This window comes from Pseudomonas laurylsulfativorans, from assembly GCF_002906155.1.
Taxonomy (GTDB): Bacteria; Pseudomonadota; Gammaproteobacteria; order Pseudomonadales; family Pseudomonadaceae; genus Aquipseudomonas; species Aquipseudomonas laurylsulfativorans.
Genome location: NZ_MUJK01000001.1, coordinates 634,388 through 692,058, shown reverse-complemented (window position 1 = coordinate 692,058; position 57,671 = coordinate 634,388). Strand labels below are relative to the sequence as shown.

Sequence of the window (57,671 nt, the reverse complement as noted above, 5' to 3'; positions counted from 1 at the left end):
GCAGGGTCGTGATCAAGTACAAAATGGCGTTGATCGTAAGAAAGTCATCACCCAGCGAGTTTTCACTTCTCAGCGTGGTGATGACCTGGAATATCCCGACAACCGTGATGCAGACGCCCACCATCGCGGCCGAAGCGGTAAAGACGTGAACACAGATATCCTCGTCCAGACTGACAGGAGACTTGTTCTCGCTCATCTGGTGTCACCCCTTCAAAGGTCAAGACCGACATCTGCATCCATTACCCTGGCCGCCACTAGCTTTGTGGTACTACCCGCGCTTCGTTGCCGGAACCTTCGACATAAACGTTCATGCCTTTTTTCAACGCGGGGTTGATCGGCTGGGTCACCTGGACCAGTACGCCGCTGTGGGTGCGGACGATGATCTGCTGTGCGTCCATGGGTTGATCATATTTTTTCTTTTCGGCGTAGTTGCCGCCTGCCGCGCCGGCCAGGGCTCCCGCGACCATTGCAACATCCCGGCCGGTACCCTGGCCGATCAGGCTTCCCAGGGCTAAACCGCCGATACCACCCAATATGGCGCCGACACCGCTATCGTGATTGGTCTGCATCTGGGTCTGGGTAATCTGCTCGATCTTCCCCGAGCGAATCTCCGTCTCGCCTGCGCCTCCACTCACGGAGTCGACCGCGGAGCAGGCACCAAGCACTAAACCAACCAGCGTAATCGTCAGCCAGGAAACGATAGTTTTCATCGTCTAACTCCATTTTCAGAGGAAGTGGATCATGCAAAAGCATCCATTGACGTTAGACGAAAAAGCGGCTTCTGCTATCAATGTGGCGCCAAGCGCAAAATGCCGGCACCCGCTTTGCGGGTGCCGGCTCATAGGCGTCATTGACTCAGGTTGACTGAGGGGCCTTCGATGGTGCTGCTACTGGGCGTCGGCCGCTTCATGTCGCAAGCACGTGCGATCACCAACACCATTGGCAATGGTGTCGGCACCCTGGCGATTGCCAAATGGGTCGGGGCGCTGGACACGGTTAAAATGCACAAGGCGTTCAATGGCGAGATAGAAGAACAGAAGCCTGAAGTGGCAAAGGCGCAGGCGGTCTATAGCCCGGCCCAGCCTTGAAAAGGCCTCTGGGGCATAACTAGGTGGCGCTGACTGTAGCGATGTTTAACGCCGTGTTTGATCGAGTATTGGACTCAAGTGCACCGCGTTTATCCAGTTCATAGGCGTTATCGTTAACGACCATCGCTGCGATGCGGCGACCCGACAAGCCAGCTCCTACAAGAGACCGCGTCCGAGTCGACAATGAGGGGCCTCCAAACCAGTGAAAGCCCCAAAAACGCGCCTGGTTCACACCCACGTTCGTGGTATCGCGCAGCTGTATTTTGTTGAAGATTCTCTGAAGTGGTACTGGTTTGACGGCCACTTACCCCCATACAGCCATTAAAAAAAGCCACCCTTACTCCCAGATATCATGATTTTTCACAAGCATGAGCCTTCCTTATAGTCCTCCCAGGCCCACTTGGAACACGGTTGTGTTTCCCTTGCTGCGAGACATTTTTATGGAAAATAAGAAACACGCCGTCCAGGCTTCAGAGGTTGGGATGGGGACTCGAGTTGTATGGGGAGGAGAGCAGGTTCAACATCCCTACAATGCGACCCAGACACCCATAGTGGTCAGTGCCGCCTATGGTTATGACGATATCGATAAGTGGTATGACGTGGCATTGGGAAAAGAGCCCGGCTTCATTTACAGCCGGATGAGCAATCCCACTGTCTCTGTCTTGGAAGATAAACTCTGTGAACTCGAAAACGCAGAGTCGGCTGTCGCTTTCAGTACCGGAATGGCTGCAATCAGCGGTGTACTGCACACCTTCCTATCCCATGGGCAACGTGTGATATCTACACGGGATAGCTACGGTGGTACGAACAAGATTTTTGAGGAGTTTCTTCCTCGCATGGGTGTGGAAGTCACCCTTTGCGATACGCTCGACACCGCGGTACTTGAGCAGGAGATCGCCAAAGGCTGCAGCGTCCTGTACCTGGAAACACCCACGAACCCAACGCTGAAAATCGTTGATATTCGGCGCCTTGTGGCCGCGGCGAAGCGAGTGGGGGCTTTGGTTATTGCGGACAATACATTCGCGACGCCTCTGAATCAGAATCCGCTCGCTTTAGGCGTTGATGTGGTTGTGCACAGCGCGACCAAATTCCTGTCCGGTCATGGTGATGTACTCGGCGGTGTGGTGTGCGGCGCCGAGCATTTGATGTCTCAAGTTCGCCATTACCGCGAAATCAATGGGGCCTCGCTGGATCCTTTTTCGGCGTATCTCATCATCCGGGGCATCAAGACTCTGGCTCTGCGTCTTCGCCAGCAACAGGCGAGCGCGCAACTTTTGGCCGAGTACCTCTGTACCGAGCCGCTGGTCGAGTCTGTGAACTATCCGGGGTTGCCTCAACATCCAGGTCATGACATCGCTCGTTCGCAAATGAACGGATTCGGAGCCATCGTCAGCTTCGTGCTCAAAGGTGGCATGGACACAGTGACTCGTTTGCTCCCGCTGCTCAGATATGCGCATCGGGCAGGTAATTTGGGTGCTGTCGAGACCATTTATGGGCCGGCACGGACAACCAGTCACGTGGAAAATACCCTGGAAGAACGTCAGGCACTTGGCATTTCCGAAGGTTTGGTTCGAGTGTCCGTAGGTATTGAAGACTCAGCAGATTTATTGGCTGATCTGAAACAAGCCTTCGCTTTAGTGCGAAGTACACTAGGTGACGCAAGCCTTCACGCCGACAGTGCTCGACGGTTAATTGAGGCAGGAGCCTGAATAGGGACAGGACTTTCGATATTCATCTTAAGCCCTTCATGAAGAATGAAAATAATAAAATCCAGCGACAGCGAAATTGTACTGCCCAACAGCCAGTTACAAGGCGTTTGTCCGAACATTTCATGAGACTACAACTATGTCCACACAGATAGATAAACAGCCAGATCCAAACTCGCATTTCAAAAAGGAAATGCAAACCCGTCACATCGTTATGTTGGCGTTGGGCGGTGTGATCGGTACGGGGTTATTCCTTACCTCCGGTTACACGGTTAACCAGGCAGGGCCACTCGGCGCAGTGATCGCTTACATCATCGGTGCAGTGATGGTGTATCTAGTCATGGTCTGTCTCGGTGAGTTGGCTGTACAGATGCCGGAAACCGGATCTTTCAGTAGCTACGCAACACGATACCTGGGCCCAGGCACAGGCTATACAGTGGCCTGGCTTTACTGGCTGACTTGGGCAGTCGCTATCGGTTCAGAGTTTACCGCTGCGGGCATACTGATGGTCCGGTGGTTTCCTGATACGCCGGTCTGGATTTGGAGTGCGCTGTTTGCCATTGCAGTCTTCTTAAGCAATGTTGTCTCTGTACGGTTGTTTGCGGAGACTGAATTCTGGCTTTCGCTGATTAAGGTTCTGACCGTCATCACGTTCATTGCGATCGGCGGAGCGGCAATTTTCGGACTTTTGCAAGTACAGAGTTTGCAGGGGGCCGGACTTTCCAACTTCACGCGTGAGGGGCTGTTCCCCACCGGGTTCTTACCCATTGCAATGACCCTCCTGGCTGTTTCCTTCGCATTTTCCGGAACTGAGCTGATCGGGATTGCTGCAGGTGAAGCACAAGATCCACAAACCAGCGTGCCCAAGGCAATCCGTACGACAGTGGTACGTTTGGCGTTGTTCTTCGTGGGAACAATTTTCGTCCTTGCGACGTTACTGCCACGGGAGCAAGCGGGGCTCGTAGAAAGTCCATTCGTCATGGTGTTTGAGCTGATTGGCATCCCATACTCTGCCGACATCATGAACTTCGTCATTCTCACGGCACTGATTTCCGCCGCTAACTCGGGGCTGTATGCAGCATCGCGCATGCTGTGGACATTGAGCGATCAAGGACATATGCCTAAGCGCTACGCCAGGCTTTCCAGTCGTGGCACGCCCGTGAACGCCATCGTTCTTAGTATGGCGGGAGCCGTGGCGTCCTTGCTCAGCAGTGTGTTTGCCCCTGATACGGTTTACTTGGCCTTGGTGTCCATTTCCGGTCTGGCGGTCGTTGTCGTGTGGATGAGCATCGCTGCAAGCCAGATCGCGTTCCGTCGTCAATACGTCGCTAATGGTGGACGCGTTGAAGACCTGCATTTCCGTGTACGTGGCTATCCGTGGGTGCCTATCGGTGCGATTTTGTGTTGTCTGCTGGCCTGTGTCGGTATCGCTTTTGATCCTGAGCAGCGAGTGGCGCTGTACTTCGGCCTTCCCTTTATCGCGTGGTGCTATTTCGTTTACTGGGTCACTCGAAACAAGAGGGCAGAGCGGTTGGCGTTAGCCGCCACTGTTCATTCTTCTGGCACCGCGTGAATGTCTCAGGCAATGATTGAGCATAGATAAAGTCCTGATGAGGTTGCGCCGATGAGTCAAAAGTCACTACCACCCTTGAACTGGTTGAGGGCATTCGAAGTATCGGCGCGTTATTTGAACTTTACCCACGCGGCAGAAGAACTCCATTTGACTCAAGGCGCTGTGAGTCAGCAAATCCGTCAGTTAGAAAGCCACCTCGGTGTGGCGCTGTTCAAGCGCTTGCCCCGAGGGCTTGGCTTGACCGAGGAAGGGCAGTCGTACCTGCCTGTCGTACAAGACGCGATCAGTCGCCTTGCAGTCGGCACAAACGAGATTTTCGGCCAGCACCATCGAAGGCATTTGAAGGTGCGTGGCAGCCTTTCCTTTCTTCACTATTGGTTAGCCCCCCGACTCGCAGATTTTTGTCGGGAGTATCCCCAGATTGATATTCGATACATCAGCAATATTTGGGTGAAAGAACCGGATGGCGAGGATGACCTGGAGATTCGCTGGGGATGCGGTGAGTGGTCGGGCTTGCACGCTCAGCGATTGACGTGGGACATCCTTCAGCCTGTTTGCTCCCCAACGCTCATGGCCAGCTCACCCATACATGAGCCTCGCGACTTGATGAACCATTCCCTGCTTCACGTGTTGGGTTACGAAGAAGGTTGGGGTTACTGGTTGAAACGAGTGGGAGCAGACGACGTCGACTATTCCCGTGGCCCTCAGTTTGACACGCTGATTTCCACGATCCGCATGGCCGAATTGGGGCAGGGCGTTGCGTTGGCACGGTCTTCCGTGGTCGAGGATTTGCTTAAGAGTGGGCAATTGGTTGCGCCATTCAATCACCGAATCGAGGCCAGCGAATCTTTTTATCTGGTGCACGAGCAGGCCGATGCGCTATCGCCTGATGCCGCAAATTTTTCTACCTGGCTGGTGGCTCAAGCTCACCGCCTTTTGTAATACCGTTTGGGAGTGGCCATGGATTATGTAAGTACACGCGGCGGTGCCATGCGGGCGGATTTTCGCAGTGTGGTGCTGTCGGGGCTCGCCGAAAATGGTGGTCTGTATGTCCCAACCCGTTTGCCGGTATTCACTGAGCAACAAATCACCAGCTGGTCATGGCTGCCGTTTGATGAACTGGTATGGCGGGTAATCTCGCCCTTTGTTGGTTCGTCCATGGACGAAAGCACCCTCCGTGCCTTGCTCAGCGACAGTTATCAGCAATTCAAGCACCGCGCTATCACACCGCTTGAGCAGATCGGGCATAACGAGTGGATACTCCAGCTTTTTCATGGCCCGACCCATTCTTCCAAGGACTTCGCCGCGCAGTTGCAGTCGCGCCTGGTCGAGCATTTTCTGGAGGAGGTCGGTAAAGAAGCGTTGGTGGTCGGTGCAACTAATGGTGATACCGGCCTCGCGGCGCTTGAAGCCTTTGCTAACTGCCCGGCCGCCCGCATGGCAATACTGTATCCGCGCGACGGGCTTGCGCCTGAGCAACTCAGTGCCTTGCAGGCAGCCGACCCACAGCGGGTTCAGCTGTTTCCGGTTGACGGTAATTTTGACGATTGCCAGACGCTGGTCTCCCGACTCTTGCGTGAGTGGCCGTTGGACGGAGTGATGCCGGTCTGTTTCAACTCGACCAATTGGATTGGCGTCCTGGCCCAGATTGTTTTTTACTTCCACGCGGCCTTGCAATTGGGCGGTGGCTCGCGTCCCGTTGGCTTTAGCGTTCCAGCTGCCAGCTCGGCCGAAATCTACGCCGGCTACATTGCGCAGAAAATGGGATTACCCATCAATCAGGTGATCATTTCCACCAACAGCAATGATGCCCTGCACCAGTTTTTTCATTGCAATCGCTACTCCACCCGGATGACTAATCGAACGGTATCGCCGGCGATGGACTTCTCGTTGTTTTCCAACCTGGAGCGGTTTATCTGGGAGATCTACGACCACGATGGCTGCTCAACTAGAGCGCTGATGGAGCATTTTGAACGTTGCGGAGAAATGAGCATCGGCAATCAGCAATGGCTGCGTGCCCGAGTACTCTTCGATTCCTATGCGGTAGACGAATCCCAGGTGCGCGATGAGGTGGTCGAACTGTTCCGAGAGACAGGCTCGGCCATCGATCCTCACACCGCTGTCGGTGTACTGGCTGGCCGGCTTCATCGACGCAGCCTGGGGGCGCCAATGGTCACCTTTGGGCAAATTGCGCCGGCCAAGTCGGCGGCACTTTTGGCCGAGCTGGGCGTTTGGCAAGCAAGCGTTGCGAACACTGTCGAGGTGCTTGCGCAACCACCTTACCTGGCCAAGGATGATCTGGAGGGGCTGTGCGAGGCTCTTCGTCTGGCACAGCAGAGGCTTTCATGAAGCGCATTCTTGATCCGCTGGACGAGCGCATACTGGCCGAACTTACCGCTAATGCGCGAATTGCCCATATCGAACTGGGTGCCAAGATCAACTTGTCGCGCAATGCTGTGCGCCAGCGCATCGAGCGTCTTGAGCGCGACGGTGCGATCCAGGGCTATACGGTACTTCTCGGTGAGTCGCGGCGGCCTACATCGCTTATCAGCGCGGTGATCTTTGTCTACCGCTACGACCGCATGCGTGGCGAAGAAGTACTGGCTGCGCTGCGCTCCATTCCCGAAGTCGTGCAGTGTGAAGTACTCAGTGGTGAGTTCGATTTGATGCTGCGCGTGAATGCCGCCACACCTGAACGTGTCCATCTCGTGTGGAAGGAAATCGCGGCCATGCCAGGGGTAGAAAACACCGTGACATCGTTCGTCCTTTCGGCGGTGTTTTAAATCATCGTGCTTGGGCAAAACGCCCAACTAATACAGCAGACTGCCATATTCAACTGCCAACGCCCGGCTCTTAGGATGTTCCTGTCGAACAACATCAATAAAGGAACAGCTTTATGACTGAGTACAAAATTGCCTTGGTAGGGTTTGGTGGCGTGAACCGTGGCTTCGCCCAATTGGTCGCCGATCGTAATGCCGAGTGGAAAGAGTCCCTGGGCTTCACTGTTAAAATTGTCGGTGTCACCGATCTGTTCCTCGGTTCCATCGTTGCCAAAGACGGTCTGGATGCAAAGCAGTTGGTTGCGCTGCCGATTGAGAAAGGCGCACTCGCTCAACTGCCCGGCGGCAATGCTGAGGCCTTCAACGAAACCGTGATCAAGCATTCCGGTGCAGACATCATCGCTGAGGCCACGTTCACCAATCCCGTGGATGGCGAGCCCGCCACTACCTTTTGCCGCTGGGCCCTGGAAAGTGGCATTCATGTAGTGACCACCAATAAGGGGCCTATTGCGCTGCACGGTGCCGAGCTCAAGGCGTTGGCCCGTCGCAACCAGGTCGCTTTCGAATACGAGGGGGCGGTGATGAGCGGCACCCCGGTGATTCGTCTGGCCAAGCAGGCCTTGGCGGGTGCAGGCGTACAAGGCTTCGAAGGCATCCTGAACGGCACTTCCAACTACGTGCTCACCCAAATGAAAGACGGCCTGGCGTTCAACGATGCCGTCGTACAAGCGCAACAGCTCGGCTACGCCGAGGCAGACCCGACCGCCGATGTGGAGGGGTTCGACGTACGCCTCAAGGTGGTCATCCTTGCCAACGAACTTCTGAATGCACGACTGAATGTCAGTGATGTCGCGTGTTCGGGCATCAGCAATATCAGCGCGCAAGATATTGCTCAGGCGAGTGCCAATGGCGCGAGCTGGAAATTGATTGGCTCAGCCGATCGTGAAGCCGATGGCTCGGTTCGAGCGAGTGTCGAGGCCCGGCTGCTGCCCAATTCCCATCCTCTGGCAGGTATTGCTGGTGCCACGAATGCCGTGTCATTCAAAACCGAACTGCTGGGCGCCGTCACGGTGTCCGGGCCTGGGGCTGGGCGTATCGAGACGGCCTTCGCATTGCTGTCGGACATCGTCGCCATCCACACCGCCCACGGCAAATAACAGGAGATAGTCATGAGCGTATCCAGCATGGCCAGTATTCAGCTTGTGGAAGCCAAACAGATTGATGTGTTCAGTCCATTCGATGGTCGCTTGGTAGGGAGCGTCCCTTGCCTTGATGCAGCCGCGGTTCCTGGCTTGCTGGAACGCGCGCGAATCGGCGTGCGCGAGAGTGCGGCCATGCCTCGTCACCTGCGTGCGCGCATTCTTGAGGACGCCGCCCGGTATGTGGAGCTTGAGTCTGATGCATTTGCCAGGCTGATCGTTGCAGAGGCGGGAAAAACGCTGCGACAAGCAGAGAAGGAAGTGAAGCGCTGCGTGAACACGTTGAAGCTATCGGCGGAAGAGGCGCGTCGTAACGCCGGGGAAGTGATTCCATTTGGGGCTTATGAAGGATCGGAATCGCGTCAAGGTTGGTTCACGCGGGAACCCTTGGGACTTATCGTCGCCATCACGCCCTATAACGATCCGCTGAATCTGGTCGCCCATAAACTCGGCCCGGCAATCGCCGGAGGCAATGCCGTGATTTTGAAACCTTCGGAGCTTGCGCCGCTGTCTGCTCTCAAGCTCGTTGAGTGCTTGGTGAAAGCGGGGCTTCCACCCTCTGTGATAACCCCGGCTACGGGTGGCGTCGACTTGGGTAAAGCATTGGTGGAGGTGCGTGAAGTTCGGATGATTTCCTTTACCGGTGGTTTTGCCACGGGAGAGGCCATCGCTCGCAGTGCTGGATTGAAGAAGCTAGCCATGGATCTGGGAGGAAATGCCCCGGTTCTCGTGCTTGAAGATTGTGATATTGAACCGACCGTGGAGTCCTGTGTGTCTGGTGCCTTCTGGGCAGCAGGGCAGAATTGCATCGGCACTCAACGCATCCTTATACATCGTTCAATTTATGAGGATTTCCGTGAGCGCTTTGTCAGCCAAGCGCGTGCATTGGTGGTGGGCGATCCTGATCAGCGAGCCACGGATGTGGGCCCGATGATTACGGAGCAGGCGGCGCGACGTACCGAGCAATTGGTCAATGAAGCACTGGCCGAAGGTGCTGTTCTTTTGTGTGGGCACCATCGCCAAGTGGGAAGCTATGCGCCGACCGTGCTTGAGCATGTGAGCCATAGCAGTACGATTTGGCAGCAGGAAGTCTTCGCGCCGGTGGTCATCCTGGAGCCTTTTGATCATCTGGATGATGCTGTTGCTCTGGCTAACGCACCAGAGTACAGCTTGCATGCAGGTCTTTTCACACGTGACCTTTCCAAGGCTTTGAAACTGGCGCGTCAGATTGAAGCGGGTGGCGTGATGATCAATGATTCTTCCGACTATCGTTTCGATGCCATGCCTTTCGGTGGTTTCAAGTACGGAAGTCTGGGGCGCGAAGGTGTTCGATTTGCGTATGAGGACATGACACAGCCGAAAGTGGTCTGCATCAGCGAGCTGGATTAAACCTGCAAGGTAAATTGCCATCGGCTCCCATCGGGTGGACGTTTTTATCTGACGCCCGATGTTCCCCTGCGCCAAAAAAATGGAAGTGGATCGCACGAACTTACTCAGAAGTGCACGCCCGATGATTTGTGAGATAGCCCTGGCTCGCTGAATTCCGCCAACTCGAAAAGCATTTTGCAGAGCCGTTTAAAACTCTCGAAGCACTGAAAGGCGATGCTGGCCTCAAGAGAAAGATCGAATTCGAAACCAGGCTGCGTGCTGTGCTTACGGTGTCTCAGCATTTGTCAGCAAGCCGAATCGTTCATCCGTAGAGTCGGCCGTCAATGAAATATGACGGCCTTCCCTTGGGGCTCTTAAGCCGGTAATCATCCTAGAAGTGCCGCGTCGCTGACGCGATCTTCACTCATCGGCACCGAAAGGCACCATGAGCATCAGCTGTATTGATTTGCCGAACCGTCAGCGGGTTTGGGCTTTCTGGAACAGGTCAACTGGTAAGCAATTGCCAACCATATGAACCACCCCGGCATGACCATCAAGGCAATCCGGGTGTCGGGTCTCAATGCCAGCAGACAAAGTACAAAACCCAGAAAGGCCAAGGAGAACCAGGCCATCGGTACGCCACCAGGCATCTTGTAGATCGATTTCGCATGCAGTTCAGGGCGAGTTTTGCGATAGGCAATGTACGAAGCGAGGATAGTCGACCAAGTGAAGATCACCAGGATTGCTGACACGGTAGAGACGATGGTGAACGCGGTCATGACTTCTGGAACGATGAACAGCAGCAGCACGCCCACCAGCATCAACAGTGTGGTGAAGGCCAGGCTCAGTAAAGGCACGCTATTGGTCGACAGGCGCCGGAAAATCCCTGGAGCGTTGTCCTGATTGGCCAGTCCAAACAGCATGCGGCTGGACGAAAATACGCCGCTGTTGGCCGATGAGGCGGCGGATGTCAGCACCACAAAGTTGACGATACCGGCTGCTGCGGGAAACCCCGCAACCAGAAACAGCTCGACGAAGGGGCTCTTGTTGGGCGAAACCTGTTGCCAGGAAGTCACTGCAATAATGCAGGCCAGTGCCAGCACATAAAACAGGATGATTCTCAGCGGAATCGAGTTGATGGCTTTAGGCAGGGTCTTTTCGGGCGCGCGCGTTTCGGCGGCTGCAGTGCCGATCAGTTCGGTGCCCGCAAAAGAGAAAATCGCCATCTGGAACCCGGCAAAGAAACCGAACAGGCCATTGGGGAAGGCGGCCTGTTTATCCAGCAAGTGGTTCAGGGATGCGGTGACGCCACTGGGTGAGACAAAGGAGCTGGCAATCAGCACCATGCTCACGCCAATCAGGGCGACGACGGCAATGATCTTGATGATCGCAAACCAGAACTCCACTTCACCGAAGAGCCTGACAGTCAGCACGTTCAAGGCGAACAGTGTCATCAGCATGCCGATCGCCGGTATCCAGGCGGGTACATCGGGGAACCAATACTGAAAAAATCCACCCACCACGACGGCATCACCTATTACGGCAACGCTCCAGCTTAGCCAGTATGACCAGCCGAGAAAGAATGCTGCGCGTGGGCCAAGATAGGCACCGGCAAAATCCGCGAAGGTTTTGAAGTTCAAGTTGGAAAGTAACATCTCGCCCATGGCACGCATGACGAAATAGACGAACAGACCGATGATCATATAGATGAGGATGATCGACGTGCCGGAGAGGGCGATGATCTTCCCGGAACCCATAAACAGGCCGGTACCGATGGCGCCTCCCATGGCCATTAACTGAATGTGACGATTGCTGAGCGTTCGCTGCAGCGCGGGCTGTTCAACCCGCTCGGAAGGAGTCGATTTCATTACAAAACCTCTTGATTTTATGTTTTTGAGTTTTGGCAGAAAAGTGGGTGTCTAGCGTTCTTGTTGGAGATGCAACGGCTACTGACGGTGGTGGTTTGCGGGCGGCAGGGTGGGTCGTCCACTCACACGGTGAGTAGCCCCTTGGCACTTTGCTCAGGGGCATCACCGATGGCTATCAACTCACTGTGCGCAAGCGTGAGGGGACGATTGCTGGCTGCTGATCAAGCAGCTGGTAGAGGTTTTTTATGTTGGCAGGCGTCGGCACCAGATGGATGCGCTCACCGATTGCATGCTCCCGCGCCAGGTCATACACGTAGCGCAGTGACGAAAAGTCTTCGAGGGCAAAACCCACCGAATCGAACACGGTGACCTGTGCGTCGTTCTCGCGGCCTGGGACTTCGCCCTGAACAATCCGGAAGAATTCGACGACGGGAGAGTCGGCTTCCAGCTGTTGAATTTCGCCTTCAATCCGGGTTTGTGGTTCGAATTCAACGATGACCCGGGCGTTTCGCAGTATTTCGGCGTGCAGTTCGGTCTTGCCTGGGCAGTCACCGCCTACGGCGTTGATATGCATGCCGGGCTCAATCATCTCGGGCGTCAGAATCGTTGCATAGGCTTTGTCTGCGGTGACCGTGGTGACGATGTTCGCTCCCTTGACCGCTTCTTGTATCGAGTTGGCCATAATCACCTCTATTGCAGGGAATGCAGCGAGGTTCTGCTTCAACTTGAGTGAAGCGTCGCGATCAAGATCGAAAATGCGGATTTCATTGATGCCCAGCATTTCGTGGAAGGCGAGGGCCTGAAATTCACTCTGGGCACCATTACCGATGATTGCCATGGCGCTTGCACCTGGACGCACTAGAGATTGTGCGACCAATGCGGAAGTCGCTGCCGTGCGCAGGGCGGTGGTCAGCGTCAGTTCACTGAGTAAGGTTGGATAACCACTGTGGACATCGGCCAGGACACCGAAGGCCATGACCGTCAGCAAATTGCTTTGACCGTTGCCCGGATGACCATTCACGTATTTGAAGGAGTACTGTTGGCCATCGTCGGTGGGCATCAACTCGATCACACCGTCGGCCGAATGATTGGCGGTACGGGGCGACTTATCAAACTGTGCCCAGCGCAAATAGTCCGCTTCGATGTAAGTGGCCATTTCACGGATTGCCCGGCGGATTCCCACCGTGGCGAACAGGCGTGCAGCATGATCGACGTCTATAAAAAGAGTCATGTTTTTATTCTCCGATTCAATAGTTGAAGCGTTGCGATTGAGGGGATGACTCAGGCGCGTTTGCTCTCGTAGCCATGCAGTACGTTGACCGCATTGATCCCGATCTCATCGACCATGTAGCCGCCTTCCATGACGAATAGGGTGGGGCAGCCGACGCTCGCGATCAGCTCTCCGATGCCGATGAAGTCTTCACTCTCCAGCAGGAAGTGACTGATGGGGTCGTCCTTGAACGTGTCGACGCCCAGTGAAATAACCAGCACTTCAGGCCCAAATTGCTGGAGTTTCTTGCAGGCGTGTAAAAGGGCGTTGCGGTAGCTTTCCCACGTGGTGTTTTTCGGCATCGGGTAGTTCAGGTTGTATCCTTCGCCTTGCCCTGCGCCGACTTCGTGGCTGTAGCCTGAGTAGTACGGGTAGGACACCGCCGGTTCGCCGTGCAGCGAGACAAACATGACGTCACTGCGCTCGTAGAAAATGTTCTGGGTGCCGTTTCCGTGATGAAAGTCGACGTCCAGTACGGCGACACGCTGGGCACCTTGGGTAATGGCCTGCTGTGCAGCTATGGCGGCGTTGTTGAGATAGCAATAGCCGCCCATGTATTCACGCGCTGCGTGATGGCCGGGCGGCCGGCACAGGGCAAAAGCACTGTCGTGTCCTTCATCGATCAGCGCCAGGCCGGTGAGGGCGATGTCTGCACTGGTTTTCACCGCTTGCCAAGTGGTGGCGGTAATCGGGGAGCCAGCGTCCATGGCATAGAAGCCGAGCTTGCCGTCGATGAACGTCGGGACTTGCTCGTTGGACAGGTCACGCACTGGCCATACCAGCGGTAGGGCATCGTGCGTACGTCCGGTCGCGCACCATTCTGACCAGGCGCTTTCAAGAAAGCTGACGTAGCGCTCGCTGTGCGCATTGACGTAACACGACCGGTCAAATGCTCGCGGCTCGATGATCTGGCCAAGGCCTACCTGCTTGACACGGTTATGGACGGTATCGGCTCGACTGGGCTGTTCGAACGAGGGCTTGAGCACGCCGTCTTTCAATTCGGTGCCGTGGTGCAAGCGGTGGGAATCACTGAAAACTGTAAACATTCTGCGCATCCGTTAATGTGAGCCAGTGCAAATATTCTGTTCCGGCTTTGGTGCGCTTTCTTTGCTTTGTTTTCGTGGTTTACTAGATTATTCGGGCGGATTTACTCAGGAAGTGCGAAATGCAGAAAAAATCATCCAAACGCATCAGTCTCGACGATACCGACTTGGCAATCCTCGCATTGCTGCAAGAGGATGCGAGCATTTCCAATGCTGAGCTCAGTGAGCGTTTGTCGTTAAGCCTGACACCTTGCTGGAGGCGACGTAAGAGAATGGAGGAGGCGGGCGTGATCAAGGGCTATCAGGCGAACCTTGATCGACGAATGCTGGGGTTGGATATCATGGCGTTTGTGCACATCCGTTTTTCCACCCACGCCGATCACGCTCCCGACGCTTTCGAGGCGGTGATTGCGCAATTGCCTGAAGTGTTGTCCTGTCACAAGATCACCGGGGATGCCGATTACGTGCTGCAAGTGTTGGCAGAGGATCTTGATAGCTACAGTGACTTTATCGAGCAGGTGCTCAGGCGTCAGGTGGGTATTGCGTCCATCCAGTCCAGTCTGGCTTTACGCGAGGTCAAGACCAGTAGCCGTATCGCGATACCCAAATCGAGCAAGGAGTGAATGGGCAGGGGTTAGATCACCTTTTGAAACCCTGCCTTTGACATAGCTCCGTTGTTGTCAACCGCCACACGATAGCTGGCCGGTGTCATCGGCTTGCAGGGTTATGCCCCATACAACATGGCAAAGGCGGCGGTGCGGGCCCTGACTCGTTCGGCGGCTAGGGAGTGGGGCGCTGACAAAATCACTGTAAACAATGTCATGCCAATTGCAGACACTTGGGAGCAGCGGCCAATGCGCCCGCACCCACTAACGCACTTGGCCGTTAAGGATCGCCCGAAGAGGATATTGCGCCGGTCGTGCTGTTCCTTGCCAGCAAGGATGCGCAGTTCCTGACCGGGTACAGCCTGACGCCAGACGGTGGCCAAATCATCGACAGCGCACGCTGACAGTCACGTCCAACCTGCGAGCATATCCTCCACCGAAACCGCAAGACATGCCTTGGCGTGTCTTGCGGTGATTTCAAGCAATGCTTACCGATGCAACAGGCTCGCGCGATGCTGCGCGTGCAGCCAGGAAGGCAAGAACGGCCGCCACGCCTAGCAAAGTGGCGCTCAATTCGAAGGTCGCTCGATAGCCACTCAAGTCGAAGACCAGCCCGCCAACGGTTGCGCCAGACGCAATAGCGAGTTGGATGATCGCCACCATTAAGCCGCCTCCCGCTTCAGCAGAGTCTGGCAACGTTCTTGCCAGCCATGTCCACCATCCCACGGGCGCTGCAGTCGCAACCAGTCCCCATAGGCCCAGCAAGACAGTTGTGGTGGCAGCAGAGCTACCGAATGAAACAAGCGCCAGTGCAATCATCGCCATAATGATCGGGATGACGATGAGGGTTCGATACAGGCCATTTTTCAAAAATGTCTCAATCAGGAAGGTTCCTGCGAGGCCCGCGAGGCCCAGGACGAGCAACATCAATGACAGCATGGAAACACTGACGTGCGTGACCGTTTCAAGAAACGGGCGCAGATAGGTAAACAGCATGAACTGGCCCATGAAAAACACGCTGACCGCCACCATGCCTAGCGCGACCGGTACGCTTTTCATCAATCTGAAGACGTTTCCAGTGCCTGAACCGCTTTGCGATTTCATGGATGGAAGGCTTACAGACAGCCATACACAAGCGACTATCGCAACTGGGATGACGCACAAGAATGCACCGCGCCAGCCAATCAAGGCGCCGAGAAAACTGCCCAGTGGTGCTGCAATCACAGTCGCCAAAGCGTTGCCGCCGTTGACGATTGCCATGGCGCGTGTGACCTGATCATCCGGCACAAGGCGCATGGCGGTTGCCGCCGACAGTGACCAGAAGCCACCAATCGCAACACCAATCAGTGCGCGCCCGATCATGAATACCCCGTAGTTCGGTGCGAACGCGACCACTGTTCCGGAAAGGATCATCAACAGCGTCAGTGAAAGAAGCAGCGGTTTACGGTCAACCCGCGCCGCCGCCAGCGGGATAAGAAGGCTGGTGAATAAGGCAAACAGCCCCGAAACGGAAATGCCCTGACCGGCTTGTCCTTCGGTGATATGCAGATCGGCGGCAATGGGTGTCAGCAGGCTGACGGGCATGAACTCCGATGCCACCAGCACGAAGGCGGCGAGCGACATGGCAAGTACGGCACCCCATGATTTAAGGGATGCTGGGATGATGTGATCAGTCATTGTTTGAATCCTGTATTGCGCGAAGCGTCGTAGCCCCGAGGACGAGGCTACGTGAGAAACGATGCCCGCCCAGGGCACCGAACGGGCTGGTTCAGGTTGCTTTTGAAGAACGTGGCCAACTTGGCGAATGGAATGAGGCTGAAGCCCGGACGCTCAACCCACCAAGGTGGCGTTGTCGATCACGAAGCGATACTTGACGTCACCCTTGAGCATTCGCTCGTAGGATTCATTTATCTGGTCTGCTCGAACCAGTTCGATGTCGGCGACGATGCCGTGCTCGGCGCAGAAATCGAGCATCTCCTGTGTTTCCGGGATGCCACCGATCATCGAGCCGGCAATCGTTCGGCGTTTCATGATCAGGTTGAAGACGTTGGGTGACGGATGCGGCGAGGCCGGTGCCCCGACCAGCGTCAGCGCACCATCACGCTTGAGCAGTACAAGAAAAGCATCAAGATCGTGGGGGGCTGCGACGGTGTTGAGAATGAAGTCGAAACTCTTGGTATGTGCAGCCATTTCTTCAGCGTTGCGCGATACGACGACCTCATCGGCGCCTAACGCCTTTGCCGCCTCGCGCTTGGATTCAGAGGTGGTGAAAGCCACGACGTGGGCACCCATTGCATGGGCCAACTTGATGCCCATGTGACCCAGACCACCGATGCCGACCACACCTATTTTCTTGCCAGGGCCGGCGTTCCAGTGACGCAGAGGCGAGTAGGTGGTGATGCCAGCGCACAGCAGCGGGGCCACGGCAGCTAGTTGCGCCTCAGGATGGCGGATGCGTAATACGTAGCGCTCATGCACCACGATGTTTTGCGAGTAGCCGCCCAACGTCCAGCCAGGTGCATCCGGTGTCGGGAAGTTGTAGGTGCCGACCATCTCGTCGCAGTAGTTTTCCAGGCCTGTGTCACAGTCGTCGCAGTGTTTGCAGCTGTCGACGACGCAGCCGACACCGACCAGATCGCCGACTTTGAAATCCGCAACATGCGCGCCCACCGCCGACACACGGCCGACAATTTCGTGGCCCGGGACACAGGGAAACTGTGTGCCTGCCCACTCGGCGCGCACTTGGTGCAAATCCGAATGGCAGATGCCACAGAAGGCGATATCGATCTGAACATCATGGGCTGCAGGCGTGCGGCGGTTGATCTTCAACGGCTCTAGGGGTTTGTCACCAGCGTGAGCGCCATAGGCTTGTACAAGCATGGGAGAGACCTCAAAGGATTTGTCGGATGGACATTTTCCCGGTCTGCCTAGGCTCTCTGTAGTGCATTCCTCTGGATTGCTTGCCTGATTCTATGAGTCTCTGTTTTTTTGCAGGACGGTCGGGAGCTGACGAGTTAGAGTTCGGTGAAGAGGTACAAGACGCATATGACGAACAAATCCAGCACCGATTCTCAACAGACATTGCCACAAGAAAAGCTTGCGCAGATCATCGGCGGGCAGATCTCGAAACCAGGTGATTATGCAACGGCCATTACAGGCCTCGGCTTCTTCAGGCGCGAACATCCAGCACCGCCCATCGTCTGCATGGTCGAGCCAAGCATCATCCTCGTCGCCCAAGGTGAGAAACAGCTCTGGGTAGGTGGCGAAGGCTACCCCTATGACAGGTCGCGATTTCTGATCACCTCATTGGACTTGCCTGCCAATTCAGAAGTGCTAGCTGCAAGCCCGGAACAGCCATGCGTGGGGCTGACGTTGAAACTTGATCTGCGCATGCTGGCTGAGTTGATAGCGCAAAGTGACCTGCCGCCAACCCGTGATCGATCCGTTGCGAAGGGGGTAGGAATTGGTTCAGTGACCCCGGCAATGCTGGCGTCATTCGAGCGCTTATTGGCACTGCTCAATGAGCCGGAGTCCATCCCTGTTCTCGCCCCCTTGATCCAACGGGAGATTCACTACCGTCTCTTGCAGAGTGATCAGGCGAGCCGGCTTCGACAAATAACGTCTGTCGATGGCCAAGGTTATCGGATCGCGAAAGCCATCGATTGGTTGAAGTTGAATTACACCTCGGGACTTCGCGTTGATGAACTTGCGGCACGAGTGCAGATGAGCACGCCGACCTTTCACCACCACTTCCGCCAACTTACTGCAATGAGCCCGTTGCAGTACCAAAAGTGGCTGCGACTGAATGAGGCAAGGCGACTGATGCTCAATGAACACCAGGACGTATCCAGTGCGGCCTTCAAGGTCGGATATGAAAGCCCGTCGCAGTTCAGTCGTGAGTACAGCCGTCTGTTTGGTGTACCCCCCAAGAGAGATATTTCGGTGCTGCGAGGGCAGGGGTAGCAACATCAATGCGCGTATGAGTGGCTATTGGACGACAAGGGTGTTTCGGTTAGCCGGTTCACTTGGTTTGATTCCACATGAAGCCCATGCCTAAAGCCCGCAAAAGCGGGCCTAGGGTTCCAAACCAGACTTACGATTGGCGTGCAGTCAACGCCGAGTAACTGTTCATCAAGTTGCGATAGTTCGGAATGCGCTGGGACAGGAGGTTACCCAGGCCTTCGATGTCGTTGCGCCAGTCGCGCTGTAGCTCACAGGCCACCGAGAACCAGTTCATCATTTGAGCACCGGCTTGTGTCATGCGGTTCCAGGATGCCTGTTGCACAGTCGTGTTGAACGTACCGGAAGAGTCGGTCACCACAAACACGTCAAAACCTTCTGCCAGTGCCGACAGGGTCGGGAACGTTACACAGACGTCAGTGACGACACCGGCAATGATCAGTTGCTTGCGACCGGTGGCCTTGATTGCCTTGACGAAATCTTCGTTGTCCCAAGCATTGATCTGACCTGGTCGAGCGATGTAAGGCGCGTCAGGAAACATCTCTTTCAGCTCCGGCACCAATGGGCCGTTGGGGCCCTGCTCGAAGCTCGTGGTGAGTATGGTCGGCAGCTCGAAGAACTTGGCAACGTCAGCAAGCGCCAACACATTATTCTTGAACTCGTTGGGCGTGAAATCCTGAACCAGGGAAATCAGACCGGTTTGGTGGTCGACCAGCAGAACTACAGCGTCGTCTTTGTTCAAGCGGTTGTAGGTAGCGTTGCTCATGATGAAGTCCTTTTGAGGTGGGTGAATGTTGTCGTTCAACATGGGCACAGATTAAGGATCGTCAGAGGGGAGAAAAAGACGATGAAAACGGTTTAACTGTCAACTGGAGTGGGACAATAAGAAGAATTTCATCTTTAGAGTTTATTGGCATGATCTAAACCTTGAGTGAACAACACCGTGCGATACGCATCAAAGATGGTTGAGTCATCCCTATTCTCAAGTCATCCGAGTTCACCTTCGCCATGCTCAAAAACCTTTGGTATGTCGTCCTTCCATCCTCACAATTATCCGAGGAGCTCGCATCAGTTCGGTTACTCGGTCAACCGTTTGTAGCCTTTCGAGATAACAAGGGAAAAGCTCATCTTCTGTCAGACGGAGGAACAGCACCCTCTGCTATAGAAAATGGTTACTGAGGCCGTGGTCGAAAGTCATTTCTCCCATTGTTCGAGCAGTATTGAGACGAATTTTTCCGCTGCCGGAGAGAGTGAAGCGCCTCTGCGGTAAACCAGTCCCAACGATCGGTTAACTATGGGTTCTATCAAAGGGACGCTTACCAATGTTGGATGATCCACAGCAGGCATTGCGAGGCTCGGCATTGCCGAGACGCCTAATCCCGCTTCGACCAGGCCCAGCGATGTGGACAGGTGTTGAACCTCATAGAACCACTGTGGACGCCAGCTCAAGCCTGACAAAGCGTGGTCAAGCAGCATGCGGTTGCCGCTGAGGCGACCGACTCCGATAAGGCGGTAATTGCTCAGTTCAGACCAGGTGACCGAGCTGCGCTCAGCCAACTCATGATCGCGTCGACACGCTAAAACAAATGGCTCGTTGACCAACGGCACGAACTCTATGTCTGGGTGCTGGCCGCTCATCATGTTGATGCCAAAGTCGGCTTCGCCACGCAGAACAGCCTCCAGCCCTTCGTTCGCACTGAGATCAAGCAAGCGAATGCGGATTTGTGGATAGCGCTCGTTGTAGAGGCGGATGACCGAAGGGAGGAAGTAGAAGGCTGCGGTTGGGATACAGGCAAGGGTTACGCGACCGCTCTGCCGCTCCGCCAGCTCTCGGATGTTAAGTATCGAGTCGTCGAAATCATCCAATAAGCGTCGCGCCTTGGGCAGGAAGTCTCGCCCAACGCTGGTGAGGCTGACCCTTCTTGTCGTGCGATCAAGAAGCGCGGTTCCCAATCCCTCTTCAAGCTTTTTCATTCTCCGACTCAACGCGGGTTGAGAAAGATGCAATGCATCGGCAGCTTCGTGGAAGCTTCCAAGTTCTGCGATTTTCACGAAAGATCGGATGTCATTGAGCTCATAATTCACTTTTTTTATCTCAGCAGACGTGAGTTGTTCAACGCGGTCATCCTAGATTTATCATTCGTCAAACGCAATAATCAGGCTGATATTTGCATTGGAAACAATTTTTAAACCCTGCGACTCTTGCTCACAAGACATCAATTACCCCGATTGATCAACAAGAGTCAGTGTTCATGCAACGAATTCCCTGTGTGCTAATGCGCGGTGGTACTTCCAAGGGCCCAGTGTTTCTCGCCTGGGATCTACCAGTTGCGATAGAAGAGCGTGACGAACTGCTGCTCAACCTCATGGGTTCTGGCCACGAGCTGGAAATCGACGGCATCGGTGGCGGTAGCCCACAAACCAGCAAGGTGGCGATCGTCAGCCCGTCGCTGCATCCGGAGGCGGATGTCGACTATCTGTTCGTCCAGGTCATGGTCTCCCAGCGTCGAGTCGACACCGCGCCGAATTGCGGCAACATGCTTTGCGCCGTTGGCCCGTTCGCCATCGAGCAGGGGCTGGTGAAAGCTTCCAAAGACCTGACCCGTGTGCGTATTCGTAACCTCAACACGGGGACTTTTGTGAACGCCGAGGTACAGACGCCCGGCGGGCAGGTCAGCTATGAGGGTGACACCGCCATCGATGGTGTGCCGGGTACAGCCGCTCCTGTGCAACTGACCTTTCTGGATGCTGCGGGCAGCAAGACCGGCAAGCTTTTCCCGACTGGGCAAACGCAGGATTTGATCGACGGTATTCCAGTAACCTGCATCGACATGGCGATGCCGATGATGATCGTCGAAGCCGGTCAACTGGGTAAGCGCGGCGATGAAAGTCCTGCTGAACTGGATGCCGACAACGAGTTCCTGCGTCGGCTGGAGTCCTTGCGACTGCAAGCTGGCCTGGCAATGGGCCTGGGTGACGTCAGCGACAAAGTGATCCCCAAGCCAGTACTGGTGTCACCGGCCAAGGCTGGCGGCACAATCCAGGTGCGCTACTTCATGCCACACAACTGCCACCGGGCCTTGGCGATCACCGGCTCCATCGGCCTTGCCACCGCTTGTGTCACTGAAGGCAGTGTGGTCGCGCAATTGCTCGGCGGGGTTAGTGAGCCGCGCTTGAAGCATGTACGCATTGAACATCCAAGTGGCGGGATAGATGTCGTATTGTCCTACACCGGCGCTCAGGGTGAGACAATTCGTGCCTCTGTGGTGCGTACATCGCGCAGGCTTTTCTCCGGTTTTGTCTACGCCACGGCTTCCCAACGACTTGCCGGATAATGTCCCCAGGTCATTGCCGTTCTTGCATCAGCACAATTCTAAAAATGGGTGATGCCATGAAAGTTGTAAAATCGCTCTACTTCCAGATTCTCCTCGCCGTGCTGTTGGGTGTGCTGGTCGGGCATTTTTGGTCGCAACAGGCCATTGCCTTGAAGCCGCTTGGTGACGCCTTCATCAAGTTGATCAAGATGATGATCGCTCCGGTGGTGTTCTGCACCATCGTCACCGGTATCGCCAGCATGAGCGACAAACGCTCCCTCGGGCGTCTATTGAGCAAGACCATGCTGCTGTTCCTGGCGCTGACCGTGATCAGTCTGATCATCGGCCTGGTGTCGGTCTACCTGTTCAAACCCGGTGTGGGCATGAACATTGACCCTGCCCAGTTGAGCACCAAGGGACTGTCGCAATACACCGATTCCGCCGCGAAGCTGGGAGTGGTCGAGTTTTTCATGCACATCATCCCGGACACTTTCATCGGTGCTTTCAATAAGGGTGAAGTGCTGCCTGTGTTGTTCATCGCGGTGCTTTGCGGTTTTGCGCTGTCGGCCATCGGCGAGCGTGGCAAGCCGGTACTGGATGTACTGGAGTCCGCCTCGCACATGGTGTTCAAGATTTTCTCCTATCTGATGCGTTTCGCTCCGATCGGTGCTTTTGGCGCTTTGGCGTTCACCGTAGGCCAGTACGGTATTACATCGTTGGGCTCGTTGGCCAAGCTCATCATGACCTTGTACGTAGCCTGTGCCTTCTTCGTCTTTGTAGTGCTGGGGAGCATTTGCCGGGCAAATGGCTTCAGTCTCTGGAAGTTGCTGCGTTACTTCCGCGAAGAATTCCTGGTAGTGCTCGGGACTTCCTCCACCGAGCCGGTGATGCCGCGGATGTTGGAAAAGCTACAAGCCCTGGGTTGCAAGAAAGGTGTGGTGGGGTTGGTGCTGCCAACGGGGTACTCGTTTAACCTCGACGGTACGGCGATCTACCTCTCGCTGGCAGCGGTATTCATTGCTCAGGCCTGCAACATCGATCTAAGCCTGACGCAGACCGTGACCATGCTGGCCATCATGCTGTTGTCCTCGAAGGGTGCAGCCGGTGTGACCGGAGCCGGTTTTGTCGCGCTGGCGTCGACGCTGACTGTGATCCATGACATTCCCTTGGCCGGCCTTGCCTTGCTGATAGGTATCGACCGCTTCATGTCGGAAGCCCGGGCCCTGACCAGTCTGGCAAGCAACGCCGTGGCTACCGTGGTGATGTCCATCTCGGAGAACGCTTGCGATCGCGAGACACTGATGCGGACTCTTGACGGCGAACCGTCGTCTGCCTTGGCCCAAACCCAGAGTGAAAACTGGGATGGTCGCAAGGTCACGGAACACGTCTGACCGGACACGCCTGAAACACCCAACAAACCTTTCATTCAACTCCCCGCCAGGCACCGTTGATCGTGCCGTCTGGCGGGTTCGAGGTCGCGCGCCTGCGCATCGGCCACGCTACTGATAAGAACAAGAGAACTGACCTATGCTCGCATTTCTTGGTTTGGCCATGGTGGTGGTTTTCACCTACCTGATAATGTCGAAACGCCTATCGCCGATTGTCGCCCTGACGGTGGTGCCGATTGTGTTTGCGGTGATTGGCGGTTTTGGCGGCACCACGGGCAAGATGATGCTCGACGGCCTGAAGATGGTTGCGCCTTCGGCTGCGCTTCTGCTGTTCGCCATCCTGTTCTTCGGCCTGATGATTGATGCCGGCTTGTTCGACCCGTTGATTCGCAAAATCCTCAAGCGTGTAAACGGCGATCCGATGAAAATCGCTATCGGCACCGCGCTGCTGTCACTGGTGGTCGCCCTCGACGGCGATGGGACAACCACCTACATGATCACCTGCGCGGCAATGCTGCCGTTGTACAAGCGTATCGGCATGAACCCAATGATTCTGGCAACCATCGCCATGTTGTCCTTGAGCATCATGAGCGGTATGACCCCATGGGGTGGGCCAGCGACAAGGGCGATCGCGGCATTGGGCCTGGATGCCGGCGAGTACTTCGTACCCTTGCTGCCGACCATGATCGGCGGCGCGATGTGGGTGGTGTTCACCGCTTTCCTGCTGGGGCGTGCCGAGCGTAAGCGTATCGGCAATGTGCAGCTACAGAGCGGTGGCGGTAATTGCTACATCGACGAGATCCTGGGCGATACCCCGCACAAGCGGCCTAAACTTGCATACGTGAACCTGTTACTGGTGATCGCGGTCATGGTCGCGCTGGTAATGGGGATCATGCACTCGGCGATCCTGTTCCTGATCGGCTTTGTCCTGGCACTGATGATCAACTACCCGCAACTGGATATTCAGAAAGAACGCATTCTTGCCCATTCCGGCAATGCGATGACGGTGGTGTTGTTGGTGTTTGCCGCCGGGATCTTTGCCGGGATTTTTTCGGGCACCAAGATGGTCGACTCCCTGGCGCAGACGCTGGTCGACTGGATTCCGCCATCCTGGGGTCACCTGTTCCCACTGGTGGTCGCGATCACCAGCATGCCGCTGACCTTTGTTCTGTCCAACGATGCTTACTACTTTGGTGTGGTCCCCATCTTGGCTAATGCCGCTGCTGCCTATGGCATTGACCCGGTGGAAATCGCCCGCGCGTCGATTCTCGGTCAGCCAGTGCACCTGATGAGTCCGTTGGTTGCCTCAACCCTGTTGCTGGTGGGTATGGTCGATCGTGATATTGGCGATTTCCAGAAAGCCACCGTCAAATGGGCCGTACTCACTTCATTAGTAGTCACCGCGCTAGCCCTGTTGACCGGGGCGATCAGTCTCTTCTCCTGATTCACACCAACCATCTGTTTTCTCCTGACGCGCTTCGCTTGCGAGGCGTGCGCTGTTCTGCACTCCAAATAACAACAACGAGTAGTTTGCTATGACCACTTTGTTTACCCAACGGGCGCTGTTTTCCTTTCTTGGTTTTTTGCCGCTGGCCAGCGCCAGTGCAGAAGGATTTATCGACGACAGCAAGCTCAAGCTGCAATTGCGCAACGTCTATTTCAATGAGAATTTCCGCGACGAACATGGCATGAGTGCCAAATCAGCAAGGACGGCGAAGAGCGAACGAACCGAGTGGGCCCAGGGATTTCTGTTGGATTACCAGTCGGGATTTACACCTGGCACTATCGGGTTTGGTGTTGATGCCCTTGGCCTGCTCGGGGTCAAGCTCGACTCCGGCCGTGGCCGCAGCGGCACTGGCTTGTTGCCCGTGCATGATGACGGTCGTGCGGCTGACGAATTCGCAAGTCTGGGTATGACTGCCAAAGCCCAACTGGCCAAGACCACGGTCAAATACGGCACCTTGCTGCCCAAGACTCCGGTGCTGATCTATAACGACGCGCGTCTGTTGCCGCAAACGTACCAAGGCACTCAGATCAGTAGCGCCGACATCGAAAACCTCACCCTTACCGGGGGTTACCTGGATCGATTCAAACTGCGTGATTCCAGCGACAGCATGCCGATTGTGCCCGACGGTTACGGTGGAGATAAATCTGGCGACTTCAGCTATGCAGGCGCCGAATACAAGCTGGGAAAGAGCGTTCGTTTGAGCTACTTCTACGGCGAACTGGAAAACTTTTACCGACAGAATTTCGCAGGTATCCAGCACGATCTACCCTTGGGCGGCGGTGTGCTGACCAGTGACTTGCGCTACTTCAACAGTGTCGATACCGGCTCAGCCTTCGGTGGCAAGATCGACAACAACATGCTGAGCGGGCAATTGTCCTACGCCTTTTCCGGTCATATCTTCGGGGGCGGATACCAGACCCTCAGTGGTGATGCCGGACTGCCCTATATCAGTGGTGCAACGGTTTATTCGTTCAGCAACGCCGGGATAGGCAAGTTCATCGAGGAGGATGAAAAAACCTGGATGCTTAACTACGGCTATAACTTTGCTGCCGTCGGTGTGCCAGGCTTGACGCTCTCCACCCGGTATCTGAGCGGCAACGACGGTAAGTCCAACACCACGGTAAAAGAGTGGGAGCGTGACGCCGAACTGGCTTACGTCGTGCAACAAGGTACCCTCAAAGGTCTGGGTGTGCGGTTGCGTAACTACGTTTACCGCTCTGATTATTCCCGTGGCCGGGATAGCAACCGGATCTACTTTACCTACGACATCGCCCTCTGGTGATCCCCAGATGTCGGCCTCGCGATTTTCGCAGGCTGCCTTTTCAGTGACGACTTCATAGGATGGGGTGAAGGAATTCAACGATGTCGTTTAAAGCCAAAATACTGTTGCTGACCTTTTTGCCAGTGATGTTGTTCGCTTAGGTTTTAGTTGGCACGTGGGGCCAAAGCCGGACGCTTTAACACTGACGAAACATTCCGGCCGTATGATTCGCGTCACCGAAACCTGGGAGGGTTGGAAATGAATCGGCCATCAAGAAGCATGCGCAAACTACTCGACGCTGTTGCCACCAACAATGAGGCCGCGGCGCTTGACGTGATGCGTGCTGCTGAGCAGCTCCAAGACGAGGTGTTGCGCCAACGATTGCTCAACATGATTCATCGGCTCAATCAAGACGCCAATGACTTGCGAATGGCACGGGACGATATCCAAGGTGGAGCCATCAAGCTCGCGTGATCCGCGCCCACAACCTTGTGGGCGCGAGCTTGGTCCGGGGCTTAACTGACTGGAATTTCCCTCTAAAGTCCCTTTTTTGAGCAGTGCCCCAATCAGAAGTATTTGAGCCACCCAATATCGCGACGGCGTGCCTTCAGTGCAGCGAACCAACGCACAGGTAAGTACAGGGTTAATCCCAGGAGCACCGCCGTCAGCCACACAGCCCAAACACTGTCGTAACCGAAAAATTTCCCTTGGTTCAATCCGAACAGCTCGACGCTGATCAGGTACAGCGCTTTCAGTACGTAAAGGTGGAGCAGGTAGAAGAACATCGGCGTCGCGCCAAATACTGCCAATGTACTGACCCACTTGCGTTGTTGAGCCCGCTCCAAGGCCCGAAGCAATATGAAACCAACTCCAAGCGTCAGGAAAAGGAACAGCAGGGAAGGTGGGTATTTTGTAATGTTGAAGAAACTCATAAGGGTTTGGGTGATGCCTTCATGGGCTACCCACTGCACTTCGCCATAACCATTTACTGCTCGCAGTGCGACAAATCCAATCAATGCCCCGGCCCCTGCAAATAGCAGTGTGCGCTGACGTTCTGCCGCCACCGCCTGGTTGGAAAACCAAGGGCCGATACTGTATCCAAGGGCGATCACGCCGATCCACGGAAGCACAGGATAAGAGGTGCGCAGACGCAAGCTGTCGAAGAGATCGATCCAGCCGCGATCATGCAGAATCGCCCAAGGTATGTGCATTGGCGAAGCCGTCGGGAAGTGCACACTATCTAGCAGATTGTGCCCAGCCACGATCACGAGACCCAGAGCGCACAGAATTGGCTTGGGCAACCACACCAGTCCAGCCAAGGCAATCATGCATACACCAATGGCCCAGATCACCTGCATGTAAATGACTGTCGGTGGCAGCTGAAGTGTCCAGGCGAAATTCACCAGGGTGAACTCCAGTAGTACCAGGAACAGACCACGCTTGAACAAAAAGGCCGATACATCGCGCTTACCCTGGTGCTTTTGGCCATACAAGTAAGCGGAGAGCCCAGTCAGCAGTACGAACACGGGCGCACATAAATGGGCGAGTGTACGGCTGATAAATAGCGCCGGCTCAGTGGTGTCGACGTCCATTGGGTCTGTTACTTGACGGTGCAAAAAGAACGTTTCGCGCACGTGATCCAGCAGCATGAGGAGGATTACCAATCCCCTTAGGGCATCAATGGACAGTAGGCGCTGGTTCAGGCTTGTGATGGGCGGGATGTGAATAGAAGTCGTCATCGTATGTCGCAGGGAGGGAGTGGATGGCGCTGCCAGTGACAACCGACAGCTCTAGATTGCGTGCGTTATAACATATCATCTGCCGCTATCTATCAAACATTCGAATGGGTCAGCGCATTCTGGCGTTATTGGCATACCGATTGATCTTGAAGAGTAGGGGAGGGAGTAGGTCTGCGTTCGACATAAGCGAGCGTCCTTGGTCGCCCATGCTCCTCATCGGAAACCGAAGTTGATCCCTTGTGATGCTGGCTAAAAGCCGCTATTAGTGAAAGGGTGATTGGAGAGGAGATGAAGATGATTTTGAGGTTCGTTGTTGTCCCCGCAATCCCAACAGAAACGGGATCTGTGCGCAGTGGAACGCGCTTCTACTGCGAAACCGCTCCGATAGGTTTCAATATCTACGACAATGAAGAAAAGCTGCGCCTGAAGACTGACTATCAGACACGCGCTGAAGCAGAGAGTGCTTGCCTAGAGCTTAATCAAGAACGGCTGCAAAGCATGCTTTCAGAGTGTGAGTCCATGCCGACCCTCTAGCCATTCCACTCGCGGGCGAAGGAAACGGGCTTAGGTCGGTGTAGGGCAACTGCTCAGATCAAAAAGGACAGCACATGAGCAAGTATCTGGTCTTGTTGTTCGTTGGCGCCGCAGGTTTTGTTCAGGCGCAATCCATCTGCTCTGACGCCTGGTACGAAGCGATCGACAAGAAACTGCTGACTGCCGATGCGCAAGGGCACGGGCCGGATATAGGTTCCGACGAATGGAAATCCGTGATCGAATTCAAGTTAGGGGTTCGCGGCAGGGCAGACGTCCCTGTACGAAGTTCCGAAGAGTGGTGCCAGTACATTGATCAGCAGACCCATTCGATGCAGGCGACTGGGAGCAGCACGGGGAGGTCGCCGGTTGCCAATGTGACACCTGGCCCTTCTTACGATTGCGACCGGGTGGAGCCCGGTGGTCTCGAAGCGATGATATGTAAGGACGAGGCCTTTGCTCAAAGCAGAGATACGGTGAAAGCTGGACTGCAAGCCGGTCAACTGTGAAAGGAGACAAATGCGAATCTACCGTCTAGACACGCTATTTAACTTATGGGCGATGATCGATGTTCATAAGTGGCTATGAGCCTGGATTTTGAGACTCGTTGGCCAGAAACCAGGTTAGAGTGTTCATCAATGTCTGTTCATAAGGGCCCTCCGCTCGATTCGCGTAGTCGCGCCAAGCGGCTCCAGCGAACGAACAGGGCAAATAAACCGTATATCAATCGTTATGTGAAAAATGAATCGTCCACTGTTTGTTTCTCTAGATGGGCCCAAGGGAACCGGCAAAACCACACTGTTGGAGGCCGTTACGAAAGTACTGAGGGCAGACAACAAAAAGGTGATCCGACTTTGCGAGAAAACAAGCGATCCCTATAGAAGTGAAACAATGGCCCTCGTTAACAAGCTCGTTAGAAATCCCACCCGGGATTTGGAGTTGGGGGTTTGTGAGCGTTTTGCTGATAGCCGTACCTGGATTTCCCAGCATGTGCTGGCTAAACAGCCACCAGGCAGCATCATCTTGATCGATCGCTGGTACCCGTCTGATGCCGCGTTTCGCCGGATAATCCCGTTTGCAGAGATTCTACAGTTGAACATTGATCGAAACGTGCGAGTGCCAGACCTGCATGTCGGGGTTGTCACCGCCCCTGATATTTCATGGGCGAGGGCAGCGGCACGACGTCGAGGGCTGAGCAGTACTGTGATCCATAAGCTGGAAGAACATGTCGCCTGTACCAAGGCGTTCGAGCGAGCGATTGCAGATCAAGGCTGGGTTTTATGCCGTAATGAAGGAACGATCGAAGCCGTAACGATGCAGGTGATTTCTGAGATCTATAGCGTCCTTCGATTTTCCCAGCCTGGCAAAGCAACACTGTTTGGAGTGCAACGAAAGCCTGAGGGTTCTGGAATCTGAGGCGCTCAATCAACCAATGTGGAGTTGTCGATCACGAAGCGATACTTGACGTCACCTTTGAGTATTCGCTCGAAAGAGCTTGAGCGGAGGTGTCTTTCAGATACTGTATTTAACAAGTAGGCGATGTCAGATGTTCATAAGCCGCTCGCAGGGCTACAGCTGCTGACCAGATGCTTTTGAAATGAATGCGGCTGTTCATCGATTCTTGTTCATGGCTGCCGGCTCTCTGGCGCATAGCCGCGAGCTTCATGCCTCAGCCCTGCACTATGTCCTGCCTCATCGGCGAGAGGAGCGTATTTATCCTCGCGCCATCCGGCTCAAATCGCCGAAGTATCCGATCAGAAATAAAAATGCCAGTCAGCTTAACTGACTGGCATTACCCTTTGGAGGCCCTTTTTTATTGGCGAGATGTCCATCGCGTAGCTATTGGATGATTAAGGCTGGGCGAATGGCCATTTGCCGAATTTTGCTTAAGTCGCATTCATTTTTTTTGATAAGAGCTTAAAAAAACCTGCCAGCGAGACGGGGGGCATCACTTGTTTAAAAGATGATGTACCCGTTCATACAAACCAGCATGGTCTGTTGTGACCTCTCGGTATTCGGCCTTGGTTGGAGGAGGTTATTGATAGCGAAGAAGTAATTTTTGAAAGACACCGAGACGGCTACGTAAATAAGAGGGGGCTTAGAGGAGGTTTTCGAGCGCGAAACCCTGCTAAAACGCAGATTGGCGTGCCGTTTTGCACTGTATTGTACGAAGGGGAAATTTCAACAACATTACGGATGTTTATTATGGATCAGAGTGCGGCCAAGTCGGTAACCTCGGCGGTCTTGACTTTGATGGCAGCGGTGGCTGTTGTCGGATCGAATGGGCTGTTACTCAGCCCGATACTGGGAGAGGTCTCCAATGCACTGAATGCTTCTGTAGAGTCTGTCGCCAAAGTAATGGCTGCCTACGGTGGAGGTACTGCGTTATCTGCTCTCGTGCTGGCGCCATTGATTGATCGGATCGGCGCAAGACGATCACTGCTCATAGGGCTGTCGGTGCTACTGGTAGCCTTGCTAGCCAGTTCAATGGCGATGCACGTCATTATGTTGGGCGCTGCGCAGGTGCTTGCGGGTTTTGGAGCAGGGCTGGTATTGCCAAGCGCCTACGCGCTTGCGACGAAAATCACGAGTCCACAGCAAGCCTCCCAAGCACTGGGACGTGTGTTGATAGGATGGTCGCTGTCTATGGTAGTCGTTGTTCCTATTGCTGCTTATATTGCTGAAAATTTCAGTTGGCGGTTCGCTTACCTTATGTTGGCAGTCGGCCTAGTGATGGTATTACCCAGGATCTACTACTTGCCCAGAGATCTGGATAATGCAGTGTCAAATAATCAACCAAAGGGGGTCACCGTCGCCTTGCGATACCCAGGTGTTGTTCCAATGCTAAGTATCAGCTTTGTCTTCTCCACCGCGTTTTATGGGGTTTATGCATTTTTGATGCAGGAGGCGCAATCCACCTTACATATCCCAACGGGCGAATCCGGACTACTTGTTCTCGCTTATGGATTTGGCTTCGCGATAACGACTGTCGCAGGGAAGGTCATAGGTCGTTTAGGGCCAAAAAAATTGCTGCCAATGGCGCTTATCGCCAACGCGATGCTTTTTGCTTTGCTGTTACCTGCGATGCATAACTTCGTTGTATTATTTGTCGTGGTTGTAACGTGGGGTATCGTTGAACATCTTTGTCTCGGAAGTATGGTTCTCCTCTTGTCTCAAGTGCGGCCAGACAGGCGCGGAACGGTACTTGGGCTTAACAGCGCAATCACCTACGTAGGCTTCATGTTTGGGACTGCGGTAGCCAGTGACCTATACCCCAAAACCGGGTTTATCTCATTGGTCATTGCCGCTGTAGGGTTACATATTGTTGCGACAGTGATCTTCATGTTCAGGAGGCAGCATATCGACAAAACGATACGGTCTTGGGATACCACCTCGAACATCCCTAGAACCATCGGCAATAAGATCATCTCCTAAGTAGCAAGCGTTTCGCCTTTTCATCCTCAATTCGCTTCAACAGTCTTAGATTCCGCCACGTAAAATCCGGTCGGCGTTGAAAATCGTGCGACATATGACACCTCCGCCGATCAGGCGCTGACCATGCTTCCCAGCGATAACCCATTACCTTTGTCACTCCTTCACGAAATCAGCCCGGCAATTTACGCTGCTGAACGGGTGTGTCATTTTCGCTTTGCGGAGTCACAGAGTACGCTCCTGCAGAAAATATGCAGGCTACGTAGAAAAACGCAGTAATCATGTGTTATCGCCTGCTTTATAGACGTATTACAGCGACGTAGGGTCAATAAACTGGTGCCAACAAAAAACACGCTAAGTGGTCGCCATGAAAAACCTTTCCAAAACTGCACTGAATCACCTCGCCCGCCCAGATCTCCTGGAAACTCGCGCCTACATCAATGGAGAGTGGATTGATGCCGATAATCGCCTGGCTGTTACAGATCCGGCCACTGACGAAAAGATCGCAGAGGTCGCCCATTGTGATGTCATCTGGGTTGATCGCGCCATTGAAGCGGCCAGTGCCGCATTCCCTGCATGGCGCGATCTGCTACCAGTTCAGCGGGGCGTAATTCTCCGCAAATGGGCAGCATTGACTCGCGAGCATGCTCAGGATTTGGCAGTAATCATGACTGCCGAACAAGGCAAGCCTCTCGCAGAGTCCCTAGGAGAAATCTCCTACGGTGCGAATTTCCTTGAGTGGTTTGCGGCTGAAGGTGAGCGCTGCTATGGCGAGACAATCCCAAGTCACCTGGCAGGTAGTCAGCTACTAACAAAGTTGCAACCTATTGGCGTTACGGCTGCGATTACCCCTTGGAATTTCCCAAGCGCGATGATTACTCGTAAGGCAGGTGCAGCTCTCGCTGCTGGGTGCACGATGATTGTGAAGCCAGCACCTGAGACCCCTCTGTCAGCGCTCGCGTTGGCCAAGCTCGCGGAGGAGGCTGGTATTCCTCCTGGGGTATTCCAAGTTTTGACTGGCGACGCTATCGACCAATCTGCGCGCTTGCTGAAGCGTCCAGAAATCCGCGCTTTCAGCTTTACCGGTTCGACTCAAGTAGGAAAGCTTTTGCTAAAGCAGTCCGGTGACACGGTGAAAAAAGTGTCGCTAGAGCTGGGTGGTCACGCGCCTTTCATCGTATTTGATGACGCTTCGATTGAAGAGGCGGTTACTGGCTGCATCGGCGCCAAGTTCGCAACCTCGGGTCAGGATTGCCTAGGTGCCAATCGGATTTACGTTCAGCGCGGCCATTATGAAAAATTCATTGAGGCTTTCGCTGCTGCAACAGCCAATTTGAAGGTGGGACACGGGTTCGAAAAAGGTGTCGATATTGGCCCTATGACTCGCCTCTCAGTAGCGACCAAGTGCCGTGATCATATTGAAAATGCGGTCTCATTGGGTGCGCGCATTGTGGTTGGTAGCGCGGAAATAAACGGTAATTTCGTTACACCGACCGTACTGGCGGATGTCTCCGACGAGATGGATATCGCCTTTGAAGAAACATTCGGCCCGGTCGCAGCGATTCTTCCTTTTGATACGGAAGAAGAAGTGCTACGTCGCGCCAACAACACCGAGTTCGGTCTAGCTGCCTATGTATACACCAATGATCTGCGTCGCTCGCTGCGTATGTCGGATCGGTTGGAGTACGGAATGGTTGCGTTTAATACGCCTAAGTTTACAGGCGCACCAATCCCGTTTGGTGGCTGGAAACAATCCGGTCTTGGTCGAGAAGGTTCCAAGCATGGCATAGCCGAATACATGGAACTGAAATACGTCTGCTTTGGCAGCTTGTAAGAATTGAGGAAAAAAAATGAATAAGCAAGAACAAGATTTGATCTCGGCCCAGGATCGTAATTCCGTCCTGCACCCATTCACCAACCTGAAGGATTTCGCGAGCGGCAAGCTCGGCGACCCTACCATCATTGAAACTGGTAAAGGCATTCGTATCACCGATGCCACAGGTCGTGAATACATTGACGGGTTCGCCGGCCTGTACTGCATGAACGTTGGTTATGGTCGTACCGAGGTGGCGGATGCTATTTCTCGCCAGGCGCACAAGCTCGCCTATTACCATAGCTATGCAGCTCATACTACTGACGAGCTGGCACGACTCTCGGATCGCTTGGTGCGCATGGCACCAGGCAAAATGAGCAAGGTGTTTTACGGGCTCTCAGGTTCGGACGCTAACGAAACCCAAGCCAAGCTGGTCTGGTACTACAACAACCTCCGCGGGCTTCCAAAGAAGAAGAAGATTATCACTCGTGATCGTGGTTACCACGGTTGCTCGGTCGTATCGGGTTCGATGACCGGCATGAGCTTCTATCACGACTTCATGGACTTGCCTGTCACCGGCATTCTACGTACCGGCGTCCCGCATCACTATTGGGGGGCTGAAGCGGGTGAGACCGAAGAGCAGTTCTCCGCTCGCCGTGCCCAAGAGTTGGAAGAACTGATCCTGCGTGAAGATCCAGATACCATTGGCGCTTTCATTGCAGAGCCAGTGCTGGGCACCGGCGGCATTACTCCTCCTCCTGCAGGCTACTGGGCTGCTATTCAGCCAGTCCTGAAAAAGTACGACATTCTTCTGATCGCTGACGAAGTGATCACCGGTTTTGGTCGTACCGGAGCGATGTTCGGTTGCGATAAGTATGGCATCGAACCAGATCTTATTACGGTGGCTAAAGGCTTGACCTCGGCCTACGCACCTCTGTCCGCAGCTATCGTTGGTGAGAAGGTTTACAAGGTTATGGAAGAGGGAGCCGATCGTGTCGGCGCGTTCTCTCATGGTTACACCTATTCTGGCCATCCAATTGGCGTCGCCGCGGCGAATGCCGTGCTGGACATTGTTGAGCAGGAAGACATCCCTGGAAACGCCGCACGTGTGGGTGCGTACTTCCAGAATAATCTCAAGGAGGTATTTGGAGGCTTGCCAATCGTTGGTGAGGTTCGTGGCGTTGGCTTGATGGCGGCTCTGGAGTTTGTCGCGGATCCGACTACCAAGAAACGCTTTGATCCAGCATTGAAAGTTGGTGCACGAGTTTCTAAGGCCGCTCGCGATCTGAATCTGATTGCACGGGCTATGCCTCATGGCGAAATTCTGGGCTTCGCACCACCTCTCGTTACAACCGAAACAGAAGTAGATCAAATTATTGATCTTGCTCACCAAGCGGTACAGAAGGTCATCAAAGAGTTGACCGCTGAAGGCGCAATTCGCTGAGCTTTTGATTAAACCGTTTTACACTCTTGGCCGGAACCTCACCGGCCTTTTTTTATCGCGCTTTTAATAAGGATGGTTTGAGTTGTTGTGCGTGGAGGTGCTCATTTAATAATTTGACTTCGCCGTTTTAGTATAAGTCTTATAAAATTCAAAATGGTTTTTAGGTGTAAATATGAGTGATGTAAATAAATTCGGTAAGCACCATAGTTCTGATGCTGCCGAATCAGGCGAATTAAGCCGCGACCTCTCAAATAGGCATATCCAGTTTATTGCCTTGGGCGGTGCAATTGGTTCTGGACTGTTTATGGGGGCTGGAAAGACAATTAGTGTTTCCGGAACTTCCATTATCTTCACCTATATGATCATCGGCATCGTTCTGTTTTTTGTGATGCGCGCGATGGGTGAGCTATTACTTTCAAATTTGAAATACAAAAACTTTGCAGATTTTTGCTCTGATTACATTGGGCCTTGGGCCGGATTTTTTATCGGATGGTCATACTGGCTTACGTGGGTCGTAGCTGCGGTTGCAGATAGCGTCGTGATTGGCGGATACATTCAATATTGGTATCCTGATCTTCCAACATGGGGGCCAGCACTAATTGTACTCGCGGCATTGATGTTTTTGAATTTGCTTACAGTGAGGATATTCGGAGAGTTAGAATTTTGGTTTTCCCTAGTTAAGGTCGTGGCAGTTGTTAGCCTGATTGTAGTAGGCGGTGTACTTATTGCAATTTCTTATGTATCGCCTAACGGAGTCACGGCCTCGTTGTCTCATCTCGTCGACCCCGCAGCCACCTTGCCCTATGGTATGAGTGGGTTTTTTGCTGGGTTCCAAATTGCAATTTTTTCTTTCGCCGGCATAGAAATGATCGGTGCAACTGCAGCAGAGGCAAAGGATCCGCACAAAACCTTGCCGCGAGCGATTAATGCCGTTCCGATCAGAGTTATGGTGTTCTATGTATTGTCGCTGATATGCATCATTAGCGTTTCATCCTGGTTTGCAATTTCTGCAGACCAAAGCCCATTTGTTCAGCTATTTTTGGTGACAGGGCTACCAATGGCAGCAGGGATGATTAACCTTGTCGTAACTACGTCAGCAATTTCCTCTGCAAATAGCGGCATCTTCTGTACCAGTCGCACGTTGTTTGGCCTTTCTTCAGCCAAACAAGCCCCTAATATGTTTTCTACAGTTACTAGAAGAAAGGTGCCTGGTGCCAGTCTAATTTTTTCCTGTCTCTGTGTATCTCTGGGTACAGGCCTTCTGATATTCATTCCAAAAGTAATGACGGTATACACAATCGTCAGCACGATCGCATCAGTACTACTGATATTTATCTGGTCGCTGATTCTTGTTGCGTACTTGATTTACCGCAAAAGGAATCCTGAGTTACACAAGGCATCCAAGTTCAAGATGCCCTGGGGTGTCCCTTTGAGTATCTTCTCTCTAATTTTCTTTGCATGTATGATCGTCCTGCTCACGCTGGAGCCTGACACTCTCTTGGCACTGTATTTGATACCTATATGGGTAGTGTGGCTTGGGCTGGTCTACTTCTTGAAATATCGACACGTAGAGGTTAAGAGTTATAAGGCGGAAAGGGTAAGCTGAAGCCTGGATGCTCCTGGCAATTAATTTTCTGCGGCAATTGGTTAAGGTCAGTTGTCGCATTTTTACTTCCTGATAATGTTGTTGTAAAATTCAAGATTTTCCTCTTGCGTATATGATGCCCACCTTCCTCGTTCCATTTGCTATCTCCGATGTCGCCCTTCTTAACGTCTTCCTCTCACAGTTGTTTGCTGAGCAGCGTTATAGTCAATCTTTTACAGGTGTATAAAAAGTTGGATGCGTCCATTGGTGTGAGCATGAGAGCATATTTTAGTGCTAAGGGTTTTAAACGGTTTCGGAGGTGGAGTGGGAGAGCGGAAGTTAAAGTAAATAGTTAGTTTGATGGGTGTGGATTAATTGCCAGTGACTACTTTGCAGTGAAAATTATTGGAGTGACCTGTGGAGTTAAATTGGTTAAATTTAAAATGTTCTTAGCTTCCTGTTGTTGGTCTTTAGAGAGCCTTGAGAGCCTTCCGGAGCGTTCGCCTAGGGGAGGTTTGAACACATCCTAAAATATGCTGATATTCGACCCCATTACCTACCCGAGCCATTCGTGAGCCAGGTGAATTTTTCCGAATTCGAATACGTCGGAAGCGTAAGCGAACTGGCCGCGAGAGCTTCCTCGCCGAGATGGATCAAGTTGTGCCCTGGTACGCTGCGCTAAAGATAATGGAATCGTTTTACCCGACGGCAGGCAATGGTCGAAAACCTTACCGAACTGCTTCACGGCGAGGGAAACGCTGTCTACGCCGATGCGGGCGATACCAGTGTCGAGAAACGTAAATAGCATTAGAGCGCGAGGTGGTTTGGCGGCTAGGCGGTGTCGTTGCTCACCGCCTTGCGACTCGGCCCAGCACTGCTACGGTGAACTGCAGCGTGGAGTTCCCATGCCTTTGTTACTTCACGTCGGAGGGAGGCCACCTATGGATAACTGCAAGCAGGCAACAGTCCATAACGAATCCAGGGCGGATGAGCGCTTCCCCTGCCTGGAGTACCTCGACGATTTCCCCTACTACAACGGCAAGCCTGTTGGCCTTTCAGGCAAACAATGGCTGCTACTTATGCTTGGGGTGGTGGCCGGGTTCCTGGTGCTAATAGCGCCGTTGCCATTGTTCGCGGGAAAAATTGGGCAGTTCATTCCCGCAATCCTGTTCTTCGCCATCCCGCTGGCGACGCTGGCATGGGTCACTCCGCAACATTGGATGGCACTGTTGCGCAGGGTCACGGGCCGCGAGATCAAATGGATGGTACTGTTCGCGCTGCTCAATATCGTGGTCACGATGGCCATAGGCCTAGTGGTCATGAAGACCCTGGGCACGCACTCAAACCCGGTTTTCGCAGGGATGGCGACGCAAACACCAGTCGAGCACCTACTCTTCTTTCTCAAGACGCTGCCGCAGCTATTGGGCGAGGAGGTGCTGACGATCTTGCCATTTCTTGCACTGATGAAGTTCCTGATCACGCGGCTGCACTGGTCACGCAAGGGAGCGATCGTCGGCGCCTGGCTCTTGTCGGGCCTGCTCTTCGGCGCGGCGCACCTTCCAACCTATGATTGGAACATAGTGCAGGCGTTCGTCGTTATCGGCAGTGCGCGGCTGATCCTGCTGCTGCCCTACATCATGACGAAGAACATTTGGGTCTCCACCGGTGCCCATGTACTCAACGACTGGACGCTCTTCATCATCGCCCTGTTGGGCGCCATACCACCAGGGCACTAAGGCCAGGCTGAGTTGCGCGGTCGGAAATGCCAAGCGGTGTTGGTCTGCCGGCCGCGCGAGCAAGGGGCGCTCGGCTGCTACTCAGAGGTTGCCTTCAGACCCGGTATAACTTGCACCTTGGATCTTGCCACTGCCATTGGACAAACACGACCAAGGAGCGTCCGCGCCAGGTACTTTGATCGTCACGCCAATGCCCGCTTCGGCGGTCATGACGTCGGTCACCGAAAGCTTGCTGGCGGCCACACCGGTTTGCTTCGCTACCTCGGCCAGGCAGGCCTTCTCCGCCTTGTTGGTGGCAGATGTGCCACTGGTGCTACTGGCACTCGCAGCGCCCGATGTCGCTGGCTGGCAAACCCCGTTAGCCCCGCCTTTACCGGTATAGGATACGTCCCATGACTCATCTGGATTGCGCGTGAGGGAAATCGCCACGCCAGAGCCCCTGGCTTCATAGGCGTTGTCGTTGAATTTCTTCAGTTTGGCCTCCTTGCCATTGATGAACACCGGCCCGCCCTTATCCGCATGCACGGCGATATTGGTCGGGCAGTCGTAGTTGAGCTGCGGAATATCAGCACTGGCCACAGTGGCAAACAGCAAAGTAGTGGTTCCCAACAAAAACCTGTTCATATTCATGCGACGTTCTCTTTCCGTTGGAGAGTGGTCGGGCTTACTGCGCAAACATCATGGTCATGCGCCAGCGCACGCAAGGACGAAGCCAGGCGAAACGACGGATCTCTACCTCGACGACATGGCTTCGGCAGTATAGGCGTAGTGGGCAGCTTTAACGGCCAAACGCTCACGGCCGGATCTAATTGTCGGGTAGTCAGACGCGATTGCCCACATCCCCGGATATGTGAGTTTCCCAGCACACGGCTCAAACCTCTGCTAAGGCCCCATTGGGCACACAGTTAGGTGACTTCGCCGGACGGTTGCGATCAAGAGTCAGTTCGGTTACGTGAAAGCACGTTTTCGCGGACTGATCAAAAACAATGCTGAATTGACTACGCTGTTTGCTCTGTCAAATTTGTGGAGCTTGAAAACAGCTTAAGGGTATGGGGGAGTTGTGGGCGTAACACAAAGAATTGGGCTGAAAAGCCAACCAATGCGGAATGCGACTTTCCGGCTGGTGCGGAAGTTTATCGGAGCTTCCTTAGAGGGGGCGCCTCGCTATCAACGAAGAGCTTGGAGGTAGCAGGGCGTGGGATAAGAATTGTGGGCGAAATGCTAGTAGAGCTTTGTATTTTTTGAGCGCAGAGCGCGAGAAAAAACTGAGCAATGTGCTTAGCTATCGCCAAGAGCATTGCTCAGAGTCAATTAAAGAAAGCGATCTTTGATTCCATAGTAGACATAAGCAGCCCTGAGTGACGCTTCACGGAATGCTGGCAGTTCAAACTTTGGCAAAGGGTCTTTAAACAGAGTGATTTTTGGCTCTTCTGGCTTGCCCGCAATTCGACCCGCTACCAAGCGACCAAAATGTGAGGCTAAAGAAACGCCATTACCCATGTAGGCGATCGAATAATGAACTGTAGGATCGTCAGTCGTCCCCATGTGAGGATTCTTGTCTCGCGACAGACAGACCCATCCGCGCCAGAAATAATCGACCTTTACTGATGCCAAACTAGGGAACATATCCACCATACGCTGTGTTAACCACTCGTATGCTTTATGGTTTAAGTTCCCCTCGTCACGTATTCCTCCTCGCGCTCCAAAAAGTAGACGGCCATCCGGCAATAGGCGATAGTAAAACACAAGTTTTCGTGTGTCGCTTACCATCTGAGTGGTTCTGAGCCCTGCTTGTTGTTGCTCTGCCGGCGTCAAAGGGCGTGTTACAGCAATGTTAGAAATTGCTGGAAGTATTCTGCCCGAAAGCCATGGGTTCATTGCATCCAATGTGTAACCAGCAGTAGCGATCACTACCTGATCGGCTACCAAGACGCCTTTAGGTGTTCGCAAAATATGCTTGCCACCTTCTTTCGTCCAACTCAACACCGGGCTTTTATCATGGATGGTCGCACCATGCTCAATCGCTGCTCGAGCTATACCTCGAGCATACTTCAACGGGTTCAGTCCGAAGCCATCAGGGTAAAGCAGTGCTCCACATCCTTCGGATGAATTGATTAGCGTCCGCCGTAGTTCATCGCCACCGATGTACTCTGTATCGTATCCAAAGCCTTCCTTCAATAAGCGCTTCGTTTCTTTGAGATCTGCAATTCGAGATTTTTTATGAGCAATATTGATCCAGCCACTCTCAGACCGATCAACCTCAATATTGTTATCTCTAACAATTTCTTCAACAGTCTTAACTGCATCGAGTCCAACGTGGAAATGTTGCCGGGCTTCCTCTACATCAAGACGTGCCAATGTTTCTGCGTATTCATCTTTACCTACGCAAATCATGGAGAAACCGCCGTTTCGTCCACTTGCCCCCCATCCAACCTTATTAGCCTCAAGGACAGTGGCTTTTATTCCATGTTTCTTTGCAAGATGATATGCGCATGAGAGACCTGTGAAGCCGGCTCCAATAATTGCTACAGAGGTCTCTTGACGCGTCTCAAGCTCGCCAGAGGTATTAACTTCCTCACCCGCATTGGCCGCCCAATAAGAGGGAGCATGGGGTAGGCCTGGCATATCCAACCGGAGTACCCGACCTACGTTTGTGTCAGGTTCTGCGTCGAATCCCAAATTTTTTGAGTATTTCCCTAGAAGTGGAGAAGCTCCGCTGTGTTGATTTGTCTTGCTCATGATTTAACCTTGCGATAGGCATCTTTCAAAGTGATGTGCCCATCGGCGACTACAAATACATCGATCCCGAGCACGTTAACTGGAGAACCGTTCGCGTCGTTACCGCCAACATGCCATGTTACGGTCGCCCCACCGTCAAAAGGATAGATATCAAGGACTTTCAGTACGGTGCTGCCGGCGGCACTAAACATAGTCTTGACGGCTGGGCCGATTTCTTGACGGCCGTTATAGGTTTTGCCTGGTTCATCACCTTGGGAACCTTTGTAAACCGCATTCTCAGCGAAAATCTCAAGCACAGTCTCAAGGTCTTGGGTCGCCCAGGCATCAAGGAATCGCTTGATGACTGTTACTGAATTCGATTCAACTGGTGCGTTTGCGATGGTCATGTATACATACCTTTTTATATGGAGTGATAAAAGTGACGGTAAGCGCCATTTTAAACCTTAGTTTTGAATGAAAACGTCATATTTATCGTGAAAACCGACGTATACAGTTCAAAATAACTAATTAATTGACGTTTGGCGTCATCGTATTTAATGTTAACTAGAGTTGAGTGTCGTGTGACTGATCGGAGGCTTAAAAATGGTAGATATGATTCTTGATAGAGGTGATCGGCGAATCCTCTCTTTGTTGCAGCGAGACTGTCTTGTACCGGCAGAACTGATCGCAGAAAAGACAGGTATGTCTGCATCATCAGTTTTACGGCGAATACGAAAAATGCGAGAGGAGGGAGTGATACAGGGGCAGGTAACTGTCGTTGATGCAAAAAAAGTAGGTGTCCCGTTAACCTTCGTGACGGCTCTTGAAATTGAAAGAGAGCGTAAGGACTTACTGTCTCAGCTTAGAAAATGGCTGGATAGGGAGGACTCTGTGCAGCAGGCAATTTATACCACCGGCTCTGCGGATGTTTATTTGATCATCTTAGCAAGGGATGTTGAGTCTTATGATGCTATAACCCAACGCTTGGTGGAGGAAAATCCAAATATTCGTCGTCTAACGACGAGCGTTGCCCTACAGACATACAAGCGAGGAATATTCGTTCCAACAGAAGATGAGAGTTTTTGAAGACATTTTTTGCCCAGCGTCATGAAAGGCCTCCAGTATCTTGCTTTCTTAAGGCGAGATAGTGGAAGCCGATTAATACCGATGGTTGAAGCAAAAAGCTACCGAGTTTGTATATCGGCAGTAACCAGAGATAAGTGATTCTTCTGGGTTTGTAGTATGTAATTTATTGAAAATATTATATACAGCGAATATCTTCATTAAACCATTTTCTTGAGATTTTTTCGTAAGTGCCATCAGACTGAAGATCTTTTATAATTTTGTCGTATGCTGATGCTAGCTCGTTATTATCATTTTTGGTGGCTGAGGCAACAGTCGCAGTAGTAACAAAATCCCCAATATTCATTCCTTGATCGGGTTGTGTTTCTATAGCTAGTTTTGCGACAAATTTGTCAGAAAGCCATGCATCAGCGCGACCAGATACCATTGCATTGCGGGCGTCGCTGTCAGAAGCAAAATTGCGAATTTGCTTGATGCCTGGAATATCGCTCGCTTTTTGAAAGAAAATTGACCCTGTCTGAACGGCAACAGTCTTGCCATTAAGATCTGAAACCGTCTTGACGTCAGATTTCTTACTAACGATGACTCCGCCCGTACAATAAAGGGGAGTAGTAAAGTGGACTGATTTTGCTCGCTCGGGTGTGACTGTGAATGACGCTATGACAATGTCAAAACGGTCTTGATTCAGGCCAGCGAGTAAAGAGTCAAAAGACATTGGCTTCCATTCGGGAGTTACGCCTAGACGTCGTGCGACTTCATTTCCGATGTCGATTTCAAATCCACTGAGTTGTCCTTTATCGAAGTACTGGAACGGTGGAAAAGTACCATCGGTACCTATGACAATTTTACCTGAAGCCTGAATTTCTTCTAGAGTCTTTGCTTGGGCCGGGGCGATCATGAGCGAAGCTATGAGTCCCACGGCGCTGAAGAATAGTGATTTTTTTTCATCTTTAAAACTCCCGCTTATATTAATTGTTTAAGGCAGTGTTTGGCGATGAGGCCGGATTTTGGTTTTTATTATTTGTAAGGTTGCTGCTGCAATCCTCAGCTTCGACTATATAGACCAGATTTAGAATCTGTTCGAATACATTACTGGCGTGAAATTATTATTGCATTCATATTTATCGATTTTAAGCAGTTTTTATGCGTATTTTCGTATTTATAGACGGGAGGCGTAGGTGATTATGGAGTATTTATTGAATTTGTTGATCATGTTCTTATTATTCACTCATAGGTTTTCAAATGGCAGATTCAATTCGTAATAATCCAATAGTCGCCACTGTCGATTTCGAGCGTAATGGTGTGCAGCATGGCTATTTAAAGCTGCCATATTCACGCAACAACTCCGCTTGGGGAGCAGTGATGATCCCCATCACCGTGGTGAAAAATGGCGAGGGGCCTACAGCATTACTCACTGGCGGCAATCATGGCGACGAATATGAGGGGCCGGTAGCCCTGAGCAAATTGGCACTGACGTTGGTTGCATGTGATATCCAGGGCCGAGTGATTATTGTACCGTTTATGAACACTCCAGCTTTTCACGCAGGGACGCGAGTTTCGCCAATCGACGCAGGTAACCTCAATCGTAGTTTTCCTGGCCGCCCCGACGGCACGGTTACAGAGAAGATTGCAGATTATTTTCAGCGCACGTTGCTTCCAATGGCTGATCTGGTTTTGGACATTCATTCTGGTGGTAAGACGTTGGATTTTGTTCCGTTTGCAGCCTGCCATGTCATCTCTGACAAAGCTACTCAATCGAAAGCTGAGGCTGCAATGCTGGCTTTTGGAGCCCCTTACGCCATGCGTATGTTAGAACTGGATTCAGTAGGTATGTATGACTCGGCAGCCGAGGAGATGGGAAAGACTTTTGTGGCGACTGAATTGGGTGGCGGGGGGTCTAGCAGCGCGCGAACAGTAGCCATTGCTGATCGCGGTATCCGCAATCTGCTGATTCATGCCCGAATCCTAGCTGGTGAAGTGCAATGCAACGAATCGGTTTTACTCGATATGCCTAACGACGACTGCTTTGTGACATGTGAGGACAGCGGGTTACTGGAAATGTGTCGCGATCTTGGGGAAGAGGTCTCTCGCGGAGATTTGCTGGCGCGCGTTCACAATGTGCATCGTACAGGTGTTACTCCGATCGAATACCGTGCCAAGCGCTCTGGATTGTTAGTTGCAAGGCATTTTCCTGGCTTGGTTCAGTGTGGGGATACCTTGGTTGTGGTTGCTGATGTTCTTGCTTAGTAAATGAGGCGTTTCCGATAAGGATTCGCCTCTTTCTGGGATTGAGCTAGTTCAGTCAAACTCTGAAGCCACCAACAAGCTGCTTGAGGATCGCCGCTTGCTCCTCAAGCTCCGCGCATGCAGCGAGTGTTAGCTGCAGGTTTTTCACTCCCTGCTGGTTTAGAGTGTTAATTTGTGTGATGTCGATATGTATAGAGTCAACCACCGCAGATTGCTCCTCCGTCGCGGCAGCAACAGAATGGCTCATCTCATCAATCTCGTTCATTCTCAATGCCACGTTCGCCAGCTGTTCACCGGCCATGTTAGCAATGCTAACCGTCTGTTCAGTCTCAACTTGGCTATCGCTCATTAATAGTGCGGCTTGGGTTGCACCCACTTGCAGTCCTTCTATGAGCCCTTGAACCTGCTGGGCTGACTCTTGCGTTCTGTAAGCAAGATTTCGTACTTCGTCCGCAACAACTGCAAATCCGCGTCCGGCTTCTCCTGCTCTGGCTGCTTCAATAGCTGCGTTCAGAGCGAGCAAATTCGTTTGCTGAGAAATACCGGTGATTACCTCCAAAATTTGCCCAATGTTGATGCTTTGACGGTTTAGGCTATGTATCTCAGAGTGAGCGTCACCGATCCTTGTGGACAGGTTGTTAATTGAACTAATTGTTTGCTGAACCACATTGTGGCTTGTTCCCGCTAGGGATCTGGCGTTGCTTAAGTGCTCAGACGTAAACGCTGCATTTCGTGAAATCTCCAAAGCGGCAGCGCCCAGCTCCGTAATAGCTGTCGCAACGCTATTGGTTCGATGTGCCTGGTCATCTGAACTCGTCATTGAGGCATTGGATGCGTCTGTAACCTGTCGAGCTACTACGCTCAGCTGATAAGTGGCCCCAGATACTCGCTGAATTGACACATGAATCCGATCGACAAATTGATTAAATGACCTAGCTAACTCACCGAATTCATCCTGTCCTCCGGGCTCCAATCGTTTGGTCAAGTCACCTTCACCCGCAGCAATATCTTGCATAGCCACATTCATTACTCGTATAGGCCGCATTAGTACGTTAATAAGTAAGCCCAGGAGTATGATGGCAGTGATGATGGCGATTAACGTTACAATGGTTGCCGTTTTTCTGAACTGTCCCAGAGACGCATAAGCCTTGTCTTTGTCAATTGATATTCCTATGTACCATTGAACGGATGGAAGTCCGGAGATAGGCGTGAAGCTGATCAGTTGTGGTGTTCCGTTATAAAGTGTCTCATGCGTGGTCGTCGAAATTTCTGGTGTTTCGACGGGAAATATTTCTTTGATTGTTTTACCAATAAACTCCTCGTTAGGATGAACCAAAATTTTTCCATTGGAGTCTATAAGAAATGCCAAGCCTTTGTTGTCAAAATTTAAAGTGTTAATTTTTTTGACTATTGTATCAAGACTTAAGTCGCCGCCGACTACTCCCCGTGTTGATCCGTCGTGTTGAAGCAAGGGAATAGCAATTGTGATTACCAGTTTTCCGATGCTCGCGTCAACGTAGGGCTCTGTTAGTATTGTTTGCCCAGACTGTATGGCACTTAGGTACCAAGGACGTTTCCTAGGATCGAATTCAGTCCCCATATCTTCCCACGGCTCTTGATCGAATTTTCCGTTGTGATCACCCATATATGTGTAAAGAAAATTTGATTGGAGCGATTTTCGCTTCAACTTTTCTCTAATTTCGCTTTCGCTCTGCGTAAGTGTAATTTCTTCCGCAAGACTTTCCGTACGGAGAATTTTGCCAGATAGCCAGTCTTGGACTCCTTTGGCTGTACTGACTCCAATCTCTTGCATGTAACTATCCAAATTTCTTCCGATAGAAATTCGTTGTTGATTGTCGTTGTAGAGCGAAAATACAGAAAAAGCGCTCGCGATTATTAGCGCAGCTGTTCCCAATATTTTGTTGGCTATATTCATTTTTATTCGTGCCGTGCTGTGGGAGGGTTGAAATGTGATGATAATTCCAGGCGTTCTACAGTTGTTAGCTGGTACAAAATACTCGTCAGTTTAAAAGCTAATAGTTTAATAAATAATGCGTTTGGACTAATTACGTTGCAGCTTTTATGCGCGAATTTATTAAATAAGTATTAATTCTGCTTGGGAGTGGACTAAGGCTATCCGAATGTCACATGCATCAATTTCGTAGCGTGCCAAACCATTCTCGCGGCCACGCCGTGCTCGGTCGTGCTCATGAGCATCGCCTTTACAGAAGGTCTCTGCCTGAATCCTTCCCCCGCAAAACATGCTGAGAATTCCGCCGACAGGCGGCTGTAACGAACGTTACAAAACGTATTGCCGTTTAAGAAAATGAATGGTAGTGTTCCGATCGTTACAGAAAAAAGACATTTCATAGAAGATGGAACGAAAATAACAGCTACACACGCAATGCTTCACTGCCGGGACAAACAAGAATAATTCTCAATATTTTAACGAGGAAAGCGTGGATCGAGCATGGCTATGCTTACCTGTACCTCGGAGGAAATCGCAATGAAACAAGGCACCAAGACTCCTGGACTCGTACATTTCGTCACCCAGGACTACTCCGGCATCACCCGTGGTCGCGGGTTCCCGCAGCAAAGATTGGAAGGTTATCTGCGTAAGGGAGTGTGCTGGACGCCTGCAAATCTCGGCATCAATATGTTTGGATCCATCGTTGAAAATGAGTGGGGCGCGCAAGGCGATATCCTAATGATGCCTGACCCGGCTACTAAGGTTTTCGTCGACAATGGAACAGCAGTTACACCGTTACACTACTACCATTGCGACTTTTTGAATCTTGATGGTTCTCCTTGGGACGCATGCCCGCGTAATTTCCTAAAACGGCAAATCCAAACCCTTGCTGCAATGGGAATCAAGGTAATCGCCGCGTTCGAGCATGAGTTCATGCTGACGGACATTGCGAATCCCGCTCCACCGTTTTCACTCGAAGCTTCTCGTACAGAGGAGTTTCTTTGCAGTGAAATTGTCGATGCACTGCAGCAAGCCGGTGTAGACCCTGAAATGTGCTTACCTGAGTACGCTCAACGCCAATTCGAGGTTACCTGTAGTCCAGTCGAAGCACTTCAAGCCGCTGATCGTGCAATCAACGTTCGAGAAGTAGTGAGGGAGATTTGCCGACAAAATGGTCGTAAGGTTTCCTTCTCGCCAATGGTGACCGGGAACTCTGGTACGAACGGCGTCCATGTGCATGTTTCTCTTTGGAGCACCGCTGGCGAACCACTGACATACGATCCGACTCGACCTGGTCAACTTTCCGAGGTGGCTAGTCAGTTCACGACCGGCATGCTTGAACATATGGCCGCTCTGACCGCACTCACGGCGCCAGGTGTTGTTTCATACCAGCGACTACGCCCAAATAGCTGGAGCGCTGCATATGCCTGCATTGGTCAACAGAATCGCGAAGCCTCTCTGCGCATTGCGCCTCTCAGTAATGTGAATGCTGATGCTGCAGCAAAGCAAGCAAACATCGAATTCCGCGCCGCTGATGCGTTGTCTTCTCCTTATCTCGTGTTGGGGGCACTGCTCGCCGCAGGTATCGATGGTATTCAGCGCTCCATGGTTATGCCCGAGTTGGTCGCAGTTAATCCTTGCCTGATTCCTAAGGATGAGCACTCACGGCACGGCCTGAAAGCACTACCTGGTTCCCTCGGTGATGCATTGAAGGAATTGGAGAATGACGCCTATTTGAAGGCGGCAATGGGCACCTCGTTGCTCAGTTGCTACCGGGCAGTTAAGCAGAGCGAAATACATGAAGCTTCTGAAAAGGACGATTTTGCCATTCGGGACATGTACTCGGCCGTTTACTAAGGAAGATTTTAGCTAGTTAAGGTCAATAATTCTTGCTGTCCCACACGAAGATCGTGAGGCAATAAAATGAAAAATAATACCGGGAATGTAGAGCTTAAACGAAGTCTGAAACTACGCGACTTAGTAGTATACGGAATGGTTTTCATGATTCCTATTGCACCAATGGCAATCTACGGATATATCGTAAGCGATTCCAAAGGGATGGCTACGCTAGCCTATCTGATTGGCATGATTGCGATGCTTTTCACGGCTCTAAGTTATGCTCGCATGTCTGAAGCTTGCCCCAAAGCTGGATCGGTTTATGCGTACGCAAGCCATGCTATCGGCCCGAGGATTGGGTTTATGGTTGGCTGGATTGTGTTGCTCGATTATATTTTGATTCCCGCGTTGTGCTACGTCGTTGCGGCCATTGCTTTAGAAGGGGTTACTGCCATATCCAAGTGGATCTGGCTCGTAGCTTTCATTGCGTTCAACACAGCGATCAATATCCGTGGTATTCAACTTACAGCGAGAGTTAACAATGTTTTCGCAATTGTTCTGGTCGCCGTATTGATCTGGTTTGTTACTGCGGGTCTATATATGGTGTTCAGCGGTTCGCTCGGACATCCATCTACACTCCCCCTGTATAACCCAGAGACATTTAGCCCTTCGCTTGTAATGAGTGCCGTATCGATTGCTGCGCTTAGCTTTTTGGGATTCGATGCCATCAGTACACTGGCAGAAGAAAGCTCAGGAAATGCCAAAGATGTGGGGCGCGCAACTGTCATCGTGCTTTTCTTGATGGGGGGACTATTTATCCTTCAGACCTGGGTTGCTGGCATGGCCTGGCCTGACTTTGGTTCGTTGGGTGCGGATAAGGATAATGCTTTCTACCTTATCGCGAACGCTGTTGGCGGCCCTTTGCTGAAGACTGCCTGTGCTGTTGCCACCGCAGTTTCCTGGGGGTTTAGCTGCGCACTGGTTGCTCAAACTGCGATTTCCCGAATTTTGCTAAATATGGCGCGTGACGGCAAGCTCCCTTCGGCCTTGGCACGTCTTCATCCTCGCTATCAGACTCCGTTCATCAGTACCCTGTTTGTTGGGGCAGTTTCTCTGGTGGTCAGCGTTTGCTTCATCAGCGACGTTAGTGCTCTTACGTCCTTGGTCAACTTTGGGGCGCTAACAGCATTTTTCGTCCTGCACCTGTGTGTCTTGAATCAGTTCATGGTTCGAACTCCAAGTCGTCGTTGGTTTAAGGACGGCGTGGTACCAGTATTAGGCCTGCTCATTATTGGCTACATCTGGTTCAGTTTGGATACACACGCAAAAAGCATGGGGCTTGTTTGGGTGGTGGTTGGCGTTATATATCTCTGTATCCTCGGGCGCAGAGCCAGAACGTTACAATTCACTTAACCTGAAGAAAGACATTTTTTATCGGCGCCCTTTAGGGAGGGCGCTTGGAGTGGTAATCATGGAACAACATCATCATCCCGTGCAGGGATTATCACTAGGTACCTTTCGTGAGGTCGTTAGCTTCCATTTCAAAGGGCAGGCAGCGTGCGGGCCAAAGGTTTACATTCAGGCAGGATTGCATGCAAGCGAGCTCCCTGGGCTGCTTGTTGCGCATTACCTTCGGGAAAAGCTTCTGAAAGAAGAGGAAAATGGAAGCCTCGTTGGAGAGGTCTTATTAATCCCAGTTTCAAATCCGGTTGGTTTGGATCAAACGCTGCTGACATACCAAATGGGGCGTTTCGACCTGGCTAGTGGGGAAAATTTTAACCGGCATTTTCCCTCCTTAGTCGAAGAGGTTGCGCTCAAGGTCGAGTGTGAGCTTACAAATACAGCTCAAGAAAATGTGAAAATTGTTCGTCGAGTACTATCTGATCTCATCTCAAAGAGAGAGACAGTTCGAGCGGTTGACTCGTTACGTAATACGTTGCTACAGCTATCTTGTGATGCAGATATTACCCTGGATTTGCATTGCGATTGTGAATCTGTTCTTCATCTATATACGCATCCGAGTTCGATTGATGACGTAATGCCACTCGCAGCATTGTTGGGCGCACAAGCAACCCTCTATGCATTGGAGCAGGGAAATAATTGTTTTGACGAGGTCGCTGCTAGTTTTTGGGCGAAGCTGCAGTTACGGCTTCCAAGGTTTCCCATACCTGTTCCTACGATAAGTGTAGCCATTGAACTGCGTGGACAACTAGACGTGTCCCACCTGCTCGCGGAACAAGATGCAGAGAGAATCCTCGATTTCTTGAGGGTGCGCAAAGTACTGAGTAGCCCACTGTCAATTGAAATGCCAAAAGCAAGCCACGAGCCTACTCCATTGGACGGTACCGAGGTATTGGTCGCACAGAAGCCAGGTGTAATCGTGTATCTCCAGAGTTGCGGGGTCTATCTGAAGCCAGGGGATCCGGTGGTTGATGTCGTCGACCCCATCTCAGGACAAACTACGCGGTACTGCTCTGGAGTAGAGGGTGTTCTATTTGCGAGACAAAACCGGCGCTATGCCATGCCAGGAATGGATTTAGCCTACATCGCCGGCAACAGCCCTTTAGGTCGTGGATCGCTGCTTTCAGCTTAAACCGTAGGAACGAACAGCACTTTTGTTGAGGATAAATTACGTGAAGAAGATCGAATTTAACGGTATTTCTCGGGATAGCCAAGTCAATCCAAAGCGTACCGCTTTACTGGTAGTAGACGTGCAAAATGCGGAGGTATCGAGTTACGTTCAAGAGAAGCAGCCGGCTTACTACCAGGCAGTTATGGGGCGCGTTGTTCCAAACATTCAATTGTTGATAAGTGCTGCCAGGAAATCTGGTACTGAGGTGATCTACACCACAATTGAAAGCCTCACCCGGGATGGGAGAGATCGATCGTTGGATCACAAGCTATCGGGCCTCCTTGTCCCTAAAGGATCTTGGGAGGCGAAGGTCATCGATCAGGTCGCACCTGGAGATGATGATATCGTGCTGCCCAAAACCTCGTCAGGGGTGTTCAACTCGACAAATCTTGATTACGTGCTTCGTAATTTGGGCGTCGAAGCTGTCATCGTAGTAGGCATGTTGACTGATCAATGTGTTGATATGGCCGTCCGTGATGGAGCTGATCGAGGGTATTTCATGGTATGTGTCCCTGATGCCTGTGCAACCTATTCTGAGGCCAGGCACAACGCGGCGTTGGCTGCTTTTGGGGGATACTGCAGGACTACGAACACCCAAGAGATGATCGCAGAGCTCAATCGTCCGCTCTGACAGGTTGGTCGTAACGAAGCCTCGGATCTCACCGAGGCTTTTTTGTAGATCCTAGGACGTCGCGGTCTTTCTACCCCCCGAGACTCCTGTGACGTGCGACATCCGATAGCTCCCCTTTCTTCAGTCATGCGCGCCTCTTCCGCTATAGAGTGGCTTCGAGGGCGCGTGTAATAATCGTTACGGAAATCCTTAAAATCAGAAATTGTGCAATAATCGCTTCACTTACCTATTCTTGAAAAAGCCATGACAGCAAGCCGTTCGATTAAAAAGCTCATTCAGGACGCGAACCCAACGTTCACACCAAGTGAACGTAAACTGGTGCGATTTCTCAACTCTGCAACGCCGGTGATTGCTCTGGGATCAGTGCACCAGCTGGCCGAAAGGGTAAGTGTCAGTGCTCCAACGGTCATGAGATTTGCGGTGAAACTCGGTTTTTCTGGCTACGCCGACTTCCAACAGGCGTGGGTCAATGAACTAGAGTCGATGCTCACCTCTCCTTTAACTCTGATTGATCATGGCGCCCCCCCTTCAGAAAACCTTTTCGGTCGAGAGCTGGGGAAAATGGTGGAGCAGGCAATAGATGAGGTCGCTGGAGAAGGAGGGCTCTTAGATGTCCTTCTTGATTCAAAACGACGAATTTATCTCAGGGGCGGACGGTTTAGTCAGCCGCTCGCTGAATACTTCTATGCGCATTTACGAGAGATCCGAGGTAATGCCGAGATCTTGGGTAGAAGCGCTTCCCACGATATCGACCTCACCCTCGATTTGTCCAAGAAAGATGTGGTGATCGTTTTCGACTATCGGCGGTACCAGGCAGATACGGTTCATATAGCCAAGCGCGCGTCGGAGCAGGGTGCAACGGTTGTGCTTTTTACAGATCGCTGGCAGTCCACTGCCGCTGAGTTTTCACGATATGTGGTTGTTAGCGATATCGCATCTGGATCTGCGTATGACTCTCTAGTACCTGCCATGGCCCAAGTGGAGTTCTTGGCAATGGAGATGGTTAATCGTTTAGGCGATAGCGCCACTGATAGGCTGAGACGCTTGGAAGCGGTAAGGGTGGGCCAGACACCTGCAATTGACCGTGACAAAAGTGATCTTAACTGAACTCTGCTTGTTCAAACCTTCATCCTCACGAAGTCACCTTGGAAGACTGTCATAGTCATGATTTGTCGGTACGAATATCCCTTTCTTGAAGGTTTGCAGAGTGACATTTGTGGTTACGCGACGAATAATAGGATTCGCAGCCACTAGACGTTGGGTAACGTCATTGTAAGACTCTACGTTAGCTGCCACGACGATTAAATATAAGTCTGCTGACCCTGTCGTATAGAACGCTTGTTGAACTGAAATCTCATGAGTGAGCCAGTATTGTAGCTTTGCTAATTGTTCTTTCTGTTCCTTTACTATCTCAAGAACGGTAACAAACGTTAGATGTACGCCAAGTTTGTTTGTATCCACAACAGCCACTTGGCCACGAATCACTCCGTCACCTCGTAGTTTCTTTACACGCCTCAGCACTGACGAAGCAGACAGACCTATTTTTTCTGCGATTGTCTCCGCCGGGAGCAAACAGTCGCGCTGTAGGAGCGATAATATGCGGCAATCTGCTTTGTCAAGTATTGAGTCTGTCATGAGTTACACCAATTTATATAAACATTTGGCCGGAGTGTGATGAGTTGAAGACGATGGTCGATGAGTTCTTTATTAGAGGGGCCTTGCAAAAAAAATGCATTGGGCGGGTGACCAAACCGTACCCAATGCAAAACGACCTAACACGGTAAAGCCATTTCCAATGGAATGAAGTATTCCGTAGTCTCTTCGATCAGGGGGTGATCAAAAAATCTTGATATTATTATAGGTTATCATTTTTGTCTGTTTTGCGCGTTAATTGGAATTTGTGCGCCGGAATTATGCGTGTCTATCGAGCATGAAACATAAAAGCTGCGATAGTTTTTTTTGATATTCGAACTAGGCGACTTTGGTGTGAGTGACGATAAAAAAATCCCTGCAAAAGCCTTTGCCGGGCTTTGGCAGGGATATTGCCCTCACTGAAGGTCTTGGGGCGTATTAATCCGCCTTCAGTATGCGAGGGTTTGAATTACCCCACACAGTGTATAGGTCGGCGAGTAGAGCGCCGTTAAAGTCCTCAAGTTCAGCCTGAGTGATCTCGACCGATCCTTGTTTTCCGAAAAGTACTACTTCGTCTCCTGGTCTCACCCCGCCTTTAATATCGGTGACATCGACCATCAGAGTGTTCATAGAAACCTTCCCAACGGTTGGAACACGTTGGCCGTTAATCAGTACGTATGCCTTGTTAGTGAAGGCGCGTCGATATCCGTCAGAGTATCCGACCGGGACGTTCGCTAACACAGAATCCCGTTTTAACGTGTAGGTTCGATCATAGCCAACAGTGTTTCCGGCGGGATACTTATTGATCGACGCTACGTTAGCTTTGAAAGACATTACACGTTTGAATTCTTCACTGTGCTCTACGGGATCACCATAAATCAGGTTTCCAGGTCGTACCATGTCAAGCCAGGCTTCGGGTACGTTCTGTATTGCAAATGATGCAGCGGAATGTAGAGTGATTTTGGAGCGATCCAGCTTGGCATTGTCGATTAGCCATTGTGATTCCTGTTTAAACGTATTCAAACCTATGAGCACATCCTCACGATCTTCAACAGCGTAGTGCGTCATAATTCCGACTACTTCGATGCCCTTTTGCTTCACCATTTCTAAAGACGCTTTTTTTCCCTCATCAGTGTGCATTTCCAACCCGTTACGGCTCATGCCAGAGGAATTCAGCGCAATGTGTACACGCAATATCTTTCCATGTTTTACTGCGATTTCGGCTGCTTTTTGAGTGAATTCCAGTCCCCCAACAAGTTCTTCAACATCATAGTTTAAGGCATTCTCAACTTCTGCCAGTGTTGCTGTACGAACACGCATCAGTCGCCCAGTAAATCCTTTCTCGCGCACCACACGCGCCTCTTCATTGCTTGCTACGGCAATGCAAGGCACATTCATAGCAATTACTGAAGGTACAAGAAGGGCAATGCCGTGACCATACGCGTCTGCTTTCATCACTGCGCAGATCTTGCTCTTGCCTTGCAGCTTATTTTGAAGAGTTCGAATGTTATTTTCGAATGCCACTTTGTCGATTTCAACCCACGAATTCGTGGCTCGGATCTGCTCAGCGGGTGTAAGGCTTGAAGCATCTGCTGAAAGCAGTGGTGCGGCGTGCACTTCACCAATAAATATAGTTGCGACTGCAATAGAGAGGAGAGAGCGAGAAAATGCATTCATAGTGTATTGTCCTTTTTTATTCGTTTTTTGTTATAGTGGATCAAGTTACTGCATTTTTACTGGCGGATTCCGAGCGAGATAGGGGCGCTTTATTAGTATTTATTTAGTTTGGAGTATTTCTGTGTTGCTCTTTTTGTAGGGGCTGTTATTGGCTATTTTTGTGGTTTCTAATTTTGCTAATTTAATTAAGTCGCACAACATTTTAAATGTTGTGCGACCTGCATTCAAATTCCCGGTTGTAGAACTCGACCGAGAAAAGCTTTAACTCTAGGGTTGTTACTTTCGCCAAAAAACTGTGAAGGTGGTAGGTCTTCTGCTATTTCGCCTTGATCGAAGAAAATCACTCGATCCGCCACCTGGCTGGCGAAACCCATTTCATGAGTCACAATGAGCATCGTAATGCCCGTTGCGGCTAGCCGTTTCATTACATCGAGTACTTCGTTCACCATTTCAGGATCAAGGGCGGATGTAGGCTCGTCAAAAAGAAGAATTCGAGGTTCCATCGCTAGAGCACGCGCGATTGCGACCCGCTGTTGCTGTCCGCCTGATAAAGCGTGTGGATATTTATGGCCATGTTCGGACATTCCCACTTTAAGCAAAAGGTCAGTAGCGAGTGAAACTGCCTTTGCTCGAGATAATCCTCGGACTTTCATAGGTGCCAAGCAAAGGTTATCAAGAACACTCAAGTGAGGGAAAAGATTGAATGATTGAAAAACCATTCCGACTTCGCGGCGCAGAGCTGCCAAGTTAGATGCTTTATCAGATACCTCAACACCATCAATTACGATGGAGCCTTCTTCATGCTTTTCCAGTCGGTTGAGAAGTCGAAGAAAGGTAGATTTACCTGAGCCGGAAGCTCCCAGAATTGCGATGACTTCGCCCGCCTTAACTTCCACGTTCACACGTTTTAGTACACACGTCGTGCCATAGCTTTTCTTGACGCCAGAAACATTAATCAATGTCGCTGCAGTATTGTTTCCCATAATCACCTCCTTTCTACGCTTAGGTAGCGCTCAAGTGCATTTGTAACCTGGGTCAGTCCGGTCGTAAGCGTAAGATAGATAATGGCGGACGTGATAAGCACGGGTACAGGTTCGAATGTAGCTGACTGAATGCGACTGGCGGCATTTGATAGCTCGACAACACCAATTGCGTAAGCCAGTGACGAGTCTTTCAGCAGCGATACACCGTTATTCACAAGTGGAGGCAAGCAAATTCTAAGCGCCTGAGGCATTACAACGTTTGTGAAAATAGTGAAACGCGAAAGGCCAAGAGCATGGGCAGCCTCTATTTGACCTTTCGGAACTGATAGCAAACCGGAGCGAATAGCTTCCGCATTGTAAGCGCCAATGTTGAAGGCCAATGCCACCACGGCAGAGGTAAAGTCATTGAACTCCAAGAAGGGAAGGAGCACGGGCAGAGCGAAAAACACGAACAGGATTTGTAGGAGTAAAGGTGTTCCACGAGCAACCCATACGTAGAATGAGCAGACCCAGCGGAATGGAGCAAAGCTTGATGCATTTCCCAAGGCGATCACAGTGCCTACGACTACACCTACAGCGCCCGCCGTGAGGGTGAGCTTCACAGTTACCCATACAGCTTCTGCCAATTCTTTGGCGTTTGGGGATATCGGATTCGGAAAAAGCTTGAGTATTGCCTCCATTGCGAAAAGCACTACAATCGTAATGAAAATGGCGGTTAAGCCCTTAAGCAAAGATTTATTCAGCTTGAACCCCTTGCTCGGTGGGACACAAACTTTTGCGCTTGTAGACATGATGCGACCTCGAAAACTAATAAACCTACACTTGCATGCTATTAAAAGTTAGATACAACGAATATCTTCGTTGAACCACTTCTTAGAGATTTTTTCGTAGGTGCCATCGGATTGCATATCGGCAAGCGCTTTGTCGTATGCTGCGGCCAGCCCATCATTGCCATTTTTAACTGCGGAAGCGATTTTTTCAGAAAACAAAAAATCCCCGATTGCCATTCCGCGCGTCGGTTGTTTATCAATAGAGAGTTTGGCTACAAATTTATCAGTGATCCAGGCGTCAGCACGTCCCGATACCATTGCGTTGCGAGCATCACTGTCTGAAGCAAAATTTCGAACCTGCTTCACACCAGGGATAGTGGCCGCTTTCTGGAAGTAAGTTGAACCGGTTTGTGCGGCTACTACCTTACCACTCAGATCAACAGCAGTTTTGATTTCAGGCTTGTTGCTTACAACGACTCCACCGCTGCAGTATAGTGGGGACGTGAAGTGAACCGCTTTCGCTCGTTCATCGGTGACGGTAAACGAGGCAATAACAATGTCCCAGCGATCTTGTGAAAGACCTGCGAGTAGGGAGTCAAAGGACATCGGTTTCCATTCAGCTGTTACGCCTAAACGTCGTGCAACTTCATTCCCAACATCGATTTCAAATCCAGAAAGCTTCCCGTTATCAAAAAACTGGAAAGGAGGGAATGTCCCATCAGTGCCGATGGTGATTTTTCCAGAGCTTTGAATTTCTTCTATGCTTTTAGCGTGGGCGTTGGCAACGAAGAGTGAAGCAACGAGTCCTACGACTCCCAGGAATGGCGTAATTTTTTTCATCTTTGGAACTCCCACTTTGATTTTTGTTGAAGGCAGTTTTTGATGAGATGAGAAAGGTTTGTCTTTATTATTTGCACCAGTCATCCGCAATGCTGGCTAGGCAGTCCTTTCTCTCGAAGTCCTTTCCTTGCACCTTCGGCGCAATTTTTCCCCGTTGCCGTGAATGTCAGTTTATGAGATCTTCGGCACAGAAATCAGCGTTGATAGAGATATCACGATTATTTACTGCGTAAAAACAAGACATAGCGAGGAAAAGCTGCATGATCAATTTGGATCGAATTGATGCGAGTATTCTAAATGCGGTTCAGAGAAATAATCGCATCACATCCGAAGAGCTCGGTGAGACTGTCGGCCTATCGGCAACAGCTTGCCAAAGGCGTTTGAAGGCGTTACGCAAAGAAGGAGTGATTGAGGCTGACGTTTCGATCGTTTCCCCTAGAGCC

General features: G+C 51.9%; 50 protein-coding genes and 5 pseudogenes (2 of these 55 running past the window's edge). 34 read left to right on the top strand and 21 right to left on the bottom strand.

The genetic code is table 11. The features are described 5' to 3' along the window. Positions 1-196: the 5' portion of a hypothetical protein gene (locus B0D71_RS03125; protein ID WP_103393426.1), read on the bottom strand. Its footprint begins 140 nt before the window's first position; 196 of the gene's 336 nt are visible here — the first part of the coding sequence; its start codon is at positions 194-196; its stop codon lies off the left edge, out of view. A 58-nt stretch (positions 197-254) separates the two neighbouring features. Next, on the bottom strand, positions 255-710 hold the full coding sequence (locus tag B0D71_RS03120) for a glycine zipper 2TM domain-containing protein (RefSeq protein ID WP_103393425.1): 456 nt from the start codon (positions 708-710) through the stop codon (positions 255-257). Positions 711-878: 168 nt separating this feature from the next. Between B0D71_RS03120 and B0D71_RS03115 the strand changes: the two are divergent. The 9 genes and pseudogenes from B0D71_RS03115 to B0D71_RS31680 form a co-directional block, all read left to right on the top strand. Continuing rightward, positions 879-1,088, top strand: a pseudogene (locus B0D71_RS03115) (C4-dicarboxylate transporter DctA); the annotation flags it as partial. Between the two features lie 440 nt (positions 1,089-1,528). Beyond that, positions 1,529-2,797 (top strand): cystathionine gamma-synthase family protein, encoded by a 1,269-nt coding sequence (locus B0D71_RS03110; protein ID WP_103394010.1) that lies wholly within the window; start codon positions 1,529-1,531, stop codon positions 2,795-2,797. A gap of 136 nt (positions 2,798-2,933) precedes the next feature. Then, positions 2,934-4,367 carry an amino acid permease gene (locus B0D71_RS03105; protein ID WP_103393424.1) on the top strand — a complete coding sequence of 478 codons (1,434 nt, stop codon included), beginning with the start codon at positions 2,934-2,936 and terminating at the stop codon, positions 4,365-4,367. Between the two features lie 51 nt (positions 4,368-4,418). Next, positions 4,419-5,309 carry a LysR substrate-binding domain-containing protein gene (locus tag B0D71_RS03100; protein ID WP_103393423.1) on the top strand — a complete coding sequence of 297 codons (891 nt, stop codon included), beginning with the start codon at positions 4,419-4,421 and terminating at the stop codon, positions 5,307-5,309. A gap of 18 nt (positions 5,310-5,327) precedes the next feature. Next, positions 5,328-6,716 (top strand): threonine synthase, encoded by a 1,389-nt coding sequence (gene thrC / locus B0D71_RS03095; protein WP_103393422.1) that lies wholly within the window; start codon positions 5,328-5,330, stop codon positions 6,714-6,716. After that, positions 6,713-7,150 (top strand): Lrp/AsnC family transcriptional regulator, encoded by a 438-nt coding sequence (locus B0D71_RS03090; RefSeq protein ID WP_030130664.1) that lies wholly within the window; start codon positions 6,713-6,715, stop codon positions 7,148-7,150. The genes thrC and B0D71_RS03090 overlap by 4 nt, the downstream gene beginning before the upstream one ends. A 113-nt stretch (positions 7,151-7,263) precedes the next feature. Beyond that, positions 7,264-8,304: a homoserine dehydrogenase gene (locus B0D71_RS03085; protein WP_103393421.1), complete on the top strand. Its 1,041-nt coding sequence runs from the start codon at positions 7,264-7,266 to the stop codon at positions 8,302-8,304. A gap of 12 nt (positions 8,305-8,316) precedes the next feature. After that, complete coding sequence (locus tag B0D71_RS03080; RefSeq protein WP_103393420.1) at positions 8,317-9,735, top strand: aldehyde dehydrogenase family protein; 1,419 nt, start codon at positions 8,317-8,319, stop codon at positions 9,733-9,735. Between the two features lie 143 nt (positions 9,736-9,878). Further along, positions 9,879-10,001 (top strand): annotated as a pseudogene (locus tag B0D71_RS31680) (transcriptional regulator); the annotation flags it as partial. A 165-nt stretch (positions 10,002-10,166) separates the two neighbouring features. Here the strand turns inward: B0D71_RS31680 and B0D71_RS03070 are convergent. The 3 genes from B0D71_RS03070 to B0D71_RS03060 all read right to left on the bottom strand — a co-directional run bounded on the left by B0D71_RS03070 (position 10,167) and on the right by B0D71_RS03060 (position 13,898). Then, the gene (locus B0D71_RS03070; RefSeq protein WP_103393419.1) at positions 10,167-11,582 is read right to left on the bottom strand and encodes an amino acid permease; all 1,416 of its coding nucleotides are present in this window, start codon (positions 11,580-11,582) and stop codon (positions 10,167-10,169) included. Between the two features lie 175 nt (positions 11,583-11,757). Continuing rightward, entirely contained in the window at positions 11,758-12,813 is a 1,056-nt protein-coding gene (locus tag B0D71_RS03065; protein ID WP_103393418.1) for an ornithine cyclodeaminase, read from the bottom strand. A 50-nt stretch (positions 12,814-12,863) separates the two neighbouring features. Further along, complete coding sequence (locus B0D71_RS03060; RefSeq protein WP_103393417.1) at positions 12,864-13,898, bottom strand: histone deacetylase family protein; 1,035 nt, start codon at positions 13,896-13,898, stop codon at positions 12,864-12,866. 119 nt (positions 13,899-14,017) lie between these two features. On the opposite strand from B0D71_RS03060, the gene B0D71_RS03055 reads away from it, so the two are divergent. Beyond that, positions 14,018-14,518 carry an Lrp/AsnC family transcriptional regulator gene (locus B0D71_RS03055; RefSeq protein ID WP_103393416.1) on the top strand — a complete coding sequence of 167 codons (501 nt, stop codon included), beginning with the start codon at positions 14,018-14,020 and terminating at the stop codon, positions 14,516-14,518. A gap of 117 nt (positions 14,519-14,635) precedes the next feature. Continuing rightward, positions 14,636-14,851, top strand: coding sequence for an SDR family oxidoreductase (locus B0D71_RS31675; protein WP_240635677.1), 216 nt, complete (start codon positions 14,636-14,638; stop codon positions 14,849-14,851). A 126-nt stretch (positions 14,852-14,977) separates the two neighbouring features. Here B0D71_RS31675 and B0D71_RS03045 read toward each other — a convergent pair whose 3' ends face one another. After that, positions 14,978-16,177 carry an MFS transporter gene (locus B0D71_RS03045; RefSeq protein WP_103393415.1) on the bottom strand — a complete coding sequence of 400 codons (1,200 nt, stop codon included), beginning with the start codon at positions 16,175-16,177 and terminating at the stop codon, positions 14,978-14,980. Positions 16,178-16,330: 153 nt separating this feature from the next. Next, positions 16,331-17,380 (bottom strand): NAD(P)-dependent alcohol dehydrogenase, encoded by a 1,050-nt coding sequence (locus B0D71_RS03040; RefSeq protein ID WP_103393414.1) that lies wholly within the window; start codon positions 17,378-17,380, stop codon positions 16,331-16,333. 165 nt (positions 17,381-17,545) lie between these two features. Here B0D71_RS03040 and B0D71_RS03035 point away from each other — a divergent pair, with 165 nt between their 5' ends. Beyond that, the gene (locus tag B0D71_RS03035; protein ID WP_103393413.1) at positions 17,546-18,463 is read left to right on the top strand and encodes an AraC family transcriptional regulator; all 918 of its coding nucleotides are present in this window, start codon (positions 17,546-17,548) and stop codon (positions 18,461-18,463) included. 130 nt (positions 18,464-18,593) lie between these two features. Here B0D71_RS03035 and ycaC read toward each other — a convergent pair whose 3' ends face one another. After that, a complete protein-coding gene (gene ycaC, locus B0D71_RS03030) occupies positions 18,594-19,226 on the bottom strand; it encodes an isochorismate family cysteine hydrolase YcaC (RefSeq protein ID WP_103394009.1) in 633 nt (210 codons plus the stop codon). Between the two features lie 428 nt (positions 19,227-19,654). Further along, positions 19,655-20,545 (bottom strand): LysR family transcriptional regulator, encoded by an 891-nt coding sequence (locus B0D71_RS03020; protein WP_015095835.1) that lies wholly within the window; start codon positions 20,543-20,545, stop codon positions 19,655-19,657. Between the two features lie 167 nt (positions 20,546-20,712). Between B0D71_RS03020 and B0D71_RS03015 the strand changes: the two genes are divergently transcribed. The 5 genes from B0D71_RS03015 (at position 20,713) to B0D71_RS02995 (ending at position 26,404) form a co-directional block, all read left to right on the top strand. Further along, positions 20,713-21,795, top strand: a complete 1,083-nt coding sequence (locus tag B0D71_RS03015) for a 4-oxalomesaconate tautomerase (protein ID WP_103393412.1) — start codon at positions 20,713-20,715, stop codon at positions 21,793-21,795. A gap of 44 nt (positions 21,796-21,839) precedes the next feature. Next, a complete protein-coding gene (dctA, locus tag B0D71_RS03010; RefSeq protein ID WP_103393411.1) occupies positions 21,840-23,165 on the top strand; it encodes a C4-dicarboxylate transporter DctA in 1,326 nt (441 codons plus the stop codon). A gap of 136 nt (positions 23,166-23,301) precedes the next feature. Continuing rightward, entirely contained in the window at positions 23,302-24,606 is a 1,305-nt protein-coding gene (locus tag B0D71_RS03005; RefSeq protein ID WP_103393410.1) for a CitMHS family transporter, read from the top strand. Positions 24,607-24,697: 91 nt separating this feature from the next. Further along, positions 24,698-25,951, top strand: a complete 1,254-nt coding sequence (locus tag B0D71_RS03000; RefSeq protein ID WP_103393409.1) for an OprD family porin — start codon at positions 24,698-24,700, stop codon at positions 25,949-25,951. A 237-nt stretch (positions 25,952-26,188) separates the two neighbouring features. After that, a complete protein-coding gene (locus B0D71_RS02995) occupies positions 26,189-26,404 on the top strand; it encodes a hypothetical protein (protein WP_103393408.1) in 216 nt (71 codons plus the stop codon). Positions 26,405-26,496: 92 nt separating this feature from the next. Here the strand turns inward: B0D71_RS02995 and B0D71_RS02990 are convergent, their stop codons facing one another. Then, positions 26,497-27,669, bottom strand: coding sequence for an acetyltransferase domain-containing protein (locus B0D71_RS02990; protein WP_103393407.1), 1,173 nt, complete (start codon positions 27,667-27,669; stop codon positions 26,497-26,499). 288 nt (positions 27,670-27,957) lie between these two features. Here B0D71_RS02990 and B0D71_RS02985 point away from each other — a divergent pair, with 288 nt between their 5' ends. The 8 genes from B0D71_RS02985 (at position 27,958) to B0D71_RS02945 (ending at position 38,210) form a co-directional block, all read left to right on the top strand. Next, positions 27,958-28,203, top strand: coding sequence for a hypothetical protein (locus B0D71_RS02985; protein ID WP_338066697.1), 246 nt, complete (start codon positions 27,958-27,960; stop codon positions 28,201-28,203). A 74-nt stretch (positions 28,204-28,277) separates the two neighbouring features. Beyond that, positions 28,278-28,709 (top strand): hypothetical protein, encoded by a 432-nt coding sequence (locus tag B0D71_RS02980; protein ID WP_240635660.1) that lies wholly within the window; start codon positions 28,278-28,280, stop codon positions 28,707-28,709. 232 nt (positions 28,710-28,941) lie between these two features. After that, positions 28,942-29,616, top strand: coding sequence for a dTMP kinase (locus tag B0D71_RS02975; RefSeq protein WP_103393406.1), 675 nt, complete (start codon positions 28,942-28,944; stop codon positions 29,614-29,616). Positions 29,617-30,405: 789 nt separating this feature from the next. Further along, on the top strand, positions 30,406-31,635 hold the full coding sequence (locus B0D71_RS02965) for an MFS transporter (RefSeq protein WP_165798681.1): 1,230 nt from the start codon (positions 30,406-30,408) through the stop codon (positions 31,633-31,635). Between the two features lie 364 nt (positions 31,636-31,999). Continuing rightward, the gene (locus B0D71_RS02960; protein WP_103393403.1) at positions 32,000-33,466 is read left to right on the top strand and encodes an NAD-dependent succinate-semialdehyde dehydrogenase; all 1,467 of its coding nucleotides are present in this window, start codon (positions 32,000-32,002) and stop codon (positions 33,464-33,466) included. Between the two features lie 16 nt (positions 33,467-33,482). Then, positions 33,483-34,889 (top strand): aspartate aminotransferase family protein, encoded by a 1,407-nt coding sequence (locus B0D71_RS02955; RefSeq protein WP_103393402.1) that lies wholly within the window; start codon positions 33,483-33,485, stop codon positions 34,887-34,889. Positions 34,890-35,061: 172 nt separating this feature from the next. After that, positions 35,062-36,495, top strand: a complete 1,434-nt coding sequence (locus B0D71_RS02950; protein ID WP_103393401.1) for an amino acid permease — start codon at positions 35,062-35,064, stop codon at positions 36,493-36,495. Between the two features lie 920 nt (positions 36,496-37,415). Then, positions 37,416-38,210, top strand: a complete 795-nt coding sequence (locus B0D71_RS02945) for a CPBP family intramembrane glutamic endopeptidase (RefSeq protein WP_103393400.1) — start codon at positions 37,416-37,418, stop codon at positions 38,208-38,210. A gap of 345 nt (positions 38,211-38,555) precedes the next feature. On the opposite strand, the pseudogene B0D71_RS31550 reads toward B0D71_RS02945, so the two are convergent. Next, positions 38,556-38,834: pseudogene (locus B0D71_RS31550) on the bottom strand (hypothetical protein); the annotation flags it as partial. A 307-nt stretch (positions 38,835-39,141) separates the two neighbouring features. On the opposite strand from B0D71_RS31550, the pseudogene B0D71_RS02935 reads away from it, so the two are divergent. Next, positions 39,142-39,280: pseudogene (locus B0D71_RS02935) on the top strand (IS5/IS1182 family transposase); the annotation flags it as partial. A 241-nt stretch (positions 39,281-39,521) separates the two neighbouring features. On the opposite strand, the gene B0D71_RS02930 reads toward B0D71_RS02935, so the two are convergent. Next, the gene (locus B0D71_RS02930; protein ID WP_103393399.1) at positions 39,522-40,949 is read right to left on the bottom strand and encodes an NAD(P)/FAD-dependent oxidoreductase; all 1,428 of its coding nucleotides are present in this window, start codon (positions 40,947-40,949) and stop codon (positions 39,522-39,524) included. Continuing rightward, positions 40,946-41,335, bottom strand: a complete 390-nt coding sequence (locus B0D71_RS02925; RefSeq protein ID WP_103393398.1) for a nuclear transport factor 2 family protein — start codon at positions 41,333-41,335, stop codon at positions 40,946-40,948. Before B0D71_RS02925 ends, B0D71_RS02930 begins: the two co-directional genes overlap by 4 nt. 196 nt (positions 41,336-41,531) lie before the next feature. On the opposite strand from B0D71_RS02925, the gene B0D71_RS02920 reads away from it, so the two are divergent. Further along, a complete protein-coding gene (locus B0D71_RS02920; RefSeq protein WP_103393397.1) occupies positions 41,532-42,014 on the top strand; it encodes an Lrp/AsnC family transcriptional regulator in 483 nt (160 codons plus the stop codon). Between the two features lie 175 nt (positions 42,015-42,189). Here the strand turns inward: B0D71_RS02920 and B0D71_RS02915 are convergent, their stop codons facing one another. Beyond that, positions 42,190-42,909, bottom strand: a complete 720-nt coding sequence (locus tag B0D71_RS02915; protein WP_103393396.1) for an ABC transporter substrate-binding protein — start codon at positions 42,907-42,909, stop codon at positions 42,190-42,192. Positions 42,910-43,253: 344 nt separating this feature from the next. On the opposite strand from B0D71_RS02915, the gene doeB reads away from it, so the two are divergent. Then, a complete protein-coding gene (doeB, locus tag B0D71_RS02910; RefSeq protein WP_103393395.1) occupies positions 43,254-44,258 on the top strand; it encodes a N(2)-acetyl-L-2,4-diaminobutanoate deacetylase DoeB in 1,005 nt (334 codons plus the stop codon). Positions 44,259-44,313: 55 nt separating this feature from the next. Here the strand turns inward: doeB and B0D71_RS02905 are convergent, their stop codons facing one another. Continuing rightward, a complete protein-coding gene (locus tag B0D71_RS02905; RefSeq protein WP_103393394.1) occupies positions 44,314-46,194 on the bottom strand; it encodes a methyl-accepting chemotaxis protein in 1,881 nt (626 codons plus the stop codon). A 570-nt stretch (positions 46,195-46,764) separates the two neighbouring features. Between B0D71_RS02905 and B0D71_RS02900 the strand changes: the two genes are divergently transcribed. From B0D71_RS02900 to B0D71_RS02880, 5 genes are all read left to right on the top strand, one after another. Further along, positions 46,765-48,084 carry a glutamine synthetase family protein gene (locus B0D71_RS02900; RefSeq protein WP_165798680.1) on the top strand — a complete coding sequence of 440 codons (1,320 nt, stop codon included), beginning with the start codon at positions 46,765-46,767 and terminating at the stop codon, positions 48,082-48,084. Positions 48,085-48,150: 66 nt separating this feature from the next. After that, positions 48,151-49,476, top strand: coding sequence for an APC family permease (locus B0D71_RS02895; RefSeq protein WP_103393392.1), 1,326 nt, complete (start codon positions 48,151-48,153; stop codon positions 49,474-49,476). A gap of 58 nt (positions 49,477-49,534) precedes the next feature. Continuing rightward, entirely contained in the window at positions 49,535-50,656 is a 1,122-nt protein-coding gene (locus B0D71_RS02890; RefSeq protein WP_103393391.1) for a succinylglutamate desuccinylase/aspartoacylase family protein, read from the top strand. A gap of 49 nt (positions 50,657-50,705) precedes the next feature. Further along, positions 50,706-51,326: a cysteine hydrolase family protein gene (locus B0D71_RS02885; protein WP_205885976.1), complete on the top strand. Its 621-nt coding sequence runs from the start codon at positions 50,706-50,708 to the stop codon at positions 51,324-51,326. A gap of 243 nt (positions 51,327-51,569) precedes the next feature. Continuing rightward, positions 51,570-52,433 (top strand): MurR/RpiR family transcriptional regulator, encoded by an 864-nt coding sequence (locus tag B0D71_RS02880; RefSeq protein WP_103393390.1) that lies wholly within the window; start codon positions 51,570-51,572, stop codon positions 52,431-52,433. A 33-nt stretch (positions 52,434-52,466) separates the two neighbouring features. Here B0D71_RS02880 and B0D71_RS02875 read toward each other — a convergent pair whose 3' ends face one another. The 6 genes and pseudogenes from B0D71_RS02875 to B0D71_RS02855 form a co-directional block, all read right to left on the bottom strand. Next, positions 52,467-52,811, bottom strand: a complete 345-nt coding sequence (locus B0D71_RS02875; RefSeq protein ID WP_240635659.1) for an Lrp/AsnC family transcriptional regulator — start codon at positions 52,809-52,811, stop codon at positions 52,467-52,469. Positions 52,812-52,814: 3 nt separating this feature from the next. Beyond that, positions 52,815-52,961, bottom strand: a pseudogene (locus B0D71_RS32245) (Lrp/AsnC family transcriptional regulator); the annotation flags it as partial. 435 nt (positions 52,962-53,396) lie between these two features. Then, positions 53,397-54,635 (bottom strand): alanine racemase, encoded by a 1,239-nt coding sequence (gene alr / locus B0D71_RS02870; protein ID WP_103393388.1) that lies wholly within the window; start codon positions 54,633-54,635, stop codon positions 53,397-53,399. 224 nt (positions 54,636-54,859) lie between these two features. Further along, positions 54,860-55,618: an amino acid ABC transporter ATP-binding protein gene (locus B0D71_RS02865; RefSeq protein ID WP_103393387.1), complete on the bottom strand. Its 759-nt coding sequence runs from the start codon at positions 55,616-55,618 to the stop codon at positions 54,860-54,862. A gap of 2 nt (positions 55,619-55,620) precedes the next feature. Then, the gene (locus tag B0D71_RS02860) at positions 55,621-56,409 is read right to left on the bottom strand and encodes an amino acid ABC transporter permease (protein ID WP_205885961.1); all 789 of its coding nucleotides are present in this window, start codon (positions 56,407-56,409) and stop codon (positions 55,621-55,623) included. A 48-nt stretch (positions 56,410-56,457) separates the two neighbouring features. Continuing rightward, positions 56,458-57,312 carry an ABC transporter substrate-binding protein gene (locus tag B0D71_RS02855; protein WP_205885960.1) on the bottom strand — a complete coding sequence of 285 codons (855 nt, stop codon included), beginning with the start codon at positions 57,310-57,312 and terminating at the stop codon, positions 56,458-56,460. 176 nt (positions 57,313-57,488) lie between these two features. Here B0D71_RS02855 and B0D71_RS02850 point away from each other — a divergent pair, with 176 nt between their 5' ends. Continuing rightward, positions 57,489-57,671, top strand: the 5' end (the start) of a protein-coding gene (locus B0D71_RS02850; protein ID WP_103393385.1) for an Lrp/AsnC family transcriptional regulator. It continues 288 nt past the right edge of the window; 183 of the gene's 471 nt are visible here — the first part of the coding sequence; the start codon lies at positions 57,489-57,491; its stop codon lies beyond the right edge, outside the window.

What these genes read in the sequence shown, in the direction of transcription:
- B0D71_RS03120 (WP_103393425.1), bottom strand. Translation starts at nt 710, where the DNA reads ATGAAAACTATCGTTTCCTGGCTGACGATTACGCTGGTTGGTTTAGTG.
- B0D71_RS03110 (WP_103394010.1), top strand. Translation starts at nt 1,529, where the DNA reads ATGGAAAATAAGAAACACGCCGTCCAGGCTTCAGAGGTTGGGATGGGG.
- B0D71_RS03105 (WP_103393424.1), top strand. Translation starts at nt 2,934, where the DNA reads ATGTCCACACAGATAGATAAACAGCCAGATCCAAACTCGCATTTCAAA.
- B0D71_RS03100 (WP_103393423.1), top strand. Translation starts at nt 4,419, where the DNA reads ATGAGTCAAAAGTCACTACCACCCTTGAACTGGTTGAGGGCATTCGAA.
- thrC (WP_103393422.1), top strand. Translation starts at nt 5,328, where the DNA reads ATGGATTATGTAAGTACACGCGGCGGTGCCATGCGGGCGGATTTTCGC.
- B0D71_RS03090 (WP_030130664.1), top strand. Translation starts at nt 6,713, where the DNA reads ATGAAGCGCATTCTTGATCCGCTGGACGAGCGCATACTGGCCGAACTT.
- B0D71_RS03085 (WP_103393421.1), top strand. Translation starts at nt 7,264, where the DNA reads ATGACTGAGTACAAAATTGCCTTGGTAGGGTTTGGTGGCGTGAACCGT.
- B0D71_RS03080 (WP_103393420.1), top strand. Translation starts at nt 8,317, where the DNA reads ATGAGCGTATCCAGCATGGCCAGTATTCAGCTTGTGGAAGCCAAACAG.
- B0D71_RS03070 (WP_103393419.1), bottom strand. Translation starts at nt 11,582, where the DNA reads ATGAAATCGACTCCTTCCGAGCGGGTTGAACAGCCCGCGCTGCAGCGA.
- B0D71_RS03065 (WP_103393418.1), bottom strand. Translation starts at nt 12,813, where the DNA reads ATGACTCTTTTTATAGACGTCGATCATGCTGCACGCCTGTTCGCCACG.
- B0D71_RS03060 (WP_103393417.1), bottom strand. Translation starts at nt 13,898, where the DNA reads ATGTTTACAGTTTTCAGTGATTCCCACCGCTTGCACCACGGCACCGAA.
- B0D71_RS03055 (WP_103393416.1), top strand. Translation starts at nt 14,018, where the DNA reads ATGCAGAAAAAATCATCCAAACGCATCAGTCTCGACGATACCGACTTG.
- B0D71_RS31675 (WP_240635677.1), top strand. Translation starts at nt 14,636, where the DNA reads ATGGCAAAGGCGGCGGTGCGGGCCCTGACTCGTTCGGCGGCTAGGGAG.
- B0D71_RS03045 (WP_103393415.1), bottom strand. Translation starts at nt 16,177, where the DNA reads ATGACTGATCACATCATCCCAGCATCCCTTAAATCATGGGGTGCCGTA.
- B0D71_RS03040 (WP_103393414.1), bottom strand. Translation starts at nt 17,380, where the DNA reads ATGCTTGTACAAGCCTATGGCGCTCACGCTGGTGACAAACCCCTAGAG.
- B0D71_RS03035 (WP_103393413.1), top strand. Translation starts at nt 17,546, where the DNA reads ATGACGAACAAATCCAGCACCGATTCTCAACAGACATTGCCACAAGAA.
- ycaC (WP_103394009.1), bottom strand. Translation starts at nt 19,226, where the DNA reads ATGAGCAACGCTACCTACAACCGCTTGAACAAAGACGACGCTGTAGTT.
- B0D71_RS03015 (WP_103393412.1), top strand. Translation starts at nt 20,713, where the DNA reads ATGCAACGAATTCCCTGTGTGCTAATGCGCGGTGGTACTTCCAAGGGC.
- dctA (WP_103393411.1), top strand. Translation starts at nt 21,840, where the DNA reads ATGGGTGATGCCATGAAAGTTGTAAAATCGCTCTACTTCCAGATTCTC.
- B0D71_RS03005 (WP_103393410.1), top strand. Translation starts at nt 23,302, where the DNA reads ATGCTCGCATTTCTTGGTTTGGCCATGGTGGTGGTTTTCACCTACCTG.
- B0D71_RS03000 (WP_103393409.1), top strand. Translation starts at nt 24,698, where the DNA reads ATGACCACTTTGTTTACCCAACGGGCGCTGTTTTCCTTTCTTGGTTTT.
- B0D71_RS02995 (WP_103393408.1), top strand. Translation starts at nt 26,189, where the DNA reads ATGAATCGGCCATCAAGAAGCATGCGCAAACTACTCGACGCTGTTGCC.
- B0D71_RS02990 (WP_103393407.1), bottom strand. Translation starts at nt 27,669, where the DNA reads ATGACGACTTCTATTCACATCCCGCCCATCACAAGCCTGAACCAGCGC.
- B0D71_RS02985 (WP_338066697.1), top strand. Translation starts at nt 27,958, where the DNA reads ATGAAGATGATTTTGAGGTTCGTTGTTGTCCCCGCAATCCCAACAGAA.
- B0D71_RS02980 (WP_240635660.1), top strand. Translation starts at nt 28,278, where the DNA reads ATGAGCAAGTATCTGGTCTTGTTGTTCGTTGGCGCCGCAGGTTTTGTT.
- B0D71_RS02975 (WP_103393406.1), top strand. Translation starts at nt 28,942, where the DNA reads ATGAATCGTCCACTGTTTGTTTCTCTAGATGGGCCCAAGGGAACCGGC.
- B0D71_RS02965 (WP_165798681.1), top strand. Translation starts at nt 30,406, where the DNA reads ATGGATCAGAGTGCGGCCAAGTCGGTAACCTCGGCGGTCTTGACTTTG.
- B0D71_RS02960 (WP_103393403.1), top strand. Translation starts at nt 32,000, where the DNA reads ATGAAAAACCTTTCCAAAACTGCACTGAATCACCTCGCCCGCCCAGAT.
- B0D71_RS02955 (WP_103393402.1), top strand. Translation starts at nt 33,483, where the DNA reads ATGAATAAGCAAGAACAAGATTTGATCTCGGCCCAGGATCGTAATTCC.
- B0D71_RS02950 (WP_103393401.1), top strand. Translation starts at nt 35,062, where the DNA reads ATGAGTGATGTAAATAAATTCGGTAAGCACCATAGTTCTGATGCTGCC.
- B0D71_RS02945 (WP_103393400.1), top strand. Translation starts at nt 37,416, where the DNA reads ATGGATAACTGCAAGCAGGCAACAGTCCATAACGAATCCAGGGCGGAT.
- B0D71_RS02930 (WP_103393399.1), bottom strand. Translation starts at nt 40,949, where the DNA reads ATGAGCAAGACAAATCAACACAGCGGAGCTTCTCCACTTCTAGGGAAA.
- B0D71_RS02925 (WP_103393398.1), bottom strand. Translation starts at nt 41,335, where the DNA reads ATGACCATCGCAAACGCACCAGTTGAATCGAATTCAGTAACAGTCATC.
- B0D71_RS02920 (WP_103393397.1), top strand. Translation starts at nt 41,532, where the DNA reads ATGGTAGATATGATTCTTGATAGAGGTGATCGGCGAATCCTCTCTTTG.
- B0D71_RS02915 (WP_103393396.1), bottom strand. Translation starts at nt 42,909, where the DNA reads ATGATCGCCCCGGCCCAAGCAAAGACTCTAGAAGAAATTCAGGCTTCA.
- doeB (WP_103393395.1), top strand. Translation starts at nt 43,254, where the DNA reads ATGGCAGATTCAATTCGTAATAATCCAATAGTCGCCACTGTCGATTTC.
- B0D71_RS02905 (WP_103393394.1), bottom strand. Translation starts at nt 46,194, where the DNA reads ATGAATATAGCCAACAAAATATTGGGAACAGCTGCGCTAATAATCGCG.
- B0D71_RS02900 (WP_165798680.1), top strand. Translation starts at nt 46,765, where the DNA reads ATGAAACAAGGCACCAAGACTCCTGGACTCGTACATTTCGTCACCCAG.
- B0D71_RS02895 (WP_103393392.1), top strand. Translation starts at nt 48,151, where the DNA reads ATGAAAAATAATACCGGGAATGTAGAGCTTAAACGAAGTCTGAAACTA.
- B0D71_RS02890 (WP_103393391.1), top strand. Translation starts at nt 49,535, where the DNA reads ATGGAACAACATCATCATCCCGTGCAGGGATTATCACTAGGTACCTTT.
- B0D71_RS02880 (WP_103393390.1), top strand. Translation starts at nt 51,570, where the DNA reads ATGACAGCAAGCCGTTCGATTAAAAAGCTCATTCAGGACGCGAACCCA.
- alr (WP_103393388.1), bottom strand. Translation starts at nt 54,635, where the DNA reads ATGAATGCATTTTCTCGCTCTCTCCTCTCTATTGCAGTCGCAACTATA.
- B0D71_RS02865 (WP_103393387.1), bottom strand. Translation starts at nt 55,618, where the DNA reads ATGGGAAACAATACTGCAGCGACATTGATTAATGTTTCTGGCGTCAAG.
- B0D71_RS02860 (WP_205885961.1), bottom strand. Translation starts at nt 56,409, where the DNA reads ATGTCTACAAGCGCAAAAGTTTGTGTCCCACCGAGCAAGGGGTTCAAG.
- B0D71_RS02855 (WP_205885960.1), bottom strand. Translation starts at nt 57,312, where the DNA reads ATGACTGGTGCAAATAATAAAGACAAACCTTTCTCATCTCATCAAAAA.